This is a genomic window from Agrococcus versicolor (assembly GCF_039531815.1).
Lineage (GTDB): Bacteria > Actinomycetota > Actinomycetes > Actinomycetales > Microbacteriaceae > Agrococcus > Agrococcus versicolor.
This window is the reverse complement of record NZ_BAAAQT010000005.1, coordinates 222301-277575: the sequence shown is the minus strand read 5'-3', so window position 1 is coordinate 277575 and position 55275 is coordinate 222301. Positions and strand designations below refer to the sequence as shown.

Sequence of the window (55275 nt, the reverse complement as noted above, 5' to 3'; positions counted from 1 at the left end):
CGGGGGGAGCTGGGCGAGGATCACGCTCGTGACCGAGCTCCGTCGCGTGCTGCCGATGTCGACATCCGAGAAGTCCAGGACGACGAAGCGATCCCATTCCGCGTCCGACGCCGCGTCGACGTACGACTCCGCGTCATCGACGGTGTCGAAGCGAAGGAACACGCCGACGTCCGACGACCATGCCTCCACGCAGGGCACGGCGATGGTGCACAGCTCGCTCGTGACGGATCGCAGCGTCGCGACTGCGCCGTCCGGCAGCGGCATCTCGGGATTCGTCAGCGGTCCCGCGAGCTCGAAGTCCTGCGAGGTCGGCGGCGGGCTGCATCCCGTGAGGAGCGCGACGGCGAGCAGCATGGCGCCTACGGAGGCCTTTGGAGCGCGCACTGATCAGACTCCGCCGTTCGAACGATTCCAGTTGCAGCGATGCTGCAGCACGTTGTTGGCCCAGTGCACCGACAACGCTGGCCGGTCGCGCTCCAAATTCCACTCCCAGGCTCTGTAGTCAGCGATCCAACCCAGGGCATGACACGAGAACTGCTGCTGCACGGACGTGCGGTTGAACATCCTCTTCGCGTTCGCACCCATCCGACCCAGCATCTCGGACCAACCGTACTGATTGATGATCGCCTGCCCTTGGAAGATGGCGATGGGAGTAGGCAGCAAAGTGGTGGACTTGCCGCCACGGATCCACACGGTCATGCCCCACGTGCTCAGACGCATGGACGCAACCGTCAGCGCTGCATCCGTTCGCACGTACGAGAACAGGTTCGTTCCGAGGTACGGGTCGGCGGTGACCGGGTACTGCACCCCGTCGGTGGCGTGGTCCACGACCTGGATGACGGTCGTGCCCTCGACCTCGAAGTGCGTGGAGAGCTCCATGCCAGCGGCGTCGACGGCCCACGCCGGCGCGATGCCCGCGATCAGCGCGCCCTCGCTGTCAGCGACGATGACGCCCTCGCTCGCTTCGTCCAGTGCGACGGCCGCGCCCTCGGGGACGTTCAGGTCGTACGAGAACGTGCTCGGTGCTGCAGGCCCATCGATGACGGTGAGCAGTTGCACGGCGTCCTCCTGCGGCAAGACGGCCGTCGTCGCCTCGACGCCCGTCTCGGCCACGGCGAAGCCCTGACTGGAAACCTCGGCGGGTCGCTCCGCGTCAGCGATGACGATGCCCAGCGACGCCTCGCCATCACCCAACGTGATGGTCGAAGCCTCGGTGTCCACGACCACCTGGCTTGCCCCGGCATCGAGGGTCACGACATCACCGGAGACCGCGCCGGGGAGAGCCTCCTCAAGCGGAGCGACACCCGACGTCGCCTCGATCGATTCGGACGCTGACTCGATCGCCGCGATCGTCTCGTCTGCGGGGGTGCTTGCAACTGCTGGTTGGGTCACGCTCAGCACCATCGCGCCAGCGGCGGCGAAGGCGGCGAAGATCCGTCCGTGTTGCATCCTCGACATGGGTCATCCTCACTGGTCGACGCGGCACGCCGCCGCTGTAGCAACCACCATGAGGCCGCCCTGAGCCGAATGTCGTAGAAGAGGGCAAAACTTCGACTTTGAGCGACAAGGAGCCTCTCGAGGCGACACCGACGACTCGTCGCGGGGACGAGGTCGTGCGCATTCGAGCCGGCGCGCCTGATCCGAGAGGACGTCGGGCTACGAGCCCACTCGCCGCCGCCACGGGCGGATCGCCACGACCGCCAGCGATCCCACGACGACGCCCAGCACGGTCTCGAGCAGCCGCGAGGTCAGCAGCGCATCGACGGGGATCGGTGCGGCGAGGTGCACGAGCAGCATCGCCAGCGGCGTGATGGCGACGAGGCCGATGCCGTAGTTCCAGCCGATGACGAGCTCGACGACCGCCTGCAGCGCGACGGCGACGAGGATCGTCGGCAACGGAGGGAGATCCGCGGCGAGCAGCAGCCACGCCACCCCGAGGCCGAGCACCGTGCCCACGACGCGCTGCACGCCGCGCGCGAGCTGCCCGTGCGCGTGCGAGACCGCGAACGGCACGACGGCCGCGAGCATCGCCCAGTACGGGTGGTCGCCGCCGATGGCGGTCGCGAGCGAGCCGGCGACCGCGACCGCGACGACGGCCCGCACGACCTGCCAGCGGATGCGGGGATCGCGCGGCGGATGCGGCGGCGCGGGCTTGCGCGTGGGCAGCACCACCTGCTCGAGGGCGCCGAGCAGCACCGCGGTCGCCGCGGTCGCCGCGGCGACGAGCGGCACGAGCGGCACGTCGGCCGGCGCGAACGGCACCGAGGCGCACGCGCCGGCGGCGAAGACGAGGAAGAACGGCCCCGGAGGACGCCAGCCCTGACGATCCGACGCCCAGGTGGCGAGGCCCGCGACGGCGGCGACGAGCGGGATCGCGAGCCACGCGCGCCACGGCGTCGCACCGACCACCGCGCCGACGGCGGCGCACGACGCGAGCAGCGCGCCCATCCACGCCTGCGTCCGCCACCGGCCGGGCGCGGGCCTGCGCCCGCCGTACAGCGACGCGAACGCGCCGAACGCCGCCGCGATGGCGAGGTCGAGCCGGTCGAGCACGAGGAGCGTCGAGAGGGCGACGAGCAGCACGAGGGAGCCGCGGATCGCGACGCGATGCGCCCCGGGCGCCGGGCCGACGCGCACGCTCTCGCCGAGCACCCCGCGCACGTGATGCAGCGGTCCGGGCCCGCCCGCCATCACGCGCCGTCGGTCGCGACGTGCACGAGCGCGTCGCCCGCGTGCACGATGGGCGCGCGCGTGAGGCCGATGACGATGCCGCTGCGGTCGGCGCGCACGATGCGACCGTTGTCGCCGAACGCGTCGGCGATGCGGCCGAGCCGCTGGCCGTCCTCGACCTGCGCGCCGAGGTCGACCTCGAGGTGCAGGATGCCGGAGGCCCGTGCGCGCATCCAGCCGCTCGCGAACGCCGCGACGGGCGGCTCGTCGTCGTTCGCCTCGACGTCGAGCATGTCGAGCGCGGCGAGCACGCGCAGCACGCCGGCGACGCCCACGGCGATCGGCTCCTCCTCGAAGCGCATCGCCTCCCCCGCCTCGTACAGCAGCACGGTGCCGCCGGCCTCGCGCGCCGCCTGGCGCAGGGAGCCGTCGCGCAGCCGCGCGTGCAGCATGACGGGCGCGCCGAACGCCTCCGCGAGCCTGCGGGTCTCGGGGTCGTCGAGGTCGGCGCGGATCTGCGGCAGGTTGCTGCGCCGCGCGGCGGCGGTGTGCAGGTCGATGCCGACGTCGCACTTCGAGACGACCTCCGTCATGAGCAGGTGCGCGATGCGGCTCGCGAGCGATCCGCGCGCTGAGCCGGGGAAGGATCGGTTGAGGTCGCGACCGTCGGGCAGGTAGCGGTCGCCGGTCATGAACCCGAGCACGTTCACCACCGGCACGGCCAGCAGCGTGCCGCGCAGGGTGCGCGCCGACACGGCGGCGAGCACCTGGCGGATGATCTCGACGCCGAGCACCTCGTCGCCGTGGATCGCGGCGTCGACCCACACCGTCGGGCCGGGCTCGCGGCCGTGCACGACGCGGACGGGCAGCGTGGCGTCGCCGCCGGTCACGAGGCGCGTGATCGGCAGCTCGACGTCCTGCTGCTGCCCGGCCCGCACGCGCACGGAGCCGATCGCGAACGACTCACGCATCGCGACCGCGGTTCCGGATGCGCACCTCGCGCGACGGACGTCCGCCGAGGTACGAGGCGGCGGCGTCGACGAGGAACCCCTGCCGCAGCGCCTCGCGGCCCACGAGCATGCGGAAGCCCATCTCGTCGCGCCTGGACAGCGTCATCTCGGTCTCGATCGTGCGACCGAGGAGCGCGACGGTCGTCAGCACGACGATGCGCTCCTGCTCGGTGCCGTTCGACGAGCGCACGACGCGGCGGTCGTGCACCGGGCAGTCGACGACGACGGCGTCGGCCGTCGAGCGCTGCCACGGATGCACGGCGAAGCGCACCCAGTCGACGCCGTCGCGCACGTGCTCCTCGACGTCGAACGCGTGCACGGCGCTCGAGCGCGCACCCGTGTCGAGCTTCGCCTTGACGTGCTCGACGCCGAACCCCGGCAGCGCCACCCACTCGCGCCAGCCGGCGATCGCGGGGCTGGCAGGATGGTCGGCGGTCATGCATCCATCCAACCAGGGAAGCAGGTTCCGACACCCATGAGGCTCGCGATCCTCTCCCGCGCTCCGCGCTCGTACAGCACGCGCCGACTGCGGGCCGCCGCCGCCGACCGCGGCCACGACGTCAAGGTGCTCAACACCCTGCGCTTCTCGATCGACCTGTCGGGCGAGTCGCCCGACCTGCAGTTCCGCGGCCTGCAGCTGCGCGACTACGACGCGATCCTGCCGCGCATCGGCAACTCGATCACGTACTTCGGCACCGCCGTCGTGCGGCAGTTCGAGCAGATGGACGTCTACACGCCCAACACCGCCAACGGCATCACGAACTCGCGCGACAAGCTGCGCGCGACGCAGATCCTCGCCCGCCACGACATCGGGATGCCCGCGACGACGTTCGTGCGCGACCGCAAGGACGTGATCCCCGCGATCGAGCGCGTCGGCGGCGCGCCGGTCGTGCTGAAGCTCCTCGAGGGCACGCAGGGCATCGGCGTCATCCTCGCGCCGACGATCAAGGTCGCCGAGGCGATCATCGAGACGCTGCAGTCGACGCGCCAGCAGGTGCTCATCCAGCGGTTCGTGACGGAGTCGCGCGGCCGCGACATCCGCGCGCTCGTCGTCGGCGACCGCGTGGTCGCCGCGATGCGCCGCGTCGCGCAGGGCGACGAGTTCCGCTCGAACGTGCACCGCGGCGGCAGCGTCGAGGCCGTCTCGCTCGACCCCGAGTACGAGCGCGTCGCCGTGCGGGCCGCGCAGATCATGGGCCTCAAGGTCGCGGGCGTCGACATGCTCGAGGGCAACGACGGCCCGCTCGTCATGGAGGTGAACTCCTCCCCCGGCCTCGAGGGCATCGAGACGGCGACGAACCTCGACGTCGCGGGCGCGATCATCGACTACATCGGCGACCAGGTCGCCTTCCCGCAGATCGACGTGCGCGAGCGCCTCAGCATCTCGACCGGCTACGGCGTCGCCGAGCTCGTCGTGCACGGCGATGCCGAGCTCGTCGGCTCGACCCTCAAGGAGTCGGGCCTGTGGGAGCGCGACATCACGGTGCTCACGGTGCACCGGGGCACGTCCGTCATCCCGAACCCGAAGGGCCGCGAGGTGCTGGAGGCCGAGGATCGGCTGCTGTGCTTCGGCAGGCTCGAGGAGATGCGCTCGATGATCCCCGCGCGTCCGAAGCGCCGCAAGCGCGTGAAGGCGCTGCCGAAGGACGCGATGCAGGAGGACTGAGCGCCGACGCGACGACGCCCCGCGGACCGAGCGGTCCGCGGGGCGTCGTCGTGCGTGCGGCTAGCGCCGCGCAGCCGCCTCGGCGGCCGCGATCGCCTCGCGGTCGACGTCGGAGAGCACCGACGCGTCGACGGAGTCGCCGCGCTTCCAGTCGGCCCAGCGGCCCGACCGCTCGAACTCGACCGAGAGCGGGATGCCCGTGCGGTCCTTCGTGAGCAGCGTGCCCACGATCGAGATGACGACGGTCACGAGCAGGTAGGCGACGATCGCCCACGTCGTGCCGGTCGACTGCAGCAGCGCCTGCGCGATCGTCGGAGCGAACGCGCCACCGATGATGGCGCCGAACGCGTAGGCGATCGAGACGCCCGAGAAGCGCACCGACGCGGGGAACGACTCGGCGTACCACGCGGCCTGCGCGCCGTACGTGAGGCCGAGGCCGATGCCGAGCAGCACCGTCGCGAGCGCGACGCCCGCGACGCCCGTGTAGACGAGCTGGAACAGCGGGATGATGCCGAGCGCGAGCACGACCCAGCCGATGAGGTAGACGCGCTTGCGCCCGATCCGGTCGGAGAGGAAGCCCGCGAGGAACGTGAAGATGAGCCACGTGAACGAGCCGGCGAACGCCGCGAGCTGCACGCCCACGGGGTCGAAGCCGAGCCCCGGCGGCACGCCGTCGACGGGACGCGAGGCGAGGCCCTGCACGTAGCCGCCGGTCGTCATGTAGCCGGCCGCGTTGTTGGCCATGAAGATCATGGCGCACGTGATGACGACGAGTCCGTACTTCTTGAAGACCTGGATGATCGGGGCCGACTGCTCCTGCGCCGTCTCCTTGATCTCCTGGAACACGGGCGACTCGTCGACCGAGCGACGCACGACGAAGCCGATGACGACGAGCACGATCGAGACGAAGAACGGGATGCGCCAGCCGACCTCGAGGAACGCGTCGCCGGGGAAGAGCGCGCGGATGGCGGCGAGGACGCCGGTCGCGAGCATGAGGCCGAGCGGCACGCCGGCCTGCACGAACGAGCCGTAGAGGCCGCGACGGTTGGCGGGCGCGTGCTCGATGGCCATGAGCACGGCGCCACCCCACTCGCCACCGGCCGAGAGGCCCTGGAGGATGCGCAGCAGCATGAGGAGGATCGGTGCGAGGACGCCCGCCTGCTCGTACGTGGGCAGCGCGCCCACGAGCGTCGTCGCGAGGCCCATGAGGAGCAGCGTGATGACGAGCATGGGACGGCGGCCGATGCGGTCGCCGAAGTGCCCGGCGAGGAACGCGCCGAGCGGCCGGAAGAGGAACGAGATGCCGATCGTCACGAGCGAGAGGATCGAGGCGAGCCCCGGGCCGGCGGGCCCGAAGAAGAGCTCGGCGAACACGAGGTTCGCCATGAAGGCGTAGATGAAGAAGTCGTACCACTCGATGGTGGTGCCGACCACGACTGCGCCGAGGACCTTGTTGCGCTCACGCGCTGCGGTGCGCGCGTGGGAAGTGCTGGACACGTGGACTCCTTCGTCCGTGAGGGATCGTCATCGACCGGTCGGGAGCCTATCCCATTTCCCGAACGATCGGTCAGGAATGCCGCGCGTCTCTCGCGAGGCGGCGCTGCCCGACGTGCCGTGAGCATATACGATCGCATGCACGATCGGTCAAGTCCCCCGCACCCGATGGAGGTCGCGACGCACGCGACGCGACCGCCCGGAGACCGGGCGGCCGCGACGAGAGCGATCCGATCAGCGCGTCGCGAACGCCTCCACGCACGACGACGTCGCGTCGACGTACTCGAGTTCCGCGTGCTCGTCGAGCGACGCCTCGTACGCGTCGAGCAGCGAGTCGGGGTCCTCGAGGCCGAAGTCGGCCGCGACGGTCGTCCACGCCTCGCGGGCGGAGTCGCCGACCTGGTCGATCCACTCCTCGGTGGCATCCTCGCTCCACGCCGTGAGGTCGTCGACGGTCGTCGCCTCGAGCATCGCGTCGCACTGCGTCGCCGCCTGGTCGTTGAACGCCTCCACGGCGGCACCCTCGTTGAACTCCTCCTCGACGGCCGTGACCGCCTCCTGCTGCTCGGCGCTCAGCCGCTCCCAGGCGTCGGCCGAGAACCACATGCCGAAGGTCGAGTACTGACCGATGCCCGGGTCGGTCCAGTACGGCAGCAGCTCCATGATGCGGTAGTTGACGGCGAAGTCGATGGCGCCGCCGACGCCGTCGATGACGCCGCGCTCGACGGCCTCGTACGACTCGCTCGCCGTGACGGCCGTGATGCTCATGCCCGCGTCGGACAGCACCTGCTGCACGACGGGGCCCGACGCCCGCGCCGAGATGCCCTGCAGGTCGGCGATGGACTCGACGGGTGCGTCGGTGCCGAGCAGCAGCCTGCCCACGGGCCAGGCGCTCACGTAGTGCAGGCCGTTGCGCTCCATGAGCGCCACCGCCTGCTCGTCCTGGGTGTGGAGGTCGTAGAGGCTCGCCGTGATCGCCGCCGAGTTCTGGCCGACGAACGGGATGCCGACGACGCTCACGGTCGGGAAGTACTGCGGGGTGTAGTCGGGGATCGTCACGCCGACGTCGGCGCGGCCGTCGCGCAGGCACTCGACGATCTCGGCGGCGGTGCAGATCGACTCCGGCGCCGTGCGGTCGAACGTGACGGAGCCGTCGGTGGCCTCCTCGACCGCGTCGAGGAACCAGTCCTGCGCCGCGGCGTTCGGCGTGCCTGCGATCGCCGAGGTCGCGAGCGTGAGCTCGATCGCGTCGTCGCCGGCTGCCGATCCGCCACCGCCGCTCGAGCAGGCACCGAGTGCGAGGGCGCCGACGAGCGCGACGCCGAGGACCGCGCGGCGCGCGCCGCGGGGTGTGGTGGTGGTGAACGTCATCGTTCGTCCTTCCGGTGGAGCGGGTGGGTGAGGGTGGGCGGATGGGTCATTGGCGCACGAGGGATGGCAGCCACAGCACGAGGGCAGGCGCGAGGAACAGCACGGTCGTCACGACGAGGTCGACGCCGAAGAGCGGCGCGACGCCCTTGAAGACCGTCTCCGGCCGCTCGCCGGTCGTGCCCGCGACGACGAAGCAGTTGATGCCGACGGGCGGGGTCACCATGCCGATCTCGATGAGCTTGACGATGAGCACGCCGAGCCAGATCGCGTCGAAGCCGAAGGCCTCGGCGATCGGCAGCAGGATCGGCACGGTGATGACGAGGATCGACAGCGACTCGAGCACCATCCCGAGCGGGATGAGGCACACGAGCAGCAGCGCCATCGTCACCATCGGCGGCAGCGAGAGCGCCGTGACGGCGTCGGTGATGGCGTCGGGCACGCGCGCGACGACGAAGAACGCCGAGAGGATCGCCGAGCCGACGATGATGAGGAACACCATCGCGGTCGTGGAGCCCGCGTCGGTCAGCGCGCCGCGCAGGTGCACGAGGATCGCACGCCCGCCATCCCGTCGGCGCTCGAGCACGAGCATCGCGAGCGCTGCGACCGCCCCGATGGCGGCCGACTCCGTCGAGGTGAAGATGCCGGAGTACATGCCGCCGATGACGATCGCGAAGAGGATGACGACGCGCACGAGGCCCCGCCACGGCAGGCTCGGCCGCGCCGCACCGGTCGCGGCATCCGCGACGGCGTCCTCGAGCGTCTCCGGCGTGCGCACCTGCCGCGAGCCGATCAGCATGATGTACGCCATGTAGGCCGCGGCGGACATCAGCCCGGGGACGATGCCCGCTGCCAGCATCTGCGCCACGGACTGGCTCGCCATGATCGCGTAGAGCACGAGGAACGTCGACGGCGGGATCATGACGCCGAGCGTCCCGGCGACGGCGACGAGCGCCGTCGCGAGCGAGGCCGGGTAGCCGGCCTTGCGCATCTCCCCCACCGAGAGCCTCGCCATGGTCGCGGCGGTGCCGATGCTCGATCCCGAGACCGCCGAGAAGCCCGCGCACGCCATGACGGTCGCGACGCCGAGGCCGCCGGGCAGGCGGCGCACGACGCGGTTCGCGATGGCGAACACGTGCTCGGCGATGCGGGCGCGCACGGCGAACATGCCCATGAGGATGAACATCGGCACGATGGTGAGCGAGAAGCTCGCCGTCGTGGTGAACGGGGCGGCGCCCAGGACGCTCGTCGCATACTCGGCGTCGCGCAGCATCACGAGGCCGACGAGCCCCGCACCGCCGAGCGCGAACGCGACGGGGATGCGGATCGCGAGCGCCGCGATGAGCACGACGACCACGACGGCGGTCGCGACTGCGGCGTCAGGCGTCACGCTGCACCTCCTCGCGGTGCGGCAGGCGTCCGCGCACGGCGTCGACGAGCTGCACGAGCGCGACGACGAGCGTGACGGCGAAGCCGACGACGATCGCCCAGCGCAGCGGCCACAGCGGCCAGCGCACGAGGCCGAATCGCTCCTCGCCGACACGGGTCGCCTCGGCGGCGCGCTCGAACGTCGCGACGGTGGCCCATGCGAGCAGCACGACCACGACGATGCCCGCGACGATCGCGAGCACGTGGCTCGCGCGATGGCCGAGCCGGTCGGTGAGCAGCGTCACCACGACGTGCTCGCCGCGCACGAGCCCCCATGCGATGGCGAGGTACACGGCGACGACGAGCGACGACTCGGCGAGCTCGACCATGCCGGGCAGGCTCGCTCCCGTGGCGGTGCGCACGACGACGTCGGCGCAGATCGCGAGCATGAGCACGACGATCGCGAGTGCTGCGAGCACGGCGAGCACGCCCGCGATCGTGCGCACGCCGCGGTCGACCGGCCGCACGACGCGATCGAGGGTCGAGTCGGTCATCGCCGGTCCCAGAACTCGTACGCGCGGGTGTGGTCGACGGCGCCGAGCGCGTCGAGGGCGTCGCCGAGCGCGCCGGCGACCGCGTCGCACACGGGCGACTCGTGGCCGACGGCACGCTGCACCTGCTGAGCGATGCGCACGTCCTTCGTCATGAGCGGCAGCGCGAAGCCCGACGCGAACCCGCCGTCGAGGATCTGCGGTCCCGTCACGTGCTGCGTGACCCAGCTCATGCCGGTCGAGACGTTGAGGATGTCGAGCATCGTGCGGCGGTCGAGTCCGAAGCGCTCCCCCGCGACGAGCGCCTCCGACGACGCGGCGTAGGCGGCGGCGGCCACGAAGTTGTTGAGCGCCTTCATGGCGTGACCGGTGCCGAGCGGTCCCGTGCGGGTGATCGTCGAGCTCATCGACTCGACGACGGGCACGGCCGCGGCGATCGCGGCGTCGTCGTCGCCGCCCATCATGATCGCGAGGGTGCCGGCGACGGCGCGCTCGCGGGCGCCGGAGACCGGGGCGTCGACGAGGGCGACGCCGAGCGCCGCGAGCGCTCGGCCGGTCTCGACGGTCTCGCTCGGGTCCGAGGACGACATGTCGACGACGACGGCGCCGGGCCGCAGCGGCGTGGTCGAGCCGTCGGCGTCCACCAGCACCGAGCGCACGATGGCGCTCGTCGGCAGCATGCACACGACGACGTCGCACGCCGCGAGACCGTCGCGGTCGACGACCGTCGCGCCGATGCGCTCGGCGAGCGCGCTCGCCACCGCGGGATCGGCGTCGTGCAGCCGCAGGTCGAAGCCGGCCTTCGCGACGTTGCTCGACATCGGGTCGCCCATGACGCCGAGCCCGATGAACCCCACGACGGTCATGCGCGTGCCATCCGCGTGGCGGCCGCGACGCCGCCGTCGACGTCGAGGTCGACGTCGCGCTCGGCGAGCACCTCCTTGAGCGCGCGCATGCCCTCGACCGCCGAGGGGATGCCCGCGTACAGGAAGGCGTGGAGCACGATCTCGCGCAGCTCGACCGGTGAGACGCCGTTCGCGAGGGCACCGCGCAGGTGGACGCGGATCTCGTGGGCTCGCCCGAGCGCCACGAGCATCGCGACCGTGATCTTCGATCGGTCGACGATCGGCAGCCCCTCGCGCTGCCAGATGTCGCCGAAGCACACGCGCGTGACGACCTCCTGCAGCTTGTCGTCGAGGTCGGTCGTCGCATCGGTCTGCCCCTCGGCACCCTCGGGGCCGAACATGTGGCGGCGCTGCGCGATGCCGACGTCGTACAGGTCGTCGTAGAGCACGGGTCCTCCTCCTGATGCGGCACCACGTCGGGCCGCTCGTCCATCCTCGCCACGGATGCCTCGGTCCGTCTTGACCGTCGGCGCATGCGAGCGAGCGCTCGGCGCAGCCTCCTGCGCAGCACCTCCCGGCGTGCGCGAGGGCGCTGCTACGCTCGCCGCACCGCCGGCTCGACGACGACCGACGGCAGCGACGGGAGGTCGGCGACGATGCCCACCACGAGCCTGCGCCGCGAGCCCTCCGGCTCCGGCACCCTCGAGCTCGGCGAGGCCAGCACGTTCGAGCAGTGGCGGCAGCTCGTGAGCAACCGCTTCGTGCCGCTAGACATCTCCTCGCCCGCCGGCGCCTTCCACGGCACGCTGCGCGCGCTCCACGTCGGCGACTCGTGCGTCACCGAGATCGTCGCCGATCCCCACCGGGTCGAGCGCGAGGCGGCGCGCATCAGCCCCGACGATCCGCACCACCTCAAGCTCACGCTGCAGCTCGAGGGCACGGGCATCGTCGCGCAGGACGGCAGGCAGGCGGTGCTGCTGCCCGGCGACGTCGCCATCTACGACACGTCGCGGCCCTACACGCTCGAGTTCGTCGAGGGCACGCGGTCGCTCGTGATGATGTTCCCGCACCGCATGCTCGGCCTCTCGGCGCAGCACATCCATCGCATGACGGCCGTGCGACTCCCGGGCGACGAGGGCATCGGCACCGTCATCTGCCCGTTCATGCGGCACATGGCGGCGAACCTCGACGAGCTGCGCGGTGCGACGGGCGTGCGCATCCTGCGCAGCGCCCTCGACCTCGTCACGGCGCTCATCAGCGCCGAGCTCGATCGGCAGGTCGCGGGCACGCGCCGCGACTTCGAGCGCTGCGTCGCGTTCATCGAGGAGCACCTGGGCGATGCGGGCCTCACGACGACGCAGGTCGCGAGCGCCTGCTTCCTGTCGTCGCGCACGGTGCAGTACCTCTTCAGCGAGGAGGGCACGACCGTGACGGCGTGGGTGCGCGAGCGCAGGCTCGAGCGGTGCCGCACGGACCTGCTCGATGCCTCGCAGCAGGCGACGTCGGTGCTCGAGATCGCGCACCGCTGGGGCTTCACCGACGCCGCGCACTTCAGCCGCGTGTGCAAGACGGCCTTCGGCGTCTCGCCGCGCGAGCTGCGCCGGCTCGCGTCGTCCTGACGACCGGATCGCCGCGGGAGGTCGACGAGGTTGCAATCGCATCGAGATCGTATACGATGACGGACATGACGCACTCGACGACGAGCGCCGGGGCCGCCCGCGCCGCATGGGACCTGCTGGGCGGTCGACCCGGCAAGGTCGTGGCGATGCACATCGGCTACGCCGCACGCGCCGCGCAGAAGGATCGCACGCCCGAGGCGCCCGGCTACTTCCTCAAGCCCGCGACCTCGCTGTCGCTCGGCGGCGACGTCGAGCTGCCCGCCGGCTGCGAGATCCTGGGCTTCGAGGGCGAGATCGCGCTCGTCGTCGGCCGCGAGGTGCGCCGCGTCTCCCCCGAGGAGGCATGGGCCGCCGTCGCGTGGGTCACGGCCGCGAACGACCTCGGCGTCTTCGACCTGCGCTGGGCCGACAAGGGCGCCAACGTGCGCTCGAAGGGCGGCGACGGCTTCACGCCCGTCGGCCCCGCCCTCCTGCCCGCCGCCGAGCTCGACCCGACGGCCATCGAGATCCGCGTCTGGCGCGACGGCGAGCTCGTGCAGGCCGACGACACCTCGACGCTGCTCTTCCCGCTCGCGCAGATCGTCTCCGACCTGTCGCAGCTCATGACGCTCGAGCCCGGCGACGTCATCCTCACGGGCACCCCCGCCGGCGCCTCGACGTTCGCGCCCGGCCAGACGATCGAGGTCGAGGTGTCGTCGAACGGCCGCTCGACCGGTCGCCTCGTCACGGGCGCCGTGCAGGGCACCGAGGCGCTGCCGGCCTTCAGCGCCCAGCCGAGGCCGACGCCCGAGCAGTGGGCCGACGCCTCCGGCAGGCCCGTCGCCGACTTCCAGGACCCCGCGGCCCCCGTGCTCGACGACGCGCTCGTCGCACGCATCGAGCGCGTCGCGACCGCCACCCTCTCGTCGCTGCTGCGCAAGCGCGGCATCGCGAACGCGACGATCGACGGCCTGCACCCCTCGCAGCCCGGCACGCGCATGACCGGGCTCGCGCGCACGCTGCGCTACGTGCCCAACCGCGAGGATCTCTTCCGCACGCACGGCGGCGGCTACAACGCGCAGAAGCGCGCGGTCGACGGCCTCCACGCGGGCGAGGTGCTCGTGATGGATGCGCGCGGCGAGACCCGCTCGGGCACCCTCGGCGACATCATCGCCCTGCGCGCCCGCACGCTCGGCGCCGCCGGCATCGTCACCGACGGCGGCGTGCGCGACCTCGCCGCCGTCACCGAGATCGGCATCCCCACCTACCACTCCGGCGCGCACCCGAGCGTGCTGGGCCGCTGGCACGTGCCGTGGGGCGTCGACGAGACCATCGCGTGCGGCGGCACGACCGTGCAGCCCGGCGACGTCATCGTCGGCGACGACGACGGCATCGTCGTCATCCCGCCCGGCATCGTGCGCGAGCTCGTCGACGAGGCCGAGGTGCAGGAGGCCGAGGAGGCGTTCATCGCGCGCATGGTCGAGGAGGGGCATCCGGTCGACGGGCTCTTCCCCATGGATGCGACGTGGCGGGCGCGCTTCGACGCCGAGCGGCAGGAGCGGGCGTGACGGCGACGACGAGCAAGTCGCAGCGCGCCTACGACCACCTCCACGAGCGCATCGAGCGCGGCGTCTACGGCCCCGGCTACCGCCTCGTGCTCGACGCGATCGCCCGCGACCTCGACATGTCGGTCGTGCCCGTGCGGGAGGCGCTGCGGCGCCTCGAGGCCGAGGGCGTCGTGACGTTCGAGCGCAACGTCGGCGCGCGCGTCACCGAGATCGACCCCGACGACCTGCACGAGACGACCGAGACCCTCGCGATGGTCGAGGGTGCCGCGATCGGCCTCGCCGTGCCCTCGCTCACGGAGGCCGACGTCGCCGAGGCGCGACGCCTCAACGAGCAGATGCGCGAGAGCCTCGCCGCCTTCGACCCCGTGCGCCTCACCCGACTCAACGAGGCGTTCCACCGCACGCTCACCGACCCGTGCCCCAACGAGCAGCTCAAGGGGCTCGTCGACGACGGCTGGCGACGGCTCGCGAGGCTCCGGCAGTCGACGTTCGGCTTCGTGCCCGGCCGCGCCCACGACTCCGTCGAGGAGCACGAGCGCATCCTCCGCCTGCTCGAGGCCGGCGCTCCCGCGCACGACGTCGAGCTCGCCGTGCGCGACCACCGGCTCGCGAGCCTCCACGCCTACCTCGATCGCGCGGGCGACGACGCCCACGCGACCGAGTCCCACTGACCCGCCTTCGGAAGAGGAGCCATGACCACGCGCCCCGCGAACCTGCCCACCCACCTCCGGCACCACATCGGCGGCAAGGACGTCGACTCGATCGGCGGCGAGACCTTCGAGGTCATCGACCCCGTGTCGAACCAGCCGTACGCGACGGCCGCCGCCGGCCAGCAGGCCGACGTGGACGCCGCGGTCGCCGCCGCGACGCTCGCGTTCGAGGAGGGCCCGTGGCCCCGGATGAAGGCCCGCGAGCGCGCCCGCATCCTCATGCGCGTCGCCGACGTCGTCGCCTCGCGCGACGACGAGCTGAGCGCCCTCGAGTCCTTCGACTCCGGCCTCCCCATCACGCAGGCGAAGGGCCAGGCGCAGCGCGCCGCCGAGAACTTCCGCTTCTTCGCCGACCTGATCGTCGCCCAGCGCGACGACGCCTACAAGGTGCCCGGCACGCAGATCAACTACGTCAACCGCAAGCCCAAGGGCGTCGCCGGCCTCATCACGCCGTGGAACACGCCCTTCATGCTCGAGTCGTGGAAGCTGGGCCCCGCGCTCGCCTCCGGCTGCACCGTCGTGCTGAAGCCCGCCGAGTTCACGCCGCTGTCCGCGTCGCTGTGGGCGGGCATCTTCGCCGAGGCGGGGCTGCCCGAGGGCGTCTTCAACCTCGTCAACGGCATCGGCGAGGAGGCGGGCGACGCGCTCGTCAAGCACCCGGACGTGCCGCTCATCTCGTTCACGGGCGAGTCGTCCACCGGCAAGCTCATCTTCCGCAACTGCGCCGAGCACCTCAAGGCGATGTCGATGGAGCTCGGCGGCAAGAGCCCTGCGGTCGTCTTCGCCGACGCCGACCTCGACGCGGCGATCGACTCGACGCTCTTCGGCGTCTTCTCGCTGAACGGCGAGCGCTGCACCGCCGGCTCGCGCATCCTCGTCGAGCGCGGCATCTACGACGAGTTCGTCGAGCGCTACGCCGAGCGGGCGAGCCGCATCGTCGTGGGCGACCCCTCCGACCCGGCGACCGAGGTCGGCGCGCTCGTGCACCCCGAGCACTACGACAAGGTCATGTCGTACGTCGAGATCGGCAAGGGCGAAGGCAGGCTCGTCGCCGGCGGCGGCCGCCCCGAGGGGCTCGACACGGGCAACTACGTCGCGCCGACGGTGTTCGTCGACGTGCCGCCGACCGCGCGCATCTTCCAGGAGGAGATCTTCGGACCGGTCGTCGCGATCACGCCGTTCGACTCCGACGAGGAGGCGCTCGCGCTCGCGAACGACACCCGCTACGGCCTCGCCGCCTACGTGTGGACGAACGACCTCACGCGGGCGCACACGTTCTCCCAGTCGATCGAGGCGGGGATGGTGTGGCTCAACAGCCACAACGTGCGCGACCTGCGCAGCCCGTTCGGCGGCGTGAAGGCCTCGGGCCTCGGCCACGAGGGCGGGTACCGCAGCCTCGACTTCTACTCCGACCAGCAGGCCGTGCACATCACGCTCGGCGACGTCCACACCGCCCGCTTCGGCGCCCACTGAGCTCGACGAGGAGCACACCCATGACCGACATCCGCACCATCACGCCCATCCCCCGCCCGTCCGTGCCCGCGCCCGACATCGTGCGCTGCGCGTACCTCGAGCTCGTCGTCACCGACCTCGCCGCGAGCCGCGCGTTCTACGTCGACCTGCTCGGCCTGCACGTGACGAAGGAGGACGACGAGGCGATCTACCTGCGGTCGTTCGAGGAGTTCATCCACCACAACCTCGTGCTGCGCAAGGGACCGGTCGCCGCGGCCGCCGCCTTCGCGTACCGGGTGCGCACGCCGGAGGACGTCGACCGGGCAGAGGCCTGGTACCGCGAGCTCGGCTGCCGCGTCGAGCGCCGCAGCGGCGGCTTCGTCGACGGCATCGGCGACGCGGTGCGCGTCGAGGACCCGCTGGGCTTCCCGTACGAGTTCTTCCACGAGGTCGAGCACGTCGAGCGCCTCACGCAGCGCTACGACCTGTACTCGGCGGGCGAGCTCGTGCGCCTCGACCACTTCAACCAGGTCACGCCCGACGTGCCCCGCGGCCGCACGTACCTCGAGCACCTGGGCTTCCGCGTCTCGGAGGACATCCAGGACTCCGACGGCGTCACGTACGCCGCATGGATGCACCGCAAGCAGACCGTGCACGACACGGCGCTCACCGGCGGCGACGGCCCGCGCCTGCACCACATCGCGTTCTCGACGCACGAGAAGCACAACATCATCCAGATCTGCGACAAGATGGGCGCCCTGCGCATCTCGGACCGCATCGAGCGCGGCCCCGGCCGGCACGGCGTCTCCAACGCGTTCTACCTCTACATCCTCGATCCCGACGGGCACCGCGTCGAGATCTACACGCAGGACTACTACACGGGCGACCCCGACAACCCGACGGTCACGTGGGACGTCCACGACAACCAGCGCCGCGACTGGTGGGGCAACGCCGTCGTGCCGAGCTGGTACACCGAGGCGAGCCTCGTGCTCGACCTCGACGGCGAGCCGCAGCCCGTCGTCGCCCGCACGGACTCGAGCGAGATGGCCGTGACGGTCGGCGCCGACGGGTTCTCGTACACCCGCTCCCCCGGCGACGGCGAGGAGGAGCAGGGCTCGGAGGTCGGGTTCAAGCTCGGCAGCCAGCTCTGATGGCGTCCGCATCGCAGCGCGGGCTCGACGACGCGACCGTCGAGGCGCTCGCCGACGAGCTCGCCGAGGCCACGCGCACGCGCGGCATCGTCGAGCGGCCGAGCGCGCGGCATCCGGCGATGACCGTCGACGACTCGTACGCCGTGCAGCGCATCTGGCGGTCGCGGCGCGAGGCGGACGGGCATCGCATCGTCGGCAGGAAGATCGGTCTGACGAGCAGGGTCATGCAGGTCGCGACCGGCATCACCGAGCCCGACTACGGCGTCATCTTCGACGACCAGGTCTTCGCGTCGGGCTCGACGCTCGAGCATGGCCGCTACGCGAACGTGCGTGTCGAGGTCGAGCTCGCGTTCGTGCTCGGCGCCCCGCTGGGCGCGGGTGCGACGGAGGACGACGTGCTCGCGGCGACCGAGTGGGTCGTGCCGGCGCTCGAGGTGCTCGACTCGCACATCCGCCTCGAGGGCCGCACGATCGTCGACACGATCAGCGACAACGCGGCGCTCGGCGCCATGGTGCTCGGCGAGACGCGCGTGCGCCCGGCCGACGTCGACCTGCGGTGGATCGGCGCGATGCTGTCGCGCAACGGCGAGATCGAGGACTCCGGCGTCTCGGGGGCCGTGCTCGGGCATCCGGCGCGCGGCGTCGCCTGGCTCGCCGGCAAGCTCGGCGCGCACGGCGATCGGCTCGAGGCCGGCGAGATCGTGCTGGCAGGATCGTTCACGAAGCCCATGTGGGTCGAGCGCGGCGACGAGATCTCGTGCGACTACCGGGAGCTGGGAGCCGTGACGTGCCGATTCGACTGAAGCCGACGTTCGCCGATCGCCTCGCGAGCGCCGACCGCCCGCTCGTGGGCGTGTGGGCGGCCTCGGCGAGCCCGCTGGTGGCGGAGATCATGGCCGGCTCGGGCGCCGATCTCGTGCTCGTCGACGGCGAGCACACGCCCGTCGGCGTCGACGGGCTCGTGCCGATGCTGCAGGCGATCGAGGCGTACGACGCGACGGCCATCGTGCGCGTGCCCTGGAACGACGCGGTCGTCATCAAGCAGATGCTCGACGCGGGCGCGCAGAGCCTCGTCGTGCCGATGGTGTCGACGCAGGAGGAGGCGGTCGCGGCCGTGCAGGCCATGCGGTACCCGCCGCGCGGCATCCGGGGCATCGGATCCGCCCTCGCCCGCGCCTCGCGATGGACGGCCGTGCCCGACTACGTCGCGCGCGCCCACGAGCTCGTGGCGCTGACCGTGCAGGTCGAGACCGCCGAGGGCGTCGCGAACGCCGCGGCGATCGCCGCCGTCGAGGGCGTCGACGCGATCTTCGTCGGTCTCGCCGACCTCGCCGGGTCGCTTGGCTTCCCGAGCGCCGACGAGGTGCGCGCGGCGGTCGTCTCGGTCATCGAGGCGGGCCTCGCGGCGGGCACGCCCGTGGGCGTCAACGCGTTCGCGCCGGCGGATGCCGACCACTACCTCGCGGCGGGCGCGTCGTTCGTCGTCGTGGCCGCCGACGTCACGCTGCTCGCCTCGAGCGCGCGTGCCGCGGTCGGACGACTCCTGCCGACCGACGACGCCTCCGGCGCGTACTGACGGATCAGCGCTCGACGCGGTTGCGCACCGGCTCGCCGGCGGCGAGCGCGTCGAGGTTCTGCTGCACGAGCGCAGCCGCACCGCGCGGCCGGCCACCGGCGACGTGGGGCGTGATGATGAGGTGCGGTGCCGACCACAGCCGGTCGCCGGCCGGCAGGGGCTCGACGCGGGTGACGTCGATCGCCGCGGCGCGCAGCGTGCCCCGCTCGAGCGCCTCGCGCAGCGCATCCTCGTCGACCACGGTGCCGCGGCCGACGTTCACGAAGAGGGCGTGGTCCGGCAGCGCCGCGAGCACCCCCGCGTCGACGACGCGATCGGTCGCATCGGTGGCGGGCAGGATCGAGATGAGCACGTCGACGCGCGGCAGCAGCTCGGGCAGGAGGTCGGCGGCGACCACCTGGTGGCCGTGGCGCTCGCCGGTCGATCGCGCGATGCCGGTGACGCGGGCGCCGAGCGCCTCGAGCAGCGGGGCGAGGCGCTGCGCGATGGAGCCGAAGCCCCAGATCGCGACGTGCGCGCCCTCGAGCGTGTAGAGGCCCTCCGTCTCGGGCGCGTGCTGGTCGCGGCGGTAGGCGTCGTCCCACGTGCCGGCGGCCTGCGCCTCGGCGAGGCGCGGGAGGTCGCGCACGAGCGCGAGCAGCATCGCGAGGGTGTGCTCGGCGACGGTCGCATCGTGCAGCGAGCGGCCGGAGGCGAGCGCCACGCCCTCGCCGAATCCCGCGCGCGCGATCGCGTCGGGTCCGGCGGAGAGCGTCTGCACGAGCCGCAGGCCCGTGAGGTCGCGCGCCGCCTCGGCGAGCCGGTCAGCGGGCATGACCCACTCGACGAGCACCTCGGCGTCGCGATGCTCGGCCGGGATGGGCTCGGCCGCGTCGAAGACCACGACGTCGTGACCGGGCAGGTCGAGGCGGACGGACGACGGCACCAGCACCTTCATGCGTCGATCCTCGCAGACCCGGGACGCGTGCGCCCAGGGTCCGAGGACCTGGCTGCAGCGGCGTCGGTCAGCGCTGCATCAGCACGTCGACGGCGACGGCGAGCGATGCTGCGACGCGCCAGTCGAGGCGCGCGCCGTTCGGCGCGGCCGGCATCGTGACGTCGTAGTTGTCGCGCACGGCCCACGCGCGCTCGATGGAGAGGATCGGCGTGCCGTCCTTCGCCGTGAAGTCGAAGTGGATGGGCCAGCCGATGTCGGAGAAGCGGCGCAGGATCGCGAGCACCTGGTTGCGCTCGTGCCCGGATCCCTCGAGGCCCTGCGACGGCACGCCAACGTTGAACGTCGAGCGCAGGAGGCTCTTGCCGAAGTCCTTCTGGAACCAGCCGAGCTGCTGTCCCTGCGGGTCGAGGATGTCGTACGTCGCGCCGAGGTCGATGGCTTGGCGTGCCTTGAAGGAGAAGACCGGCTGCGTGCGCGCCTCGTCGGCGAAGAACGTCACCTGCTCCTTGAGCGCGAGGCGCTTCTGCTGGGCGACGCCGAGGATGGGGCCGTCCTTGCCGCCGGCGCGGATCTCGAAGCGGTTCACCGTGAGGCTCAGCTTCTGGCGGACGGTGATGCGGTCGTAGCTCTGCGTGTCGGTCACGGACGTGAGCGTATGCCCCGCCCGGGATCGGATGCTGTGCGTCGACTGTCAGCCTGTGGACAGCCGTCCGAGCCGGTCAGGGCGCGGCGATCGCCGCCTCGGCGTCGCCGAGGGTGCGCAGCAGCGGCTGCACGTACGGCCGGTACGCGTCGATCGCGTCGATGGGCGCGTCGCATGCCAGGCGCCACCATGCCTCCCAGCGCTGCACGCCCGAGAGCGCGATCGCCGCGTCGGCCGCGTCCTCGAGGGCCGGCCGGTCGGCGTGCGACGACCACGCATCGAGCAGGCCGGCACGGATCCGCGCACGATCGGCGACGTCCACGCCATGCGCGCGTGCGGTGCCGAGCAGCACGCGGAGGGTGCCGAGGGGATGCGCGACGACCGCGTCGCCGAGGTCGCCGATGCGGATGCGGCCGTCGACGAGGAAGGCGTTGCCGAGATGCAGGTCGCCGTGCTCGAGCGTGGACGGCAGCGCGGTCTCGTCGAGCACGTCGAGGAGTCGACGCAGGCGAGGCAGGAGGGCGAGCACGTCGGCACGGGCGTCGTCGTGCAGGTGCATCGGGTGCGCGGCCGGCAGCGCACCGGCCTGGGCGACCCGCTGGCGCACGTGGTCGACGAGGCGATGCGGGCGCAGGTCGGGCACGCCCGCGGCGACGAGCTCCTCGGCGTGCGGCGCGAGCGCGAGCTGCAGCGCCCCGGCCGCCTCGGCGAGGGCGACGCGCGTGTCGAGGGGCGCCTTGCCGTCCTCGTGCAGCACCTGCGCGTCCGCCGTCAGCAGCCGAGCGCTCGCGACGTCGATCGCGAGCGGTGCGAGCACCAGGTCGGGGGCGACGCGGTGGGCGATGCGCGTGGCGGCCATCTCGCTCGCGGCGGCGGGATGATCCTCCTTCGCCCAGCGGACGCCCGCATCCGTCTCGATGCGCAGCACCGCCGACCAGATCCGCACGCGATGCTCGGCGATGCTCGTCACGCGCTCGCCGCGGGCGGCGAGCGCCTCGCGGATCCACGCGTGCATGTCGACGCGCCAGGCGTCGCTCGACCAGCGGATCCGGTGATCGATCGGCACGGTCGCTCGCGGACCGCGTCAGCCGGCGAGCGTCGCGATCGCGAGCGCCACGAGCCCGAGCACGGGGAAGATGCCCTGCACCGTCGCGGCGCGCGCCTTCGAGCGATCCGTGGCGATGAGGTACGCGGCCGCGACCGTCATCGAGCCGAGGCCCGCGACGAGCAGCGCGTCGCCCGCCGCACGCTCCCCCGACGTCGGGTCGGCGACGAGCACGAGCACGACGCCCACCGCCGTGACGATCGCGAGCAGCAGGTTGTAGACGCCCTGGTTCGCCGCGAGCGACCGGGTGATCGCTGCGGTCTCCGCCGTCGTGCCGAACACGCGGCGCGTCGCAGGCGCCTCCCACCGCAGCGTCTCCAGCACGAAGATGTAGACGTGCACGAGCGCCGCGAGCGCGGCGAGGATGGCGGCGACGACGATCATGGGATGAGCGTAGCCCCGCCCCGGACACGAGAAAGGCGCCACCCTCACGGGCGACGCCTTGCTTGCTGGGGTACCTGGACTCGAACCAAGAACAACGGAACCAGAAACCGCCGTGTTGCCAATTACACCATACCCCAATGGCCCTCGGGCCAGTGATCGAGCATAGCCGACGCCGAGGCGCCGCGCGAATCGGCACGCGGGCTCGCGGGTCGCGATCAGCCGACGTCGAGCACCGTCGTGAGGGTGCACGCACCCGTCGACGAGCACGCGATGCTGCCGTGCGTCGACACGCCGAGGCCGTCGCCGCCCGCGATCGCGACCTCGATGGGCACGCCGTCGCGCACGCCTGCGGCGACGGCGTCGGTCGCCTGGTCGGCGAGCCGATCGGACCACTGCCAGTCGAGCAGCTCGGCGAGCACGTCGACGCGCTGCATGAGCCGCGTGAAGTCGCCGAAGCCCAGGGCGTCCTCGGTGATCTCGAGGCGCACCCAGTCGCCGCGCTCGGTCGTCGCCTCGATGCGCGACGCCCACGACTCCAGGCCGCCGGACGGCGCGACGATCGTCGTCTGGATGCCACCGGCGGTGGGCTCGATCGTCGCGGTCGCGTCCTCGTCCATGCCGAGCGCCTCGGCCGGCTGCGGCAGGTGCAGGAGGTTGAACGCCGCCTCCTGGTGCAGCGAGGCGTAGGCGATGCCCGCGTCGCTCATCTGCGTCTGGCCGAGCCTGGACACCTCCTCGAGCGACGGCAGCGCCGTCGCCTCCTGCAGCGCATGGCTCGCGAGGATGCTCGTCACGATCGGCGTCGCGGCGATGATGGAGAGTCCGACGGCGATCGACGTCCACCGCACGATCCTCCGCCGACGCGCGAGCCGCTCCGGCGCGGTGAGGATCGCGGGCGCAGGCGCCTGGCGGTCCTCGACGGCGATCATGACGCCGGCGCCGCCTCGACCGGCTGGAAGCCGTAGGTGAGGCTGCAGATCCCCTCGCCGTCGCACGCCACCTCGGCGCCGACGGGGATGCCCATCGCCGTGCCGGGCGCGATCGTCATGCTGCTCGACTCGCCCTCGCGCACGGCCGCGCCGACCTCGTCCTCGAGCTGCGCGCGCATCTCGTCCGAGAAGGTCCACCCGAACTGGGTGGTGCCCGCCTCGAGCGCGCGCACGATCGTCGGGAACTCGGCCCAGCCGAAGGTGTCGAGCTCGGCGTCGATGCGCGTGACGACGCCGCCCTCGGTCGTGACGGCGATCTGCCGCATGAGCGTGCGCAGGTAGCCCTCGCCGTCGATGCCACCGCCCGCGCCGACGTAGAGCGTGGTCGTGATGAGGCCGATCGAGCTCGTCGCCACGCGCGTCTCGTCGTCGGCCATGCCGACGTCGGCGGCCGTGAGCGGCAGGGTCGACAGGTTGAAGGAGGCCGACTGGCGCTGCGCGACGTAGGCGAGGCCCGCGTCGGTCATCTGCGTCGTGTTGCTCGACGACACCTCGTCGGGCGTCGGGCCGCGGTCGTCGGTGATGCCGCTGCCCATGAGGAGCACCGTCGTGACGACGACGCCCGCGATGACGGCGAGCGCGAGCAGCGGGAAGATCCATCGCTGGATGCGCGCACGGCGAGCCTTGCGCTCCTGCGGCGACATGCCGCCGCGCGGGGCCTCGTGCGCCTCGCGCTCGTCCAGCAGGGTCATCGCCGCTCCTCCACCTGTGCCCCAGATCGTACCAGCGGGCCCTCACGGTGAGCGGTGCTCGGTGCCGTAGCATTCGGTGGGCGAACGCGCCCCCTTCCGGATCCCTGGGAACGACGCGATGCCAGCAGTGCGACCGCCCACCCGCCGTCGTGCGGACGTGCAGGGGCTCCGTGCGATCGCGTGCCTCCTCGTCGCGGCGTACCACGTGTGGCCCGGCCGCATCTCGGGCGGCGTCGACGTGTTCTTCGTCATCACGGGCTTCCTGGTCATCCCCGGGATCGTGCAGGCGATCGACGACCGCGGCGTGCCCGCCGCGTGGAGGGCGATCGGCAGGGCCATCGCACGCCAGCTGCCCATGGCGGGCCTCGTGCTCGCCGTCGTCGGCCTCGGCGTCCTCACGCTGTGGCCGACCTTCTCGCGCGGCACCATCGCGCTCGAGGTGCTGGCGTCGGCGACGTGGTGGCAGAACTGGCTGCTCGTCGACCGTGCGACCGACTACCTCGCGACGGGGACGACCCCCTCGCCGCTCCAGCACTTCTGGGCGACCTCCGTGCACGTCCAGGTCGTCGTCGCGCTCGTCGCGCTCGTGCTCGCCACGACCCTCGTCGCGCGGCGCATGGGACGGCCGACGGGCGCCGCCGTCGTCGCCGTGCTGTCCGTGGCGTCGCTCCTGTCGTTCTGGTGGGCGCAGCTGCACGTGCTCGCCGAGCCCAGCGCCGCCTACTTCGACAGCGTCGCGAGGCTCTGGGAGTTCGGCGTCGGTGCCCTCGTCGGCCTCGGCGCCTCCCGTGCACGCCTCACGTCGCGCGCGCGCACGGCGCTCGGGCTCCTCGGCCTCCTGCTCGTCCTCCTCGCCGGGCGCCTCTCGCACCTCGGCGACCAGCCCGGCGCCATCACGCTCGTGCCCGTCGCAGGTGCCCTCGCCATCCTGCTCGCGGGCACGGCACCGGGCGGGCTGGCCGGTCGCCTGCTGTCGTGGCGACCGCTCGTCGCGCTCGGCGGCCTCTCGTGGGGCCTGTACCTGTGGTGCTGGCCCATCCTCGTCGGCTACCGCCTCCTCGCGCCCGAGCGCGCCTCGACGCAGCCGCTCCTCGACGGCATCCTGCTCATCGTCGCCGCGGGCGTCGCGTCGTGGGCGTCGACGCGGCTCATCGCGCGCATCGACCGCCTCGGCCGGTGGCGGCCGTCGCGCGTCTCGACGCCGCTCGTCGCGATGGCCGCCGTCGTGCTCGTCGCCACCGGCGGCAGCCTCGCGTCGCCCGCACCGGCCGTCGCGGGCGTCGCGAGCGTGCAGGATGCGCAGGCGCGCATCGAGGCGACGATCGCGGAGGGCGAGTACCCGGGCACCGAGTGGCTCGGCGCCGACGCGCAGGCGCCCGAGTGGGTCGTCGACGACTGCCTCGACGTCGATCGGGAGCGCGCCGACCGCTGCACGTACGGCCCGGAGGACGCGAGCCTGCACGTCGCCGTCGTCGGCGACTCCCATGCGATCTCCTACCTGCCGGGGCTGCGCGCGGCGCTGCCCGACGCGCGCGTCGAGGTGCTCACGCGCGGCATGTGCGCCTTCTCGACCGTGTCGTCCCGCGGCGGCGAGGACCACTGGGCCACGTGCCAGGCGCATGCCGACTGGGCGACCCAGCGCGTCCTCGACGGCCCGATCGACCTCGTCGTGCTGGCGAACGGGCTGCAGAACCTCGACGACGCCACCGACGACGGCGTCGAGGCGATCGAGCCGTCGGAGGCGCTCGCACGCATGGCTGAGGGCACCGTGGAGCGTCTCGCGCCCCTCGTCGACGCCGGGCTGCCCGTGCTGTGGCTCGACGGCGCTCCCCCGAACTCCGCGTACGCGTCGTGCGCGCTGCCCGCGTCGACCGAGTCGGTCGCGCAGCGGTGCACCGTCGCGCGCCTCGACCACATGGCGGCGAGGGCGCACGCCTTCTCGGCCGCCGCGGCGTTCGAGCCGTCGATCACCGTCGTCGACCAGAGCGGATGGTGGTGCTCGATCGAGCGCGGCCTGTGCCCCGTGACGATCGACGGCATGCCCGTCACCGCCGACGGCAACCATCTGACGTGGATGCTGTCGACCGCCTACGCGCCGCTGCTCGCCCGCGAGGTCGAGGTCGCGCTGCGGCCGTGAGCCGCCGCGACCGTGCGGGCGCTAGCGGCCGACGGCGATGAGGTCGCGGTTGATGACCGACGACGCGATGGTGCCCTCGCCCGCCGCGACGGCGAGCTGCCGGAAGCCGGGCGTGAGGTCGCCGGCGGCGTAGACGCCCGGCACGCTCGTGCGCTGGGCGCCGTCGACGACGACGAGCCCCTCGTCGTCGCGCTCGAGCCCGAGCAGGTCGGCGAAGCCGAGGCTCGCATGCCACACGGGCCGCACGAAGCCGCCGGTGCGCTGCGACCGGCGACCGTCGGCGAGCACGACCTCGCGCATGCCCTCGCGGTCGCCCTCGAGCGCCACGATGGGCGTGCGGTCGACGACGACGCCGAGGTCGCGCAGGCGCGACTCGTCGTCGTCCGTGATCGTGCCGACGCCGTTCGTGAACACGACGAGGTCGTCGGTGTGCCTGCGGATGACGAGGGCGCGCTCGGCGAGGTCGTCGGTCTCGCCGATGAGGGCGAGCGGCTCGCCGCGCTTGTCGTAGCCGTCGCAGTCCATGCAGGAGTGCAGGCTCGTGCCGTACCAGGTGCGCACCATCGACGGCAGCGGCAGCGCCTCGGTCAGGCCGGTCGCGAGGAGCACGGCGGGGCTGTGCACCTCCGTCTGCGCCTCGGTGCCCGGGCGCTTCGCGACGGTGACGAAGCCGCCGTCGACGGGCGAGATGGAGTGGACGATCGTGCGCTCGTACGTGACGGTCGGGTACGAGAGCACCTCCTCGCGTCCCATGGTGCGCAGCTCGAGCGGCGAGATGCCGTCGCGGCTGAGGAAGCCGTGGCTGCGCAGCGTCGCGGCATGCCGCGGGCGGTTCGAGTCGAGGAGCGCCACCGTCCGCTGCGCGCGGGCGAGGTTGAGCGAGGCGGCGAGCCCCGCAGGCCCCGCGCCGACGACGACGACGTCGACCTCCACGCTCAGATGCGTCCCATGAGGCGCCCGAGGCGGGCGACCGTCTCGTCGCGGCCCAGGAGGACCATCGACTCGAACAGCGGCGGCGACACGCGACGGCCGCTGATCGCGACGCGCAGCGGCGTGAACGCGAGACGGGGCTTGAGCCCCAGCCGCTCGATGAGCACCTCGCGCAGCACGCGCTCGACGTCGTCGATCGTGAACGGCACCGTCTCGTCGGCGAGGGCTGCGGAGGCGGCGGCCAGCGTGGCGTGCGCGTCGTCGCGGAGCGCGCCGAGCGCATCCTCCTCGTAGTGCACCTCGTCGGCCGTGAGGAAGAGGAAGCGCAGCATGCCGTGCGCCTCGCCGAGCAGCTGCATGCGCTCCTGCACGAGCGGGGCGGCCTTCGACAGCAGCGCCAGCTCCTCGACCGTGGGCGGCGACGACAGCGCGTCGCCCAGGTACGGCACGAGGCGCGTCGCGAAGTCGACGGGCTGCAGCGCGCGCACGTGGTCGCCGTTCAGCGACTCGGCCTTCTTCGCGTCGAAGCGCGACGGGTTCGGGTTGACGTCCTCGACGTCGAACGCCGCCGCGAGCTCGTCGCGCGTGAAGACGTCGCGGTCGGGCGCGATCGACCAGCCGAGCAGCGCCAGGTAGTTGAGCAGGCCCTCGGGGATGAAGCCGGCCTCGCGCAGCAGGAACAGGTTCGACTGCGGGTCGCGCTTCGAGAGCTTCTTGCTGCCCTCGCCCATGACGTACGGCAGGTGGCCGAAGCGCGGGATGGCCTCGACGACGCCGACGTCGGCGAGCGCGCGGTAGAGCGCGATCTGGCGCGGGGTCGACGACAGGAGGTCCTCGCCGCGCAGCACGTGCGTGATGCCCATGAGCGCGTCGTCGACGGGGTTCACGAACGTGTACAGCGGCTGCCCGTTGGGGCGCACGACGACGAAGTCGGGCGACGAGCCCGCGGGGAACGTGATGGGGCCGCGCACGAGGTCGTCGAACGAGAGGTCCTCGTCGGGCACGCGCAGGCGCAGGCTCGGCTGGCGACCCTCGGCGCGGAACGCGGCGCGCTGCTCGTCCGTGAGGTCGCGCTCGTGGTTGTCGTAGCCCTGTCGCGGGTCGCGGCCGGCGGCGCGATTGCGCTCCTCCATCTCCTCGGCGGTCGCGAACGACTCGTAGAGGTGGCCGGACTCGCGCAGCCGCTCGATGACGTCGCGGTAGATGGCACCGCGCTGCGACTGCCGGTACGGCGCGTGCGGGCCACCGGTCTCGACGCCCTCGTCCCAGTCGATGCCGAGCCAGCCGAGCGCATCGAGCAGCTGGTGGTACGACTCCTCGGAGTCGCGGGCTGCGTCGGTGTCCTCGATGCGGAAGACGAGGCGACCGCCGGTGTGGCGCGCGTAGGCCCAGTTGAACAGGGCCGTGCGGATGAGACCGACATGCGGGGTGCCGGTGGGAGACGGGCAGAAGCGGACGCGCACGTCGGCGCCCGTCGCGGAGGAGAAGGGGACGCTCATGGCGCCTCCCATCCTAGGCGTCGGGCGCGGGTCGAGCGTCTGCCATCATCACGACATGACGCATGCTCGGTTCGGGTCGCGACGCGACGTGCTGCGCAAGGACGGGGCCGGCGACGCCGACCGCGTGACCTTCATCGAGCTGTTCTTCGACCTGGTCTTCGTGTTCGCGCTGACGCAGCTCTCCGCATACCTGTACGAGCATCAGGACCTGCTCGGCGCGTTCGAGGGCGCGATCCTGGTCTGCGCGCTGTGGTGGCTGTGGATCTCCACCACCTGGGTGACGAACTGGCTCGATCCCGAGCATCTGCCGGTGCGGGGCGCCGTCGTCGCGCTGGCGTTCGTCGCGTTCGTCGTCAGCGTGTCGATCGCGGAGTCGTTCGGCGACCGGGCGTGGGCGTTCGCGATCGCCTACGTGGTGCTGCAGGTGGGGCGCTCGGCATTCATGGCGTGGGCGGCATGGCGCCACGACCGCGAGCTCGCCGAGCTCGTGCTGCGGCTGCTCTTCTGGAACGGGATCGGCGCGGCGCTCTGGATCGGTGGCGCACTGCTGCCGCTGCCCGCCCAGCTGCCGCTGTGGTGCGCGGCGCTCGTCGTCGACTACGTCTCGGCGAGCACGGGGTTCCGCACCCCCGGGCTCGGCACGGCGCCGGTCGAGCGCTGGGACCTCAGCGGTCCGCACATCGCCGAGCGCGCGGCCCTGTTCGTGCTGATCGCGCTCGGCGAGTCGTTCCTCGTGACCGGCTTCGCCTTCGTGGCGAAGGAGACGAGCGCCGCATCCGTCGTCACGATGATCAGCGCCTTCGTCGCGGCCGCCGCGATGTGGTGGATCTACTTCGACCACGGCGAGCGCATGGGGTCGGAGGCGATCGCGCGATCGCGGACCCCGGGGCGGCTCGCGCGCACCGCATACACCTACGTGCACCTCGCCGTGATCGGCGGCATCGTCGTGATGAGCGTCGCCGACAAGGAGATGCTGTCGCATCCCGACGAGGCGGGCCTCGCGGGCACGCTCGCCATCCTGGGCGGCCCGGCGCTCTTCCTCGTCGGCACCCTGCTGTTCCGCCTCGTGCTCGACCACCGCTGGATGCCGACGCAGCTCGCGGGGATCGGCGCGCTGGCGGCGGCCGGCGCGCTCGCCCCGATCGTGCCCCCGGTCGGGCTCGGCGTGGTCGCGACCCTCATCCTCGTCGCGGTCGGCGCCGCCGAGTCGATCGTGCGCATCCGAGAGGGCAGGCGAGGAGGCGGATGAGCCCCGGCGGCGCCGGACGCTAGCGGCGTCCGCCGCCGAGGAGGCCGCCCAGGAGGTCGCCGACGATGCCGCCGCCGGATCCCCCGCCCGCGCCGCCGCCGAGGATGCCGCCGAGCAGGTCGCCCAGCCCGCCGCCGGACGGCTCGCGCGGCTGCTCCCGGGAACCACCGGATCGCGGCGCGCTCGGCCGTGATCCTCCGGGCGCTCGCAGCGCGCCGTCGCCCGCGCCGCCGCCGCTGCGCGCGAAGGGGTTCTCCCCTCCGGTGCGCTCAGGCGCCGCACGGCCGCCCGCGGCGGGGCGCGATGCGCCTGCACCGCCGCCACCGCCGCCCCCGAGGACGCGCTCGGCGAGCCACGCGAGCACCATGGGCGCGACGATCGGCAGCACCTTGCGGACGACGTCGCCGAGCGCACCGCCGCCCGCGCCGCCGAGCGCGGTCGCGACGTCGTCGGCGCGGCCGCCGAACACGTTGCGCACGATGCGCCGGCCGTCGTCGGGGTCGACGTCCCCGCCGAGCCGCGCGTCGAGCGCGCCGCGGTGCTGCGCGAGCGCACGCTCGAGGGATGCCGCCCCGGCCCCGTCCTGCGCGTTCGCCTGCATCCCGCCGACGAGCGCGGGCAGCACCGCCTCGATGGCGCGCCGGGCGTCGGCCTCGTCGACGCCCGCCTGCGTCGCGATGCGCGCGACGGGCATGCGGTCGAGGAGCTGCTGGATCTCGGACATCGTCGTCCCTCCGTGCAGGCGCGGCCGCCCGCTCGCGGCCAGGATAGCGGCGCGCGGGCGGCCGCGGTCGACCGGTGGCGCGGCGTGCGTGGTGCAGGCTGGGTCGGTGCGCTCCCCCCTCCCCGACTACCTGTCCGAGGTCCTCCAGGCCTGCTCCGACGAGGACGGGGGCGAGCTGGCCGCCTACATCCCCGAGCTCGCCGACGCGGATCCGGATCGCCTCGCCCTCGCCCTCAGCACCCCGAGCGGCACGCGGTACGCCGTGGGCGACGCCGACGTGCGCTTCACGATCCAGTCGATCTCGAAGCCGTTCGCCTACGCCCTCGCGCTCGTCGACCACGGCCTCGACGCCGTGCTCGAGCGCGTCGGCGTCGAGCCCTCCGGCGACGCGTTCAACGAGATCTCGCTCGATCCCGCGACGGGCCGCCCGCTCAACCCGATGATCAACGCGGGCGCCATCACGGTGCACTCGATGCTCGACGCCGACCGCGTGCAGGCGGGCTTCGCCGCCTTCGCCGGTCGCGACCTCGAGGTCGACGAGGAGGTCCACGCCTCCGAGCTCGAGTCGGCCGACCGCAACCACGCCATCGCGTACATGCTCCGCAACCACGGCATCATCGAGGCGAAGCCCACCGAGGTCGTCGACGGCTACACGCGGCAGTGCTCGCTGCTCGTCGACGTCGGCGACCTCGCCGTCATGGCGGCGACGCTCGCGAACGCCGGCGTGCATCCCGAGACGGGCGAGCGCGTCGTGCCCCGCTGGGTCGCGCGGCAGGTGCTGTCGGTCATGACGACGTGCGGCATGTACGACGCCGCGGGCGACTGGTTCACGCTCGTCGGGATCCCCGCGAAGTCGGGCGTCTCGGGTGGCGTCATCGGCGCGCTGCCCGGCAAGGGCGGCTTCGCGGCCTTCTCGCCGCGGCTCGACGAGCACGGCAACTCCACGCGCGGCGTGCGCATCTTCGAGCGCCTCTCGCGCGACATGGGGATGCACCTGATGGAGGTGCCGCCCGCGGCGCGGCCCCTCACCCACGGCCACGCCGCCGAGGACGGCGACGGGGACGGCGACCTCGACTCGACGTACGAGCTGCAGGGCGCCGTCGACTTCGTCGGCATGGAGCGGCTGCTCGTCGAGCTCGAGCGCGAGGAGGAGGGCGCCCGCGAGATCGTGCTCGACCTCACGCGCGTGCACGAGGTGCGCGACGTCGGTCGGCGCATGCTGCTCGAGGCCGCGCGACGCCTCGCGCTCGACGGGCACGGCGTGACGTTCGTCGACCCCGAGGACATGCTCGAGGTCGGCGACGCCGGATCGATCGACGTCGGCGACGGCCCCGCGGCGACGGTGGTGCGCGAGCGCTGAGCGCGCGGCGGGTCAGCGCAGCAGCAGGAGCGCGAGCGCGAGCGCCGCGATGCACGTCGAGGCGCCGACGGCGACGAGCACGCCGCGCCAGTCCTGACGCACGAGGTCCAGCAGGCGCACGCGCGACAGCAGCCCCACGAGCGCCGAGGCCAGCAGCAGCTGCTGCGCGAACGCCGCGACGTCGAGCACGGGCTGCGGCAGCGGCACGAGCGCGCGCACCGCGACGGCGACGAGGAAGCCGACGACGAAGAGCGGCACGAGCGGAGGCCGCGCGCCGGCACCCTCGGACGTCCGCCGACGGCGGGCGGCGACGAGCGCCGTCATGGGCGCGAGGCACACGACGCGCACGAGCTTGACGACGACCGCGAGCGCGAGCGCGCCGGGGCCGGCGATCGCGGCGGTCGCGACGACCTGGCCGACGTCGTGCACGCTCGCCCCCGTCCACACGCCGAACGCGGCCTCGTCGAGGCCGAGCGGCACGCGCAGCAGGGGCAGGACGCCGATCGCAGCGGTGCCGCACAGCGTCACGAGCGCGACGGGCGTCGCCTGGTCGCGCTCGGAGGCGCCGCGCGCCTGTGCGACGGCGCCGACGGCGCTCGCCCCGCAGATCGAGAAGCCGGCCGCCATGAGCACGCGCTGGTCGGCGGACATCCCCGCCAGCCACGCCAGCGTCCACGTGATCGCGAACGCGAGCCCGACGAGGGCGACGACGGCGGCGATGAGCACGGGCCCGAGCGCGACGACGTCGGCGAGCACGATCTGCAGGCCGAGCAGCACGATCCCGGCGCGCATGAGCGTGCGCCCGGCGACCTTCGTGCCGGGGACGAGGCGCGGATGCGCCGCGAGCGGCGTCTGCCCGAGCACGAGCCCCACGAGCACCGCCAGCGTGAGCCACGGCACGTCGACGCCCATGGTGACGAGCACCTGGTGGATGCCGAGGGCGACGACCGCGCCCCCGATGCAGGCGGCGACGCCGGGCATCGCGGCGCGCCCGGCGGCCATGCGGGTCATCCCTGGACGACCGGGTTGCGCAGCGTGCCGAGCCCCGGGATCGAGACCTCGACGACCTGCCCGGCCGTCATCGGCCCGACGCCCGCGGGCGTGCCCGTGAGGATGACGTCGCCCGGCAGCAGGGTCATGGCGGCCGAGACGTGCTCGACGATCGTCGGGATGTCGAAGATGAGGTCGCGCGTCGAGCCCGACTGCATGGTCTCGCCGTCGAGCCGCGTCTCGACGAGCAGGTCGGCGACGTCGAGGTCGGTCTCGATGCCCGGCCCGAGGGGGCAGAACGTGTCGAACCCCTTCGCGCGCCACCACTGACCGTCGGACTGCTGCAGGTCGCGCGCCGTGACGTCGTTCGCGATCGTCCAGCCGAAGACGTGGTCGAGGGCGTCGGCCTTCGACACACGCCGCGTCACGCGACCCACGACGAGCGCGAGCTCGCCCTCGAAGTGCACGTTCGACGACTCGGGCGGGAGCACGATCGGGTCGCCCGGGCCGATGACCGACGTGTTGGGCTTCAGGAAGATGAGCGGCGCCGTCGGCACGTCGTTGCCGAGCTCGGCGGCGTGCGCGGCGTAGTTGCGCCCGACGCCGATGACCTTCGAGCGCGGGATGACGGGCGCGAGCAGCTGCGCCTTCGACAGCGGGATGCGCTCCCCCGTCGTGTCGAAGCCGGCGAAGAGCGGGTCGCCGGCGAGCACGACGACGTCGGTCTCGTCGACGACGCCGAAGACGATGCGGCCCTCGTGCGAGGCGCGGACGATGCGCATCAGCGTGCCTCGACGAGCTGCGTCATCCAGCCGTGCGCATCGTCGGCGCGGCCGTGCTGGATGTCGGTGAGCGCCGTGCGCAGCGCCATCGTGACCTCGCCCGCGGGCGCGTCGGGATCGCCGAACGCATCCGCCTCGTCCTTCGCCTTGATGGCGACGATCGGCGTGATGACGGCGGCGGTGCCGCACGCGAACGACTCGACGATCTCGCCGGAGGCGACGCCGTCGCGCCACTCGTCGAGCGTGACGGGACGGTGCTCGACCGCGTGGCCCATGTCCTGCGCGAGCTCGAGCAGCGAGTTGCGCGTGATGCCGTCGAGGATCGACTCCGATCGCGGCGTCACGAGCGTGCCGTCGGCCTTCACGAGCACGACGTTCATGCCGCCGAGCTCCTCGAGGTTCGCGTCGCCCGACTCGTCGAGGAAGAGCACCTGCGCGCAGCCGTTCGCGAACGCCTCCTGCGTCGGCAGCAGGCTCGCGGCGTAGTTGCCGCCGCACTTGGCCGCGCCCGTGCCGCCCTTGCCCGCACGGGCGTACTCGCGCGAGAGCCAGATGGAGACGGGCTTCACGCCTGCGGGGAAGTACGGGCCCGCCGGGCTCGCGATGACCGAGAACAGCACGGTCTGCGCCGCGCGCACGCCGAGGAAGACCTCGTTCGCGATCATGAACGGCCGCAGGTAGAGCGAGTCCTCGCCACCGGCGGGCACCCACTGCTCGTCGACCTCGACGAGCCTGCGCAGCGACTCCACGAAGTCCTCCGTCGGCAGCTGCGGCAGCGCGAGGCGCTGCGCCGAGCGCTGCATGCGGGCGGCGTTCTGGTCCGGGCGGAACGTCCAGACGGAGCCGTCCTCGCGCCGGTAGGCCTTGAGCCCCTCGAAGATCTCCTGGCCGTAGTGCAGCACGGCGGAGGCCGGGTCGACCGTGAAGGGGCCGTACGGCTCGACGCGCGCGTCGTGCCAGCCGTCCTCGACCGTCCAGTCGATGAGGACCATGTGGTCGGTGAAGTGCCTGCCGAAGCCGGGGTCGGCGAGCACGGCCTCGCGCTCGGCCTGCGCCTTGCGGGCGGTGGAGGGCGTGGAGGTGAACTGGAGGGCCATCGGGGCTCCTTACGCTGCTGCGACGAGCGCGACGATGCGGTCGCCGGTCTCGGAGGTGGTCGTGGGTGCCGGGCGCTGGGCGACGTCCTGGTCGACGGCGTCGCGGATGCGGCGCGCGGCGTCGGCGTGGCCGAGGTGCTCCGCGAGCAGGGCTGCCGAGAGGATCGCCGCGGTGGGATCGGCCGTGCCGGTGCCCGCGATGTCGGGCGCGGATCCGTGCACGGGCTCGAACATGCTCGGGAAGGTGCCGTCGGGGTTGATGTTCCCCGACGCCGCGAGCCCGATGCCGCCGGCGATCGCGCCGGCGAGATCGGTGAGGATGTCGCCGAAGAGGTTGTCGGTGACGATGACGTCGAAGCGGCTCGGGCGGTCGACGAGGAAGATCGTCGCGGCGTCGACGTGCAGGTAGTCGACCGTCACGTCGGGGTGCTCGGCGGCGACCGCGTCGGTGATGCGACGCCAGAGGCCGCCCGCGTGGACGAGGACGTTCGTCTTGTGCACGAGCGTCAGGCGCTTCGAGCGCGTCTCGGCCAGGTCGAAGGCGTAGCGCACGACGCGCTCGACGCCGAAGGCGGTGTTGACGCTCGTCTCGTTCGCGATCTCGTGCGGCGTGCCGGTGCGGAGGCTGCCGCCGTTGCCGACGTACGGGCCCTCGGTGCCCTCGCGCACGACGACGAAGTCGACCTCGCCGGGGTCGCGCAGCGGCGACGTCACGGCCGGGTGCAGCGCGGTGGGCCGCAGGTTGACGTAGTGGTCGAACGCGAAGCGCAGGCGCAGCAGCAGGCCGCGCTCGATGATGCCGCCCGCGAGGCGAGGGTCCCGCGGGTCGCCGCCGACGGCGCCGAGCAGGATCGCGTCGTGCTCGGCGATCGCGTCGATGGTCTCGTCGGTGAGGATGTCGCCGGTCTCGAGGTAGTGGGTCGCACCGAGCGCGAACTCCGTCTCGACGAGGTCGACCGTGCCGTCGAGGGCGGCGCGCAGCACCTTCCTCGCCTCGCTCGTGACCTCGGGTCCGATCCCATCGCCGCCGATGATGGCGAGTCGCAGCTGCTCCACGCGTACCTCCTGCGGGCGAGCCTACCGGCGGCGCCCGCGCGGGCGAGCACGCCGCCCGGGGCCGAGTGGCGGTGAGGGATGCACAGCGATGACGCGCTGTCCAGCGCTGCCCCCATCGCTCCGGGCCCGACTAGGGTCGGCCGGGATCCGGCGCGATCGTCGCGCCCGCGATCGAAAGGAGAGCGCCATGCTCGGATTCGGGATCTTCCTCCTCGCCCTCGGCGCCATCGTCACGTTCGCGGTGCCCGGACTGTGGTCCGTGCCCGGCGTCGACTGGATGCTCATCGGCTACATCGTCATGGGCGCCGGCCTCCTCGTCACGATCGCCGGCGCGGTGCAGCTCGCCCGCGGCGGTCGCTCGCGCACCGTCCGCTCGACGAACGTCGACCCGGCGACGGGCCAGCGCGTCGAGCGCGTGGAGCACCGCGACGACCTCGTCTGATGCCGACGATCTCCGGCGTGCACCACGTCGCGATCACGGTGCGCGACCTCGACGCGAGCGTCGCGTTCTACGAGCGGCTGCTCGGTGCGCCGCCCGTGGCGGAGCTCGCGGGCGACGGCCTGCAGCGCCGCCTCTTCGCGCTGCCCGGCGGCACGAACCTCGGGCTGACGCAGCATGAGCGCACGAGCGCGGACGGGTTCAGCCCGTTCCGGCCGGGGCTCGACCACCTCGGCCTGGGCGTCGCCTCGCGCGACGAGCTCGTGGCATGGGCCGAGCACCTCGATGCCGTCGGCATCGACCACGACGGCGTGGTCGACGTCGACTACGGCAGCGCGCTGAGCCTCAAGGATCCCGACGGGATCGCGCTCGAGCTGTACGTCGGACGCTGACCGGTCGCCGTCGACGACGGCGACCGGCAGGCGTCAGCGCTCGCTGGCGGCGATGGCGAGCGCCGCCGTCGTCGGGCCGCCGCGGCGGCCGCGCACGAGTCGCCACCAGGTGACGAGCGCGGCCGTCGCGATGAGCGCGGCGCCGACGCCCGACGTCCAGACGACGCCCGCGTCGAACGCGTGGCGCGCAGCCTCGGCGAGCGCCGCGCCCGCCTCCCCGCCGGTGGTCTCGGACACGTGGATCGCGCCGCTCAGCGTCTCGCCGGCGCGCATCGCGTCGGCCGCGCCGATGCCGTCGGGCACGACGAGGCGCGCCTGGTAGACGGCGGTGAGGATGCCGCCGAGCACGGCGGTGCCGAGCACGGCTCCGAGCTCGTACGCGGTCTCCGAGACGCCCGCGGCGGCGCCGGCCTTGTCGACGGGTGCGCTCGCGAGCACGAGGTCGTTCGACAGCGTCTCGGCGGCGCCGATGCCCGCGCCGAGCAGCGCGAAGGCCGTCGCGATGGCGGCGACCGAGATGTCGGCCCCGAGCACGGCGACGAGCAGGTACGCGACGGTCGACAGGGCGAGCGCGCCCACCATGACGACCTCCTGCCGCACGCGCCGCACGAGCCGCACGGATCCGAGGCCCGCGAGGATCATGGCCGCGGTGCCTGGCAGCAGCACGAGGGCGGCCTCGAGCGTCGACATGCCGACGACGAGCTGCAGGTGCTGCGTGAGGAAGAACAGGAAGCCCACGAGCGCGACGACCGACAGCAGGTTGACGAGCACGCCGGTCGAGAAGGCGCGATCGCGCAGCAGCGCGAGGTCGAGCATCGGGTGCTCCGCGCGCTCCATGCGGCGCACGAAGAGCACGCCGGATGCGATGGCGAGCGCTGCCAGCCCGATGGCGACGAGGTCGACGCCGTCGGTCGCGACGTGCTTCACGGCCGCGGCGAACGGGGCGAGCGCGAGCATCGCGAGCACGATGCCGATCATGTCGACGCGCGGCGCGGTCGCGTCGCGGCTCTCGCGCACGAGCAGCGGCACGAGCACGAGCAGCGGCACGAGCAGCGGCACGGCGAGCAGGAAGATGCTGCCCCACCAGAAGTGCGCGAGCAGCAGCCCGCCCACGGAGGGGCCGACGGCGGATCCGACCGAGAAGCCCGTGGCCCAGATCGCGATGGCGAGGCGGCGCTGGACGCGGTCGCGGAACAGGCTGCGCAGCAGCGACATCGTCGACGGCATGAGCGTCGCCCCGAAGAGCCCCTGCAGCGCGCGGCCGGCGATGAGCCACTCGGCGCTGGGCGCGAAGGCGCAGAGCACCGAGACGACGCCGAAGCCGATCGCGCCGATCATGAGCAGCCGGCGACGCCCGAACCGGTCGCCGAGCACGCCCATCGGCACGAGGAGACCCGCGAGCACGAGCGGGTAGACGTCCACGATCCACAGCTGCTGGGAGCCCGTGGGCTCGAGCGCGCCGGCGATCTGCGGCAGCGCGAAGGCGAGCACCGTGTTGTCGATGGCGACGAGCAGCACGGGCAGCATGAGGACGGCGAGGGCGATCCACTCGCGAGCGCCTGCTCGCGAGGTCGGGGTCAGGGTCGTGGACATGCTGCTCACTGTACCGTCTGGACGGTGCAGTTGTCACGCTAGGATGGAGGCATGTCCGAGCGACCCACCGCCCGCGAGACCATCCTCGACGCGTTCGAGGAGGTGGTCGTCGAGCAGGGCGAGCGCGCCGCGACGCTGCAGGCGGTCGCCGAGCACGCCGGCGTCTCGAAGGGCGGCCTGCTCTACCACTTCGGGTCGCGCGAGGCGCTCGTGCTGGGCCTCGCCGAACGGCTCGACGCGCTCGGCGCGCAGGACGCCGCCGACCTGCGGCTCGACCCCGAGCCCGTCGCACGCTTCATCCGCGGATCCATCGTGCGCGAGACGGCGATCGACCGCACGTTCGTCGCCGCGTTCCGCCTCATGCAGTCGGGGCAGCATCCCGCGCTGCGCGAGGCGCTGCAGCGCGTCGACGACGGCTATCGCGCCGTCGTGACCGACGCGATCGGCGCCGAGCTCGCCCCCGTCGTCACCCTCATGAGCGACGGCATCTACCTGCGCTCGGGCCTCGACCCCGCGTGGGCGCCGAGCGCCGACGACATCGAGCGCATCGTCGAGGCCGTCGACGCGATCGTGCGCCGCGCCCGCGCCTGAGCCCTACGCCGCGCGCTCGGCGACGAGCGCCGCGAGCTCGGCCGGCCTCGACCACATGGGCCAGTGGCCGGTGGGCAGCTCGACGATCGTGAGCGCCCGCTGCTCGGCGAGCCCGGCGAGGAACGACGCGCCCTGCCCGGCGTAGGCACGGTACTCGTCGGCCGAGAAGGCGGTGGCGACGAGCGTCTGCGGCACGTCGAGCCTGCGGTCGTCGCGCAGGACGGCCGGCTCGCGCAGGATCGCCGCGGGCTCGAGCACGGCGCGCTCGCGGAACGTCGCGAGCTGCGCGTCGGTGAGGCCGCGCATCGAGCCGCCCTCGAGCTCGTCGTCCCATGCCGACTCGAGCGCGAGGCCGTCGCCCTCGAGCCCGGCATCCATCGCGGCGCCGTCGACCACGGGGCACGTGTCGACCCAGATCGCGTGCACGACCGCGTCGGGGGCGCGATCGATCGCGATCGTCGCGGCGCCCGCCGAGCCAGAATGGGCCACGAGCACGGCGGGGCCCTCGCCGATGGCGTCGCGGATGGCGGCGACGTGCTGCTCGAGCGTGACCGCGGCGGGATCGGCGCCGGGCTCGAGGCCGGGCAGCGTGAGCGCGACGACGTCGTGGCCGCCCTCGCGCAGCCGCGCCGCCACCTCGTCCCACGCCCATGCCCCGAGCCAGAAGCCGGGGACGAGCACGATGCGTGCCTGTCGGGGATGCGTCGTCGCGTCGCTCATGGCGGCGACGCTAGTGCCGACGTGCGACAGCGCGCCAGGTGCTACGCCTCGACGATGTCGATCTCGCGGATCGAGTCAGCCTGGATGGCGTCGCCGATCTCGGCGAGCAGCGCCTCGGGGGCGGCCTGGTCGACCGTGAGGATCGACAGCGCCTTGCCGCCGGCGGTCGTGCGCGCGATCTGCATGCCCGCGATGTTGATGTCCGCCTCGCCGAACGCGCGACCGTAGATCGCGACGATGCCCGGGCGGTCCTCGTACGTCATCACGACGTGGTGCGCCGCGAACGGCACCTCGACGTCGTGGCCGTTGATCGAGACGATCTTCGCCGTCTGCTTCGGACCGGTGAGCGTGCCCGTGACCGAGACGCGCTGGCCGTCGCTCGTGGCCGCGATCACCGAGACCGTGTTGCGGTACTCGTCGCTGCGCTCGTCGACCGTGAGCTCGCTCGTGACGCCGCGCTCCTGCGCGATGACGGGCGCGTTGACGAACGTGACGCCCTGCTCGCTCACGATGCGCGAGAAGAAGCCCTTGAGCGCGCCGAGGCGCAGCACCTTCACGTCGTACTGCGCGAGGTCGCCGTGCACCTCGACGTCGACCGACTCGACCGGACCCGCGGCGAGGCCGGCGGCGAACTGGCCGAGGCGCTCGGCGAGGCCGATGCCGGGGCGCACGTACGGGTCGATGACGCCGCCTGCGACGTTGACGGCGTCGGGCACGAGGTCGCCGGCGAGCGCGAGGCGGACCGAGCGCGCGACCGCGACGCCCGCCTTCTCCTGCGCCTCGTCGGTCGAGGCGCCGAGGTGCGGCGTGACCTGGATGGTCGGCAGCGACGTGAGCGCGTCGTCCTTCGGCGGCTCCGAGACGAAGACGTCGAGGCCGGCGCCGGCGATGCGCCCCTCGCGCAGCGCGTCGGCGAGGGCGGCCTCGTCGACGATGCCGCCGCGGCTCGCGTTGACGATGCGCAGGCTCGGCTTCGCGAGCGCGAGCTGCGGCGCGGCGATGAGGCCCGTCGTCTCGGGGGTGCGCGGGATGTGGATCGTGATGAAGTCCGACTCGGCCATGAGCTCGTCGAGCGAGCGGAGCTCGACGCCGAGCTGGGCGGCGCGCGCCGGGCTCACGTACGGGTCGAAGGCGATGAGGCGCACGCCGAAGCCCGCGAGGCGCTCGGCGACGAGCACGCCGATGCGGCCGAGGCCGACGATGCCGATCGTCTTCTCGTAGAGCTCGACGCCCGTGAACTGGCTGCGCTTCCACTCCCCCGCCTTCAGGGACGCGTGCGCCTCCGGCAGGTGGCGGGCGAGGCCGAGGATGTGGGCGATCGCGAGCTCGGCCGCCGAGATGATGTTCGACGTCGGCGCGTTGACGACCATGACGCCGGCCTTGGTCGCGGCGGGCACGTCGACGTTGTCGAGGCCGACGCCCGCGCGGGCGACGACCTGCAGGCTCGGCGCGGCGGCGAGCGCCTCGGCGTCGACCTGCGTCGCGCTGCGCACGAGCAGCGCCTGCGCGTCGGCGAGCGCGGCGAGCAGCGCGGGGCGGTCGGTGCCGTCGACGTGCCGGACCTCGAAGTCGGGTCCGAGGGCGTCGATGGTGGCGCTCGAGAGGGTCTCGGCGATGAGGACGACGGGCTTGGACACGCGGGGACCTCGCTGGGGGTGCGGACGGACTGCAGGGCAGGCACGCCGGCGTGCCTGGACCATGCTAGCCATCGGCATGCGCATCGGGCGGGTGCGGATGACGTCCGACGACGCACGCGCGCCCGATCCGGCCCCGGACGACGGCCGGACGCACGCGCGAACATCACGAACGTGCATCGATCCGAGACCCTTCGGCGGCCGGATCGACGCCGCGACGGCGTGCAACGCGCGTGCTGATACACGTCCTTCCACCGTGTCGCAACCGCGGATCGCGGTTGCAGGGCCGCACGCCTCGTGGAACCGTGGACGAGCCCCGCCGATGGGGCGCAACCCGACCAGTCCGCGGTCGCCGGCGACGCCCCAGCGCCTCGCACCGGCGAGCGTACGGTCGGCGGCCCGGAGCCGATCCGACATCGCCTCCCGCTGCGTCGTCACCGACGCGCCACCCGTGGCCGCCCACCCGGGCGCGACCGATGCAGCCGCATGCGCTGCCGGAGACATCGTGACCATCTCACCTGCCATCGAGGCCAAGGGCCTCTACAAGGTGTTCGGCAAGCACCCCAGGAGCGTCGTCGAGCGCCTCCGCGCCGGAGCGACCCGCGAGGACGTCGCCGACGCCGGCACCGCCGCGGTCGTGGACGCGACCTTCTCCGTCCAGCCGGGCGAGATCTTCGTCGTCATGGGCCTGTCCGGCTCCGGCAAGTCGACCCTCATCCGCATGCTGAACGGCCTCCACGACGCGACGGGCGGCGAGGTGCTCGTGCAGGGCGACACCATCACGGGCATCCCCGACGCCCGGCTGCGCCGCATCCGCCGCGACGGCATCGCCATGGTCTTCCAGCACTTCGCGCTCCTGCCGCACCGCACGGTCGCCGCCAACGTCGCCTACCCGCTCGAGCTGCGGGGCGTGCCGAAGGCCGAGCGCCTCGCGAAGGCCGAGGAGGTGCTCGCGCTCGTCGGCCTCGACGGATGGGGCGCGAGGCTGCCGTCCGAGCTCTCCGGCGGCATGCAGCAGCGCGTCGGCATCGCGAGGGCGCTCGCGGCCGACACCGAGATCCTGCTCATGGACGAGGCGTTCAGCGCCCTCGATCCGCTGATCCGCCGCGAGATGCAGGAGCAGCTGCTCGAATTGCAGGCGCGCCTGCGCAAGACGATCGTCTTCATCACCCACGACCTCAACGAGGCCATGTTCCTCGGCGACCGCATCGCCGTGATGCGCGACGGCCGCATCGTGCAGGTCGGCAGCCCCGAGGACATCCTCACCGACCCCGCGAACGACTACGTCGAGCAGTTCGTGCAGGACGTCGACCGGGCGCGCGTGCTCACGGCCGCCAACGTCATGGAGCGCCCGCGCTCCGTCGTGGCGGAGTCGGCGGGCCCGCGCACGGCGCTGCGCCAGATGCGCGACGCCGGCGCCTCCGCCGCCTACGTCGTCGACCGCGAGCGCACGCTCGTCGGCATCGTCACCGACCGCGACGCCGTCGCCCACGTCCGCCAGGGCGCGACGACGCTCGCGGGCATCGTGCGACCGGCGCCGGCGAGCGTCGCCCACGACGAGGTGCTCGTGAACCTCTTCGTGCCCTCCGCGGAGTCGCCGCTGCCCCTCGCCGTCACCGATGGCGACGGCAGGCTCGCCGGCATCATCCCCCGCGTCACCCTGCTCGCCGCGCTCGGCCCGGCGGCCAACGCCACCGGTCCGCTCATGGTGCTGCCGCAGCCCGTGTCGCACGACCTCATCGACGAGGTGCTCGCCGATGCCGACGATGCGCACGGCCCGCTGGTCGCCGACGCCGAGGAGGTGCGCTGATGGATGGCTTCCGACTCCCCGTCGGCCTGTGGGCCGAGACGGGCGTCCGCTGGATGCGCGACAACCTCGACGGGCTCCTCGGTGCGGTCTCGACCGCGATGGGCTGGCTCGTGCGCTCGCTCACCGACGTGCTCGTGGGCTCCCCCATCGTCGTCGTCGTGCTCGTCGCCGTGCTGCTCGCGTGGCTGCTGCGCTCCTGGCGGTTCGCGATCGCCACGGGCATCGGCTTCGCGCTCGTGCTCGCGATGGGCGTGTGGGTCTCGGCGCTGCAGACGCTCGCGCTCGTGATCGTCGCGACGGTCATCGCCGTCGCGATCGCCGTGCCGCTCGGCATCCTCGCGGCGCGCAGCGACCGCGCGAGCGCGATCGTGCGGCCGATCCTCGACCTCATGCAGGCCATGCCGGCGTTCGTCTACCTGATCCCGGCGATCGTGTTCTTCAGCATCGGCGTCGTGCCCGGGCTCGTCGCGACGATCATCTTCTCGCTGCCGCCCGGCGTGCGCCTCACCGAGCTCGGCATCCGCGGCGTCGACGCCGAGACGGTCGAGGCCGGCTACGCCTTCGGCGCTCGCCCCGGCCAGATCCTGCGCGGCGTGCAGCTGCCGCTGGCGATGCCGACGATCATGGCCGGCGTCAACCAGGTCATCATGCTCGCGCTCTCGATGGCCGTCATCGCGGGCATCGCCGGCGCACCTGGCCTCGGCCAGGACATCGTGCAGGCGATGTCGACCGTCGACATCGCCACGGGCGTCGAGGCGGGCATCGGCGTCGTCGTCATCGCGGTCTTCCTCGATCGGCTCACCGGCGCCCTCGGCGCCGCTCGCCAGCACCGCTCCTCGCTGCTCGGCCTGCTCGCCCGTCGCCGCGAGACGGCGGCGAGCGCTCGCGGCCTCGCGCAGGCCGCCTGACCCTCCCGGCATCTCCCGCACCACCCCCGAACCCCATACGACACCGAAGTGAACGAAAGGTCCCTGATGCACACGCGACACCTCACCGGCATGCTGGCCATCGGCGCAGCATCCGCACTCGTCCTCGGCGGCTGCGCGAGCGGCGCCCAGACCGAGGGCGGCTCGGGCGACGGCGCCGAGGACAGCCTCGGCACCATCACGCTCGGCTTCCTCCCTTCGTGGACGGACGGCCTGAGCACCGCCTACCTCCTCGAGAACCAGCTCGAGCAGCTCGGCTACACCGTCGAGATGCAGGAGCTCACCGAGGCGGGCCCGCTCTACACGGGCCTCGCGCAGGGCGACGTCGACATGTACCCGTCGGCATGGCCCGAGCTCACCCACGCCTCCTACATGGAGGAGTACGGCGACCGCATCGAGGACCTCGGCACCTACTACGAGGGCGCCGCCCTGACGATCGCGGTGCCCGACTACGTCGACATCACCTCGATCGACGAGCTCGCCGAGAACGCCGACCGCTTCGGCGGCCGGATCTTCGGGATCGAGCCCGGCGCAGGCCTCACGGCCCAGACGCAGGACTCGATGCTGCCCGCGTACGAGCTCGACGGCACGTACGAGCTCGTCACCTCCTCGACCGCGGCGATGCTCGCAGAGCTCGACACGGCCACGAGCCAGGAGCGTGACATCGTCGTGACCTCCTGGACGCCGTTCTGGGCCAACGAGGCCTACGACCTGCGCGCGCTCGAGGACCCCGAGGGCGCCATGGGCGAGTCCGAGGGCCTGCACTTCCTCGGCACCGACGGCTTCGCCGAGGAGTTCCCCGAGGCGGCCGAGTACGTCGCGGGCATCCAGCTGACCGACGAGCAGTACGCGTCGCTCGAGGACATGGTCGTGAACGAGTACGGCGACGGCCGCGAGGCCGAGGCCGTCCAGGCATGGATCGACGCCAACCCCGAGGCGTTCGACACGCTCGTCTCCGAGTAGCGAGCCCGGCAGCCCGGGTCGACGGCATCGTCGACCCGGGCTTCGTCATGGCAGCCCCCACCCAGGTCAGCGGGCACCCAGTGGCGAGGTGGAGACTCGGCCCATGATCATCGTCACGACGAACGACCTGCCCGGCTTCCGCATCCTCGCGGTGCACGGCGAGGTCATGGGCCTCACGGTGCGCAGCCGCGACGCCGCGACGAGCTGGGTCGCCGGCTGGCGCGCGATCGGCGGCGGCGAGATCCCCGAGTTCACGCAGATGCTCATCGAGTCGCGCATGCAGGTCATGGGGCGCATGGTCGAGGAGGCGCAGCGCCGCGGCGCCAACGCCATCGTCGCGATGCGCTTCGACGCGAACGAGATCGCGCAGGCGTGGACGGAGATCTGCGCGTACGGCACGGCCGTGACGGTCGAGCCGATCGCCGACGGCCCGGGAGCCACGGCGCAGTCCAGGCAGCTCGCGTCGCAGCCCGTGCCGACCCTGCAGCCGCAGGCCCCGGCGCAGGGCTACGCGCCGCCGCAGATGGTGCCGCCCATGCGCGGCGAGGTGCCCTGGCCCCCGCCGCCCGGGCCGGGCGGTCCGCCGCAGCGCTGACCCCTCTCGAGGGCGGCGTGCGCGACCGCGCCGCGCACGTGCGGGAGGATGGAGGCGATGGATGCCTTCCTCGTCGCCCAGTGGGTGCTCCGCGTCGTGCTCGCGATCGTCTTCGTCGCGATGGGCGTGCTGCACTTCGTGCCCCGCGTGCAGCGCGGCATGCAGGCCATGGTGCCGCCCGCGATGCGCGGCACGGGCCTGCGCTCGCCGCGCACGATCGTCGTCGTGTCGGGCGTCGCCGAGATCCTCGGCGGGCTCGGCCTGCTCGCGCCGTGGCCGACCGTGCGCTTCGCCGCCGGCATCGGCCTCATCGCGCTGCTCGTCGCCGTCTTCCCGGCGAACGCCTACGCCTCCCGTCACCCCGAGCGCTTCGGCGCGACGGCCGTGCCGCTCGTGCCGCGTCTCGTGGCGCAGATCGTGCTCGGCGCGCTCGTGCTCGTCGCCGCGATCTGACGCGCGGCGCCCCGGCCCGCGGCGTCAGCCCCCGAAGGCCGTGACGGCCGCCTGGCGCGCGAGCTCCTCGAGCAGCAGCGACAGCTGGGCGCTCACGGCGAGGCCGAGCACGAGGATCGCGCCGCGGGCGGCGAGCCGGCGTCCGCGAGCGACGGCGGATGCGGCGGCGAACAGCACCGGCGGCACCGCGACGCCGGCGTAGAGGACGGGCCACGGCACGGCGTCGGCGAGGCCGATCTCGGCGTAGATCTGCGGCAGGGCGACGAGGTTCGCGACCGCCGAGTAGAGCTGGTAGGCGAAGAGCACCACGAACACGAGGGTCACGATGACGACGTCGCTGCGACGCTCGGCGCGCTCCTCGCCCTCGTCGAGCTCGTCGTCCTCGGGCTCGCGCTCCTCGGGCTCGAACTCGTCCGCCGCCTCGTCGACGGGCACGTCGTCCGGCTCGAGCGCATCCTGGCGGTCGGTCATGCGAGCACCCCCACGAGCAGCGGCCACGGCGCGGTGACGACGACGCCGGCGATCCACCACGGCACGGGCTGCGGCGCGAGCCTGCGAGCGGCGAGCCACCAGCCGACGGGCGCGAGCACGGCGAGCAGCTCGCCGAGCTGGTACATCGCGAGCGCGAGGATCGTCTGCTGCTGCGCGGGGTTCGCGAGCATGACGGCGATCCAGCCGACGCTCGAGGCGACGGCGAGGAGCAGGAAGAGCACGGCGACGATGCGGGTGCCGGGCACGCGCTCGCTCGGAGCGTCGGCGGCCGTCGCCTGCGTCGCAGCACCGGCGACGGGCGCCTGGGCGTCCTGCGTGACGAGGGTCTCGTCGGCGTCGTCGCCCTCCCACGTCAGGGCATCGCGATCGTCGTCTGGCACCCGGGCACCCTACCGTCCGGCCCTATGCGGCGCCGTCGCCCGCCGTCGCGTTCAGCATGCGCACCCAGGCGCCGTGCGCGTCGGCGAGCGCGACCGGCCGCTCGTCGACCGCGATGCAGAAGTCGGCCTCCCCCGGGCTCGCGTCGAGGGCGTCGAGCCTCGCGCGCACCTCGGGCAGCACGCCGAGGCCCTCGTTCGAGATCCACGTCGCGCCCCTCGCGCGCATCGTCTCGGCGAACGCCTCCCGCCCGCCTGCGGGCACGTAGGCGAGGACGGCGGTATGGAAGACGACGGCCGTCGCAGCCCTCCCCCGCGCGACCTCCGCGAGCGCCTCGTCGACGAGCGCCGCCGCGTCGGTCACGAGGTCCCCCGCGCGCACGACGGGCCCGTGCGCGCGGGCGATCGCGACGGCGGCGTGCAGACGGTCGAGCCGCGCCGCATCCACCTCGCCCTCGCCGACGGGCCACAGCAGCGTCTCGAGCCAGCGCACGTCGTCGTCGCTCGCGGCCGAGAGCGGATGCAGGTCGAGGCCGGCGCTCCACGCGACCTCGGGCATGCGCGGCATCGCACCGTCGAGGCGCGCGGCGAGCCGCGGCGCGCTCGGATCGCCGAGCACATGCGGGGCGGCATCCCCGCCACCCCCGTCGTAGGCGTACGACCACCGCGTCGGCTGCAGGCACAGACCCATGGACGCCCCGACCTCGACGATCGCGAGCGGCTGCGGCAGCGCGGCGAAGGCGGGCAGGAGCGTCGCGAGCCTGCGCGCCTCGTTCGTCTGCGTGCGACGCGTGCGCACGCACCGCTCGATCGCATCCCAGCGCTCGTGCACGAGCGGCGCGACGCCGCGCCACGGTCGCAGCGGTACGCCCGCGAATCGGATGGCGGCGAGCACGAGGTTCGGCTGCTGCTCGATGCGCGTCAGCGGCGCGAGGCGGGCGAGCAGCGCGTCGTCGGCGGCGAGGCCGCGCGCCCAGTCGGCGTATCGCGGGCTGCGCACGTCGGCCTCGACGGCCGCGAACCGCAGCCACCGCGTCGCGACGGCGCCCTCGGCGGTCTCGTCCTCCATGCGCAGACCTCCCCTGGACCCGCGGCTACTGGTTCGAGAAGGCCGCGTCGAACGATGCGGTCGGCAGGCGCCACAGCAGCTCGCGGATGCGGGTCACGGCCTCGGCCGCGCCGTGCAGGCGATCCATGCCCGCATCCTCCCACTCGATCGAGATCGGGCCGTCGTAGCCGATGGCCGCGAGCGCGCGGAAGGCGTCCTCCCACGCCATGTCGCCGTGGCCGGTCGACACGAAGTCCCAGCCGCGTCGCGGGTCGCCCCACGGCAGGTGCGAGCCGAGCACCCCGGCGCGGCCGTTCGCGGGCCGCAGCCGCGTGTCCTTGCAGTCGACGTGGTAGATCCGGTCCTGGAAGTCCCAGATGAACGCGACGGGATCCACCTGCTGCCACAGCATGTGCGACGGATCCCAGTTGAAGCCGAACGCGGTGCGGTGGTCGATGGCCTCGAGCGTGCGCACGCTCGTCCAGTAGTCGTAGGCGATCTCGCTCGGGTGCACCTCGTGGGCGAAGCGCACGCCCTCGCCGTCGAACACGTCGAGGATGGGGTTCCAGCGGCGGGCGAAGTCCTCGTAGCCGGCGTCGATGCGCTCCGCGGGCACGGGCGGGAACATCGCGACGTACTGCCAGATCGACGAGCCCGTGAAGCCGACGACGGTGTCGACGCCCAGCTTGCGGGCGACCCGCGCGGCGCGCTGCATGTCCTCCGCCGCGCGCTGCCGCACGCCCTCCGCCTCGCCGTCGCCCCACACGGACGGGCGCAGGATGGCCTCGTGGCGGAAGTCGATCGGGTCGTCGCACACGGCCTGGCCGGCGAGGTGGTTCGAGATCGCGAAGACCTGCAGGCCGTGGCGGTCGAGGATGTCGAGCCGCGACCGCACGTACGCGTCGTCCTCGTCGGCGCGCGCGAGGTCGAGGTGGTCGCCGGAGGCGGCGATCTCGAGCCCGTCGTAGCCCCACTCGGCCGCGAGCCGTGCGACCTCCTCGAGCGGGAGGTCTGCCCACTGGCCGGTGAACAGGGTCACGGGGTGCCGCGCCTGCTGCCTCGTCGGATCGGTCATGCCGCCACGCTCCGGGCTCGTGCGGTCGTCTCGATCCACTCGCCGGAGGCCGCCGACCGCAGCACCGCATCCGTGAGCACGGCGGCGCGCAGGCCGTCGTGGAAGGTGGGGAGCCCGTCGGGCGCCTCGCCTGCGATCGCAGCGTACGCGTCCGCGACGAACGCGTCGAAGGCGTCCTGGTAGCCCATGGGGTGGCCGCCGGGCACGCGCGACAGGCGTGCGGCGTCGGGCGAGAGGATCTCGGGATCGCGCTGCAGCAGGCGCGATCCGGCGCGCTCGCCGATCCACAGCTCGTCGGGACGCTCCTGCTCGAAGCGGTAGCTCGCGTCGGCGGCGTGCCACTCGATCGCGAGCGCGTTCTTGCGACCGGGCGCCATCTGCGTCACGAGCGCCGTGCCCACCGCGCCGCCGCCGAGGCGGAAGAGCACGCCGGCGATGTCCTCGTTCGCCACCGCGGCGTCGCCCCGGTGCGCGTGCACCGTGCGCGTCGTGGCGGCGAGCGCGACGATGCGCTCCCCGGCGACGAACTCGACGAGGTCGAGCAGGTGCGAGCCGATGTCGGCGAAGGCGCGCGACGGGCCGCCGAGCGCGGCGCCCGCACGCCAGTTGTCGTCGCCCGGCAGCAGCATCCAGTCCTGCAGGTACGCGGCGTCGACCGACAGCAGCGCCTGCCCGCTCGCCGCGAGCCGGGCGCGCGCCTCGCGCACCATGGGGTGGTAGCGGTACACGAACGGCACGGCGCCGACGAGCCCCGAGGCGTCGAGCGCGTCGACGAGCGCCTGCGCGTCCTCGACCGTCGTCGCGAGCGGCTTCTCGCACACGACGTGCCTGCCCGCCGCGATCGCCTCGGCGGCGAGGCCCGCGTGCGTCGTGTTGGGCGTGCAGACGTGCACGACGTCGACGTCGGCGGCGATGAGCGCGGCCGCGTCGGGCAGCGCGGTGCCGACGCCGAGCGCCGCCGCGGCCTCGGCGGCGCGGGGAAGGCTCGAGGATGCGATCGCGACGAGCTCGGCGCGCGCCGAGCGGGCGGCGTGCGCGTGGACGCGGGCCATGAACCCGCCGCCGAGGATGCCGACGCGCGGCGCCGCGGCGGTCATGCGCGCACCGCGTGGGCGAGCGTGGGGTCGAAGTCGGCCTCGACGGGCACCATGGCGGCGACGGACGAGTCGAGCGTCTGCGGCTCGCCCGTGCGGATGGACGTCTCGATCGCGAGCATCGCCTCGAGCACGTGCAGCGCGAGCTCGCCCGACGCGCGGTGCGGGCGCCCCTCGCGGATGGCCCGGACCATGTCGACGATGCCGATCCCGCGACCGCCGACGGCGCCCTCGGCCGGCACGGCCTCCCACACGCTCTCGGCGTCGACGTCGAGGCCGACGCGCGTCACCTCGAGCGGCCCCTCGAACATGTTCGGGTCCGGGATGCGCAGGGTGCCGGCCGTGCCCGAGATCTCGACGACGCCCGTGCGGCGCAGCGCGGAGTCCCACGAGAACGTCGACTGCGCGACGCCGCGCTCGAGCTCGACGATCGCGTGCACGTGCGTCGGCACGCCGACGGGGAAGGACTCCCCCACCCGCTCGCCCACCTGGATCGTGCGGGTCGGCTGCGGCGTGCGGCCGACGGCGGTGACGCGACGGATGGCGCCGAGCGCGCTCACGAGGGTCGTGAGGTAGTACGGCCCCATGTCGAGCACGGGCCCGCCGCCGGGTGCGAAGAGGAACTCGGGGTTCGGATGGAAGCGGTCGGGGCCCGCGTACTGCATGACGGTCGTCGCGCCGATCGGCTCGCCGACGACGCCGGCGGCGATGGCCCGCAGGCCGCTCTGCACGCCCTGGCCGAGCACGGTGTCGGGCGCGATGCCCACGCGCAGGCCGAGCTCGTCGGCGCGTGCGAGCAGCGCGCGCCCGGAGGCGAGGTCGACGCTGATGGGCTTCTCGCTCCACACGTGCATGCCGGCCTCGAGCGCCCGCATCGACACCTCGGCGTGCACGGCGGGGATCGTGAGGTTGACGACGAGCCGCGCGTCCGGGTGGGCGAGCACGTCGTCGGGCGTGCCCGAGTCGGGCACGCCGTGGCGCTCGGCCTGCGCACGCGCCCGCGCGACGTCGAGGTCGCCGACGACGACGACGCGCACGTCGGGGTACTGCGCGAGGTTCGCGAGGTACTGCTCGCTGATCATGCCGGCGCCGATGACGCCGATGCCGACGGGGGTCTGCAGCGTCACGCCGCCTCCTCGTTCCATGGACGGGCTCACGCGACGAGCGCGTCGATGGCGGCGAGGCTCGCGGCCGCCCCCTCGAGCACGTCGCCGCGGTACTGGTCGAACTCGACGACGAGCAGCTCGGCCGTCGGCGCCGCCGCGAGGATCGCGCGCCAGTCGAGGGCGCCCTGCCCGACGGGCAGCTGGTCGTGCGGGTCGTGCGAGAGGGAGCCGTCGACGAGCGGCGCGTCCTTGAGGTGCAGCGCGCGCACGCGGTCGCCCAGGCGCGCGAGCAGCGCGGGCACGTCGGCCCCGCCGACCGCGGCCCAGTAGGCGTCGACCTCGAGCACGACGGCCGGGTCGAGCGCGTCCGCGAGCACGTCGAGGCCCGTGGCGTCGCCGTCGACGACCTGCGCCTCCCACGCGTGGTTGTGGTAGCCGAGCACGAGCCCGTGGGCGGCGGCGCGCACCGCCGCGGCGTTCAGGTCGTCGGCGACGCGCAGCACGTCGTCGCGCGTGCGCCAGCGCTCGGCCTCCGTCATGGGGTCGACGATCGTCGCGACCCCGAGGCTCGCGGCCGCGGCCAGCACGGCCTCCTGGTCGTCGCCGAGCAGGCGCGCGTGGGCCGTCGGCGCCGTGAGGCCCGCGGCGGGCATCGCGGTGCGCAGCTCGTCGGCGAGCCGCAGGAGGTCGTACGGCTCGATGCGCGAGAAGCCGGCGGCGGCGATGCGCTCGAGCGCGGGCGCGAGCCCCTCGTCGAGCCGCTCGCGGACCGAGTAGAGCTGCAGCGCGGTGGCGCGGTGGGTCATGCGTCCTCGGTCCCTCGTCGTCGAGTCGTGGCACCCCGACGCTAGCACCGCTTTCGTGCAGACTGCGAGAAACGTGAGGGCGGGTCATGCATCACGAAGCGCGGCGCAGATGCTGCGCCCATCGCCGAACGTCGGCAGGAGCGAGACTGCGTGCGCGACGAAGGGCACGACCCAGATCGCCGGGGCGGAGCCGATCGCGAGAGCGCAACCCACGGTGATGCAGAGCCCCGGTCCCGCGAGCGCGCCTAGGATGACACGTCCTCGGGACAACGGATGCAACGGGCGCACCGAGCACCGCAGCAGACGGATCTCGACGTCGAACCTCGGGCTGGTCACGCCCCACGCTGCGACGACGACGTGCGCGAGCTCGTGCATGAGACACGCGCCGACGAAGGCCACCGCGACGTACGCGAGCGCGAGCTGCGAGATCGCCCATGGACCCTCGGCCCCCGTCAGCACCTCCACCACCAGCCCGGCGATCGCCGCGCACGTCATCGGCACCCACGCGAGCGCGGTCTGCATGAGCACGCCTACGGAGATGCCGAGTGCGGCCCCGGCCGCACCGACCCCCCTATGCGTCGTCGGCATGTCCAGCGTCCGCGCGCAACGCCAGCTGCCGAGCTCGGAGCAGATGGAAGAAGCCGATGCTGAGCATGATGACGCCGAAGGCGACGACGACGAACACGACGAGCGGCATCGGGTCGTCGAGACCGACCGTCACGGTCGTCGCTCCGGACGCGTCGGTCACAGCCTCGAAGAACAGCGCTCCGAAGAGCGCCTCGCGTCTACCATCGCCCCGACCTGCGGAGAACATCGTGGCGAGGAGCGCGCACACTGCCACGACCGCGGTGACCACGCCGGCTCCGATGACGCCGAGCAGGATGTCTCTCATGGTGCGCATGTCGGCGCCTCTACCTTCTCGATGACGTGGATGCCGAGGACCGTCAGCCCGACCAGGACGACGGTGAGCGCGACGACGCAGCTCATGAGCACCAGGGGCGTGGCGTTCAGGACGCCGAGCAGCAGCGCCATGCCGGCGAGAGCGAACGAGCAGACCGTGCCGCCGATGAGCACCGAGAACGGGTTCGCATCGTCGGCAGGAAATGCGACGCCGATCGCTGTGACGAGCACGATGCCCACGACGCTGGCGCCGACGTGGCCGCCGACCTCGCCGACGGACGCGGGTCGGGTAGCCAGAAGCACGAGCACCGCGATGATCGTCCCGAGGGCGAGCAGTGCCATCTGAGGGAGCGCGAGCGCGAGGTATTGCCACCACGCCGGCCGGCGATGACCTTGCAGCCGATGCAGGCGACGTGACGCGGCGTACTGATAGAGCCCGGGCAGCGAGAGGAGCGTCAGCGCGAGGCCCGGGTGCACGATCGGTCGAACGGTCAGCGCCGCGAATGCTGCGACGGAGATGACGATCGCGAGCATCGTCTGCTGCGAGCGCGCATGCTGCAACATGTAGGCGCCCAGCAAGCCGCGCCCGAGGCGCCCGATCCGGACGCGCGAGTAGGCAGCCGCGGGTACATGCTCTCTCGGCGCGGCGACCAGAGCGACCGCGACGGCGATGGCGACGACGACGAGCGCGCCGGTTCCGAGCGCAAGCGGCCATGGTCGTGCCGTCTCCCGCAGCCACTCGACGAGGCCCGCGTACGGACTCACCGGCCCGCCCTCGGATGCGCCGACGAGGAACCTGCTGGACACCTCGACGCTCCCGGCGAGCAGGGCGACGAGCAGGGCGACGAGGACGATGCGGCGCAGGCGTCCGACCGGCAGCGCCGCGCACGCGAGCGCGACCACGGTTGCACCAGCCTGCAGCACCGAGTAGGTCACGAGCACGGGGATGAGCAGGTAGGTCGCGATGAGCACGAGACCTGGCGGCCCAAGCACCACGATCGCCGAGATGCCGAACACCGCGAGCCCGGCGGCGCATCCGACGAGCACCATCAGCGCCTCGAGCAGGACGAAGCCCGCTTGGCGCTCGCGTGCGCCCAGCGGGAGGTGGAAGGCGAGGAGATGCAGGTCGTCAGCGGCAAGGAACAGGATGCGTATCAGGAGGAAGCCAGCCTGCGTCCAGACGATGGCGGAGCTGGACGCGAGCCCGAAGAGGTACTCCCAGTCGCTTCTACCGAGCGGAGCCTCGACGAAGAGGGACAGCCCTAGGCCCACGGATGCCAGCATCACGACGGCGACCACGACCGCAGCGGCGACCCGCGCGAGCCGAGAGCGGAGGACGCCTCGTCGAAGGACTCGTCGCCGGACGTATCGAAGCAGCAGTCCGAGGAACGCCGCGATCCGACGACGGGAGGCGCCGAGCTCAGCGATCGAGCGCATGCTCGTCGAGCACCCCCGCGAGCCCGCCGTCGCCGTCCAGCACGTGCGACATCGGCAGATCTGCGACGATGCGGCCACCATCGAGCACGACGACGCGCGTCGCGACGCGTTCGAGCATGGGGAGCTCATGAGAGCAGAGGATGACGGCACCGCCGTCCGTCAGCCCGGCGAGATCCTCTTCGGCGAGCACGAGTGCCTCGCGATCGATGCCGTTGAGCGTCTCGTCGACGACCGTCAGCGGGCGTCGGAGCAGGAGTGCGGCGACGAGCTGCGTCTTCTTGCGCATCCCGTGGGAGTAGTCCTCGATGAGGTCGTCCTGCCGACCCGCCATGCCATAGAGCGCGAACAGCTCGTCGATGCGGGGCTCGTCGACCTGGACGGCGTACATCGTGGCGAGCAGCTGGATCAGCTCGCGTCCGGAGAGGAACGTCGGCAGCTGCTCGTTGCCAGCGAGGAGCAATGCGTGCGGTCGCGCCTCCGCCCTCCGGCTCTGCACCCCGCGCAGCGCGATCGAGCCCGATCGCAACGGCACGAGGTCGAACGCGGCCCGCATCAGCGTGGACTTGCCCGAGCCGTTGTGTCCGAGGAGGGCGACGAGCTCGCCGGCGTCGACGCTCAGATCGATTCCGTCGACCACCATCTGGTCGTGACGGTAGGAGATCCTCGCGCCCCGGACCTCGAGCAGGACAGCGCTGGGCACGCTCATGATCGCGCCACGATCGAGCCTGGATGGGGTCGCCCACCCTCGACGAGCGACCCCTGCGTTGCCGTCATCGTCGCTCGACGCTCAGCGGCATTCGACGCTGATCGAGACACCGCCGCGCGCGAAGGCGAACCGTCCGGTGAAGGTGCCCCTACCCGTGACGAGGCACCACACCGCGAGACCGATGAGCACGGTCGCGCCGAGAGCGAGGATCACCGCGACGAGGACGAGCCACCAGGCGTCGTAGCGAACGAGTGCACGATCCATCGACGTGCCGAGCAGGTGCTGCTTCCGGCTCCACCACTGCTGCACTGCGACGGATCGCACGAGCGCTGCATTCATGGCGACATCCCTTCGTCCCTTCGCGGTTGCCCGCGATTCCTCTCCGCCGTCCTGACATCGCGATGGTTCGCGACAGAGGCGGGATGCATCGAAGAATACGAAGACTCTTCGACACTGTGGGAACGAAGCGCAGAAGCCGGGTACCGCAGGTGACAGAGCAACCGCGAACGTCGACGGC

58 protein-coding genes and 1 tRNA gene (1 of these 59 only partly in view) are annotated in these 55275 nt (G+C 72.9%); 19 read left to right on the top strand and 40 right to left on the bottom strand.

Annotation, left to right across the window (positions count from 1 at the left end; genetic code table 11):
* From ABD249_RS04090 to ABD249_RS04070, 5 genes are all read right to left on the bottom strand, one after another.
* A protein-coding gene (locus tag ABD249_RS04090; RefSeq protein ID WP_344340609.1) for a hypothetical protein crosses the window boundary here: on the bottom strand, positions 1-354 show its 5' portion. Its footprint begins 24 nt before the window's first position; only the first 354 of its 378 coding nucleotides appear in the window; it begins with the start codon at positions 352-354; the stop codon falls past the left edge of the window.
* A 33-nt stretch (positions 355-387) separates the two neighbouring features.
* The gene (locus tag ABD249_RS04085) at positions 388-1458 is read right to left on the bottom strand and encodes a DUF2599 domain-containing protein (protein WP_344340607.1); all 1071 of its coding nucleotides are present in this window, start codon (positions 1456-1458) and stop codon (positions 388-390) included.
* A gap of 198 nt (positions 1459-1656) precedes the next feature.
* Positions 1657-2691 (bottom strand): FUSC family protein, encoded by a 1035-nt coding sequence (locus ABD249_RS04080; protein WP_344342517.1) that lies wholly within the window; start codon positions 2689-2691, stop codon positions 1657-1659.
* A complete protein-coding gene (locus tag ABD249_RS04075; protein ID WP_344340604.1) occupies positions 2691-3641 on the bottom strand; it encodes a succinylglutamate desuccinylase/aspartoacylase family protein in 951 nt (316 codons plus the stop codon). The genes ABD249_RS04080 and ABD249_RS04075 overlap by 1 nt, the downstream gene beginning before the upstream one ends.
* On the bottom strand, positions 3634-4119 hold the full coding sequence (locus tag ABD249_RS04070) for an ATP-dependent zinc protease family protein (RefSeq protein ID WP_344340603.1): 486 nt from the start codon (positions 4117-4119) through the stop codon (positions 3634-3636). The genes ABD249_RS04075 and ABD249_RS04070 overlap by 8 nt, the downstream gene beginning before the upstream one ends.
* A gap of 36 nt (positions 4120-4155) precedes the next feature.
* On the opposite strand from ABD249_RS04070, the gene ABD249_RS04065 reads away from it, so the two are divergent.
* Positions 4156-5346 (top strand): RimK family alpha-L-glutamate ligase, encoded by a 1191-nt coding sequence (locus ABD249_RS04065; protein WP_344340600.1) that lies wholly within the window; start codon positions 4156-4158, stop codon positions 5344-5346.
* A 60-nt stretch (positions 5347-5406) separates the two neighbouring features.
* Here ABD249_RS04065 and ABD249_RS04060 read toward each other — a convergent pair whose 3' ends face one another.
* From ABD249_RS04060 to ABD249_RS04035, 6 genes are all read right to left on the bottom strand, one after another.
* Positions 5407-6843 (bottom strand): MFS transporter, encoded by a 1437-nt coding sequence (locus tag ABD249_RS04060; RefSeq protein WP_344340598.1) that lies wholly within the window; start codon positions 6841-6843, stop codon positions 5407-5409.
* A gap of 231 nt (positions 6844-7074) precedes the next feature.
* Complete coding sequence (locus tag ABD249_RS04055; RefSeq protein ID WP_344340597.1) at positions 7075-8211, bottom strand: TRAP transporter substrate-binding protein; 1137 nt, start codon at positions 8209-8211, stop codon at positions 7075-7077.
* Positions 8212-8257: 46 nt separating this feature from the next.
* Positions 8258-9598: a TRAP transporter large permease gene (locus ABD249_RS04050; protein ID WP_344340594.1), complete on the bottom strand. Its 1341-nt coding sequence runs from the start codon at positions 9596-9598 to the stop codon at positions 8258-8260.
* Positions 9588-10130, bottom strand: coding sequence for a TRAP transporter small permease (locus ABD249_RS04045; protein ID WP_344340593.1), 543 nt, complete (start codon positions 10128-10130; stop codon positions 9588-9590). The genes ABD249_RS04050 and ABD249_RS04045 overlap by 11 nt, the downstream gene beginning before the upstream one ends.
* Positions 10127-10993 carry an NAD(P)-dependent oxidoreductase gene (locus ABD249_RS04040; protein WP_344340590.1) on the bottom strand — a complete coding sequence of 289 codons (867 nt, stop codon included), beginning with the start codon at positions 10991-10993 and terminating at the stop codon, positions 10127-10129. The genes ABD249_RS04045 and ABD249_RS04040 overlap by 4 nt, the downstream gene beginning before the upstream one ends.
* Entirely contained in the window at positions 10990-11421 is a 432-nt protein-coding gene (locus ABD249_RS04035; protein WP_344340588.1) for a carboxymuconolactone decarboxylase family protein, read from the bottom strand. Before ABD249_RS04035 ends, ABD249_RS04040 begins: the two co-directional genes overlap by 4 nt.
* Before the next feature lie 207 nt (positions 11422-11628).
* Here ABD249_RS04035 and ABD249_RS04030 point away from each other — a divergent pair, with 207 nt between their 5' ends.
* The 7 genes from ABD249_RS04030 to ABD249_RS04000 all read left to right on the top strand — a co-directional run bounded on the left by ABD249_RS04030 (position 11629) and on the right by ABD249_RS04000 (position 19027).
* Entirely contained in the window at positions 11629-12591 is a 963-nt protein-coding gene (locus ABD249_RS04030; protein ID WP_344340586.1) for an AraC-like ligand-binding domain-containing protein, read from the top strand.
* 65 nt (positions 12592-12656) lie between these two features.
* Complete coding sequence (locus tag ABD249_RS04025) at positions 12657-14138, top strand: fumarylacetoacetate hydrolase family protein (RefSeq protein WP_344340583.1); 1482 nt, start codon at positions 12657-12659, stop codon at positions 14136-14138.
* A complete protein-coding gene (locus ABD249_RS04020; protein ID WP_344340581.1) occupies positions 14135-14809 on the top strand; it encodes a GntR family transcriptional regulator in 675 nt (224 codons plus the stop codon). Before ABD249_RS04025 ends, ABD249_RS04020 begins: the two co-directional genes overlap by 4 nt.
* A 21-nt stretch (positions 14810-14830) precedes the next feature.
* Complete coding sequence (gene hpaE / locus ABD249_RS04015) at positions 14831-16321, top strand: 5-carboxymethyl-2-hydroxymuconate semialdehyde dehydrogenase (protein WP_344340579.1); 1491 nt, start codon at positions 14831-14833, stop codon at positions 16319-16321.
* Between the two features lie 20 nt (positions 16322-16341).
* Positions 16342-17451, top strand: a complete 1110-nt coding sequence (gene hpaD / locus ABD249_RS04010) for a 3,4-dihydroxyphenylacetate 2,3-dioxygenase (protein WP_344340576.1) — start codon at positions 16342-16344, stop codon at positions 17449-17451.
* Positions 17451-18254, top strand: a complete 804-nt coding sequence (locus tag ABD249_RS04005; RefSeq protein ID WP_344340574.1) for a 2-keto-4-pentenoate hydratase — start codon at positions 17451-17453, stop codon at positions 18252-18254. The genes hpaD and ABD249_RS04005 overlap by 1 nt, the downstream gene beginning before the upstream one ends.
* Positions 18239-19027, top strand: a complete 789-nt coding sequence (locus ABD249_RS04000; RefSeq protein ID WP_344340571.1) for an HpcH/HpaI aldolase family protein — start codon at positions 18239-18241, stop codon at positions 19025-19027. Before ABD249_RS04005 ends, ABD249_RS04000 begins: the two co-directional genes overlap by 16 nt.
* A gap of 4 nt (positions 19028-19031) precedes the next feature.
* On the opposite strand, the gene ABD249_RS03995 is transcribed toward ABD249_RS04000, so the two are convergent.
* The 7 genes from ABD249_RS03995 to ABD249_RS03965 all read right to left on the bottom strand — a co-directional run bounded on the left by ABD249_RS03995 (position 19032) and on the right by ABD249_RS03965 (position 23777).
* On the bottom strand, positions 19032-19964 hold the full coding sequence (locus ABD249_RS03995; RefSeq protein WP_344340570.1) for an NAD(P)-dependent oxidoreductase: 933 nt from the start codon (positions 19962-19964) through the stop codon (positions 19032-19034).
* A 67-nt stretch (positions 19965-20031) separates the two neighbouring features.
* On the bottom strand, positions 20032-20607 hold the full coding sequence (locus ABD249_RS03990) for an LURP-one-related family protein (RefSeq protein ID WP_344340568.1): 576 nt from the start codon (positions 20605-20607) through the stop codon (positions 20032-20034).
* Positions 20608-20683: 76 nt separating this feature from the next.
* Complete coding sequence (locus ABD249_RS03985) at positions 20684-21673, bottom strand: hypothetical protein (protein ID WP_344340567.1); 990 nt, start codon at positions 21671-21673, stop codon at positions 20684-20686.
* 18 nt (positions 21674-21691) lie between these two features.
* Complete coding sequence (locus ABD249_RS03980; RefSeq protein WP_344340564.1) at positions 21692-22096, bottom strand: DUF1304 domain-containing protein; 405 nt, start codon at positions 22094-22096, stop codon at positions 21692-21694.
* Positions 22097-22161: 65 nt separating this feature from the next.
* Positions 22162-22233, bottom strand: a tRNA-Gln gene (locus tag ABD249_RS03975).
* Between the two features lie 78 nt (positions 22234-22311).
* Positions 22312-23025 carry a hypothetical protein gene (locus tag ABD249_RS03970; protein ID WP_344340562.1) on the bottom strand — a complete coding sequence of 238 codons (714 nt, stop codon included), beginning with the start codon at positions 23023-23025 and terminating at the stop codon, positions 22312-22314.
* Positions 23022-23777 carry a hypothetical protein gene (locus tag ABD249_RS03965; protein WP_344340561.1) on the bottom strand — a complete coding sequence of 252 codons (756 nt, stop codon included), beginning with the start codon at positions 23775-23777 and terminating at the stop codon, positions 23022-23024. The genes ABD249_RS03970 and ABD249_RS03965 overlap by 4 nt, the downstream gene beginning before the upstream one ends.
* 118 nt (positions 23778-23895) lie before the next feature.
* Between ABD249_RS03965 and ABD249_RS03960 the strand changes: the two genes are divergently transcribed.
* On the top strand, positions 23896-25914 hold the full coding sequence (locus ABD249_RS03960) for an acyltransferase family protein (RefSeq protein ID WP_344340558.1): 2019 nt from the start codon (positions 23896-23898) through the stop codon (positions 25912-25914).
* A gap of 21 nt (positions 25915-25935) precedes the next feature.
* Here ABD249_RS03960 and ABD249_RS03955 read toward each other — a convergent pair whose 3' ends face one another.
* Positions 25936-26847: an NAD(P)/FAD-dependent oxidoreductase gene (locus ABD249_RS03955; protein ID WP_344340556.1), complete on the bottom strand. Its 912-nt coding sequence runs from the start codon at positions 26845-26847 to the stop codon at positions 25936-25938.
* Between the two features lie 2 nt (positions 26848-26849).
* Positions 26850-28343 carry a glutamate--tRNA ligase gene (gene gltX, locus ABD249_RS03950; protein ID WP_344340553.1) on the bottom strand — a complete coding sequence of 498 codons (1494 nt, stop codon included), beginning with the start codon at positions 28341-28343 and terminating at the stop codon, positions 26850-26852.
* 55 nt (positions 28344-28398) lie between these two features.
* Between gltX and ABD249_RS03945 the strand changes: the two genes are divergently transcribed.
* Positions 28399-29592 carry a low temperature requirement protein A gene (locus ABD249_RS03945; RefSeq protein WP_344340550.1) on the top strand — a complete coding sequence of 398 codons (1194 nt, stop codon included), beginning with the start codon at positions 28399-28401 and terminating at the stop codon, positions 29590-29592.
* 19 nt (positions 29593-29611) lie between these two features.
* Here the strand turns inward: ABD249_RS03945 and ABD249_RS03940 are convergent, their stop codons facing one another.
* On the bottom strand, positions 29612-30316 hold the full coding sequence (locus tag ABD249_RS03940) for a DUF937 domain-containing protein (RefSeq protein ID WP_344340547.1): 705 nt from the start codon (positions 30314-30316) through the stop codon (positions 29612-29614).
* Between the two features lie 106 nt (positions 30317-30422).
* Between ABD249_RS03940 and ABD249_RS03935 the strand changes: the two genes are divergently transcribed.
* Positions 30423-31676, top strand: a complete 1254-nt coding sequence (locus ABD249_RS03935) for a glutaminase (protein ID WP_344340544.1) — start codon at positions 30423-30425, stop codon at positions 31674-31676.
* A gap of 12 nt (positions 31677-31688) precedes the next feature.
* Here ABD249_RS03935 and ABD249_RS03930 read toward each other — a convergent pair whose 3' ends face one another.
* Genes ABD249_RS03930 through ABD249_RS03915 form a run of 4 tightly spaced genes read right to left on the bottom strand, consistent with a single transcriptional unit; the run spans position 31689 to position 35601 of the window.
* Complete coding sequence (locus ABD249_RS03930; RefSeq protein ID WP_344340541.1) at positions 31689-32678, bottom strand: YeiH family protein; 990 nt, start codon at positions 32676-32678, stop codon at positions 31689-31691.
* A gap of 5 nt (positions 32679-32683) precedes the next feature.
* Positions 32684-33448: a fumarylacetoacetate hydrolase family protein gene (locus tag ABD249_RS03925; protein ID WP_344340538.1), complete on the bottom strand. Its 765-nt coding sequence runs from the start codon at positions 33446-33448 to the stop codon at positions 32684-32686.
* Positions 33448-34545, bottom strand: a complete 1098-nt coding sequence (locus ABD249_RS03920) for a branched-chain amino acid aminotransferase (protein ID WP_344340536.1) — start codon at positions 34543-34545, stop codon at positions 33448-33450. Before ABD249_RS03920 ends, ABD249_RS03925 begins: the two co-directional genes overlap by 1 nt.
* Before the next feature lie 9 nt (positions 34546-34554).
* Positions 34555-35601: a 3-isopropylmalate dehydrogenase gene (locus ABD249_RS03915; protein WP_344340533.1), complete on the bottom strand. Its 1047-nt coding sequence runs from the start codon at positions 35599-35601 to the stop codon at positions 34555-34557.
* A gap of 187 nt (positions 35602-35788) precedes the next feature.
* On the opposite strand from ABD249_RS03915, the gene ABD249_RS03910 reads away from it, so the two are divergent.
* Both ABD249_RS03910 and ABD249_RS03905 read left to right on the top strand, forming a co-directional pair.
* A complete protein-coding gene (locus ABD249_RS03910) occupies positions 35789-36043 on the top strand; it encodes a DUF6458 family protein (protein WP_344340530.1) in 255 nt (84 codons plus the stop codon).
* On the top strand, positions 36043-36432 hold the full coding sequence (locus ABD249_RS03905; protein ID WP_344340527.1) for a VOC family protein: 390 nt from the start codon (positions 36043-36045) through the stop codon (positions 36430-36432). Before ABD249_RS03910 ends, ABD249_RS03905 begins: the two co-directional genes overlap by 1 nt.
* A gap of 33 nt (positions 36433-36465) precedes the next feature.
* On the opposite strand, the gene ABD249_RS03900 is transcribed toward ABD249_RS03905, so the two are convergent.
* A complete protein-coding gene (locus ABD249_RS03900; protein ID WP_344340524.1) occupies positions 36466-38025 on the bottom strand; it encodes an MFS transporter in 1560 nt (519 codons plus the stop codon).
* A gap of 51 nt (positions 38026-38076) precedes the next feature.
* Here ABD249_RS03900 and ABD249_RS03895 point away from each other — a divergent pair, with 51 nt between their 5' ends.
* Positions 38077-38616, top strand: coding sequence for a TetR/AcrR family transcriptional regulator (locus tag ABD249_RS03895; protein ID WP_344340523.1), 540 nt, complete (start codon positions 38077-38079; stop codon positions 38614-38616).
* A 3-nt stretch (positions 38617-38619) separates the two neighbouring features.
* On the opposite strand, the gene ABD249_RS03890 is transcribed toward ABD249_RS03895, so the two are convergent.
* On the bottom strand, positions 38620-39336 hold the full coding sequence (locus tag ABD249_RS03890; RefSeq protein WP_344340521.1) for an alpha/beta fold hydrolase: 717 nt from the start codon (positions 39334-39336) through the stop codon (positions 38620-38622).
* A gap of 41 nt (positions 39337-39377) precedes the next feature.
* Positions 39378-40973, bottom strand: a complete 1596-nt coding sequence (gene serA / locus ABD249_RS03885) for a phosphoglycerate dehydrogenase (RefSeq protein ID WP_344340519.1) — start codon at positions 40971-40973, stop codon at positions 39378-39380.
* A gap of 502 nt (positions 40974-41475) precedes the next feature.
* Between serA and ABD249_RS03880 the strand changes: the two genes are divergently transcribed.
* The 5 genes from ABD249_RS03880 to ABD249_RS03860 all read left to right on the top strand — a co-directional run bounded on the left by ABD249_RS03880 (position 41476) and on the right by ABD249_RS03860 (position 45717).
* Positions 41476-42780: a quaternary amine ABC transporter ATP-binding protein gene (locus tag ABD249_RS03880; RefSeq protein ID WP_344340517.1), complete on the top strand. Its 1305-nt coding sequence runs from the start codon at positions 41476-41478 to the stop codon at positions 42778-42780.
* Positions 42780-43688: an ABC transporter permease gene (locus tag ABD249_RS03875; protein WP_344340514.1), complete on the top strand. Its 909-nt coding sequence runs from the start codon at positions 42780-42782 to the stop codon at positions 43686-43688. The genes ABD249_RS03880 and ABD249_RS03875 overlap by 1 nt, the downstream gene beginning before the upstream one ends.
* 66 nt (positions 43689-43754) lie before the next feature.
* Entirely contained in the window at positions 43755-44669 is a 915-nt protein-coding gene (locus ABD249_RS03870; protein WP_344340512.1) for a glycine betaine ABC transporter substrate-binding protein, read from the top strand.
* Between the two features lie 103 nt (positions 44670-44772).
* A complete protein-coding gene (locus ABD249_RS03865; protein WP_344340511.1) occupies positions 44773-45264 on the top strand; it encodes a YbjQ family protein in 492 nt (163 codons plus the stop codon).
* Positions 45265-45321: 57 nt separating this feature from the next.
* Positions 45322-45717, top strand: a complete 396-nt coding sequence (locus ABD249_RS03860; protein WP_344340509.1) for a DoxX family protein — start codon at positions 45322-45324, stop codon at positions 45715-45717.
* Between the two features lie 24 nt (positions 45718-45741).
* Here the strand turns inward: ABD249_RS03860 and ABD249_RS03855 are convergent, their stop codons facing one another.
* The 12 genes from ABD249_RS03855 to ABD249_RS03800 all read right to left on the bottom strand — a co-directional run.
* On the bottom strand, positions 45742-46188 hold the full coding sequence (locus tag ABD249_RS03855; RefSeq protein ID WP_344340508.1) for a hypothetical protein: 447 nt from the start codon (positions 46186-46188) through the stop codon (positions 45742-45744).
* Positions 46185-46589 (bottom strand): hypothetical protein, encoded by a 405-nt coding sequence (locus ABD249_RS03850; RefSeq protein ID WP_344340506.1) that lies wholly within the window; start codon positions 46587-46589, stop codon positions 46185-46187. The genes ABD249_RS03855 and ABD249_RS03850 overlap by 4 nt, the downstream gene beginning before the upstream one ends.
* Before the next feature lie 22 nt (positions 46590-46611).
* Positions 46612-47655 carry a DUF2332 family protein gene (locus tag ABD249_RS03845; RefSeq protein WP_344340504.1) on the bottom strand — a complete coding sequence of 348 codons (1044 nt, stop codon included), beginning with the start codon at positions 47653-47655 and terminating at the stop codon, positions 46612-46614.
* 25 nt (positions 47656-47680) lie between these two features.
* A complete protein-coding gene (locus ABD249_RS03840; RefSeq protein ID WP_344340503.1) occupies positions 47681-48709 on the bottom strand; it encodes a sugar phosphate isomerase/epimerase family protein in 1029 nt (342 codons plus the stop codon).
* Positions 48706-49806, bottom strand: a complete 1101-nt coding sequence (locus tag ABD249_RS03835) for a Gfo/Idh/MocA family protein (RefSeq protein WP_344340500.1) — start codon at positions 49804-49806, stop codon at positions 48706-48708. The genes ABD249_RS03840 and ABD249_RS03835 overlap by 4 nt, the downstream gene beginning before the upstream one ends.
* The gene (locus tag ABD249_RS03830) at positions 49803-50930 is read right to left on the bottom strand and encodes a Gfo/Idh/MocA family protein (RefSeq protein WP_425546281.1); all 1128 of its coding nucleotides are present in this window, start codon (positions 50928-50930) and stop codon (positions 49803-49805) included. The genes ABD249_RS03835 and ABD249_RS03830 overlap by 4 nt, the downstream gene beginning before the upstream one ends.
* 26 nt (positions 50931-50956) lie before the next feature.
* Positions 50957-51715: a sugar phosphate isomerase/epimerase family protein gene (locus ABD249_RS03825; protein ID WP_344340498.1), complete on the bottom strand. Its 759-nt coding sequence runs from the start codon at positions 51713-51715 to the stop codon at positions 50957-50959.
* 84 nt (positions 51716-51799) lie between these two features.
* Positions 51800-52237 carry a hypothetical protein gene (locus ABD249_RS03820; RefSeq protein ID WP_344340495.1) on the bottom strand — a complete coding sequence of 146 codons (438 nt, stop codon included), beginning with the start codon at positions 52235-52237 and terminating at the stop codon, positions 51800-51802.
* Positions 52238-52286: 49 nt separating this feature from the next.
* On the bottom strand, positions 52287-52616 hold the full coding sequence (locus tag ABD249_RS03815; RefSeq protein WP_344340493.1) for a hypothetical protein: 330 nt from the start codon (positions 52614-52616) through the stop codon (positions 52287-52289).
* Positions 52604-53887, bottom strand: coding sequence for a hypothetical protein (locus tag ABD249_RS03810; protein ID WP_344340490.1), 1284 nt, complete (start codon positions 53885-53887; stop codon positions 52604-52606). The genes ABD249_RS03815 and ABD249_RS03810 overlap by 13 nt, the downstream gene beginning before the upstream one ends.
* A 148-nt stretch (positions 53888-54035) precedes the next feature.
* On the bottom strand, positions 54036-54692 hold the full coding sequence (locus tag ABD249_RS03805) for an ATP-binding cassette domain-containing protein (protein ID WP_344340488.1): 657 nt from the start codon (positions 54690-54692) through the stop codon (positions 54036-54038).
* Between the two features lie 147 nt (positions 54693-54839).
* Positions 54840-55275: hypothetical protein (locus ABD249_RS03800; protein ID WP_344340487.1), on the bottom strand; the 436-nt coding region annotated here is incomplete at its 5' end.

Bases quoted from the DNA above. Each gene is read 5' to 3' on its own strand.
- ABD249_RS04055 (WP_344340597.1), bottom strand. From the start codon at position 8,211: ATGACGTTCACCACCACCACACCCCGCGGCGCGCGCCGCGCGGTCCTC.
- ABD249_RS03865 (WP_344340511.1), top strand. From the start codon at position 44,773: ATGATCATCGTCACGACGAACGACCTGCCCGGCTTCCGCATCCTCGCG.
- ABD249_RS04085 (WP_344340607.1), bottom strand. From the start codon at position 1,458: ATGTCGAGGATGCAACACGGACGGATCTTCGCCGCCTTCGCCGCCGCT.
- ABD249_RS03875 (WP_344340514.1), top strand. From the start codon at position 42,780: ATGGATGGCTTCCGACTCCCCGTCGGCCTGTGGGCCGAGACGGGCGTC.
- ABD249_RS03870 (WP_344340512.1), top strand. From the start codon at position 43,755: ATGCACACGCGACACCTCACCGGCATGCTGGCCATCGGCGCAGCATCC.
- hpaD (WP_344340576.1), top strand. From the start codon at position 16,342: ATGACCGACATCCGCACCATCACGCCCATCCCCCGCCCGTCCGTGCCC.
- ABD249_RS03845 (WP_344340504.1), bottom strand. From the start codon at position 47,655: ATGGAGGACGAGACCGCCGAGGGCGCCGTCGCGACGCGGTGGCTGCGG.
- ABD249_RS03890 (WP_344340521.1), bottom strand. From the start codon at position 39,336: ATGAGCGACGCGACGACGCATCCCCGACAGGCACGCATCGTGCTCGTC.
- ABD249_RS03805 (WP_344340488.1), bottom strand. From the start codon at position 54,692: ATGGTGGTCGACGGAATCGATCTGAGCGTCGACGCCGGCGAGCTCGTC.
- ABD249_RS03910 (WP_344340530.1), top strand. From the start codon at position 35,789: ATGCTCGGATTCGGGATCTTCCTCCTCGCCCTCGGCGCCATCGTCACG.
- ABD249_RS03930 (WP_344340541.1), bottom strand. From the start codon at position 32,678: ATGGCCGCCGGGCGCGCCGCGATGCCCGGCGTCGCCGCCTGCATCGGG.
- ABD249_RS03945 (WP_344340550.1), top strand. From the start codon at position 28,399: ATGACGCATGCTCGGTTCGGGTCGCGACGCGACGTGCTGCGCAAGGAC.
- ABD249_RS03895 (WP_344340523.1), top strand. From the start codon at position 38,077: ATGTCCGAGCGACCCACCGCCCGCGAGACCATCCTCGACGCGTTCGAG.
- ABD249_RS03835 (WP_344340500.1), bottom strand. From the start codon at position 49,806: ATGACCGCCGCGGCGCCGCGCGTCGGCATCCTCGGCGGCGGGTTCATG.
- ABD249_RS03900 (WP_344340524.1), bottom strand. From the start codon at position 38,025: ATGTCCACGACCCTGACCCCGACCTCGCGAGCAGGCGCTCGCGAGTGG.
- ABD249_RS04080 (WP_344342517.1), bottom strand. From the start codon at position 2,691: ATGGCGGGCGGGCCCGGACCGCTGCATCACGTGCGCGGGGTGCTCGGC.
- ABD249_RS03925 (WP_344340538.1), bottom strand. From the start codon at position 33,448: ATGCGCATCGTCCGCGCCTCGCACGAGGGCCGCATCGTCTTCGGCGTC.
- ABD249_RS03920 (WP_344340536.1), bottom strand. From the start codon at position 34,545: ATGGCCCTCCAGTTCACCTCCACGCCCTCCACCGCCCGCAAGGCGCAG.
- ABD249_RS03905 (WP_344340527.1), top strand. From the start codon at position 36,043: ATGCCGACGATCTCCGGCGTGCACCACGTCGCGATCACGGTGCGCGAC.
- ABD249_RS04065 (WP_344340600.1), top strand. From the start codon at position 4,156: ATGAGGCTCGCGATCCTCTCCCGCGCTCCGCGCTCGTACAGCACGCGC.
- ABD249_RS03840 (WP_344340503.1), bottom strand. From the start codon at position 48,709: ATGACCGATCCGACGAGGCAGCAGGCGCGGCACCCCGTGACCCTGTTC.
- ABD249_RS03855 (WP_344340508.1), bottom strand. From the start codon at position 46,188: ATGACCGACCGCCAGGATGCGCTCGAGCCGGACGACGTGCCCGTCGAC.
- ABD249_RS04005 (WP_344340574.1), top strand. From the start codon at position 17,451: ATGGCGTCCGCATCGCAGCGCGGGCTCGACGACGCGACCGTCGAGGCG.
- ABD249_RS04045 (WP_344340593.1), bottom strand. From the start codon at position 10,130: ATGACCGACTCGACCCTCGATCGCGTCGTGCGGCCGGTCGACCGCGGC.
- ABD249_RS04040 (WP_344340590.1), bottom strand. From the start codon at position 10,993: ATGACCGTCGTGGGGTTCATCGGGCTCGGCGTCATGGGCGACCCGATG.
- ABD249_RS04070 (WP_344340603.1), bottom strand. From the start codon at position 4,119: ATGACCGCCGACCATCCTGCCAGCCCCGCGATCGCCGGCTGGCGCGAG.
- ABD249_RS03980 (WP_344340564.1), bottom strand. From the start codon at position 22,096: ATGATCGTCGTCGCCGCCATCCTCGCCGCGCTCGCGGCGCTCGTGCAC.
- ABD249_RS03815 (WP_344340493.1), bottom strand. From the start codon at position 52,616: ATGCGCACCATGAGAGACATCCTGCTCGGCGTCATCGGAGCCGGCGTG.
- ABD249_RS04025 (WP_344340583.1), top strand. From the start codon at position 12,657: ATGACGCACTCGACGACGAGCGCCGGGGCCGCCCGCGCCGCATGGGAC.
- ABD249_RS03820 (WP_344340495.1), bottom strand. From the start codon at position 52,237: ATGCAGACCGCGCTCGCGTGGGTGCCGATGACGTGCGCGGCGATCGCC.
- ABD249_RS03825 (WP_344340498.1), bottom strand. From the start codon at position 51,715: ATGACCCACCGCGCCACCGCGCTGCAGCTCTACTCGGTCCGCGAGCGG.
- ABD249_RS03995 (WP_344340570.1), bottom strand. From the start codon at position 19,964: ATGAAGGTGCTGGTGCCGTCGTCCGTCCGCCTCGACCTGCCCGGTCAC.
- ABD249_RS04075 (WP_344340604.1), bottom strand. From the start codon at position 3,641: ATGCGTGAGTCGTTCGCGATCGGCTCCGTGCGCGTGCGGGCCGGGCAG.
- ABD249_RS04030 (WP_344340586.1), top strand. From the start codon at position 11,629: ATGCCCACCACGAGCCTGCGCCGCGAGCCCTCCGGCTCCGGCACCCTC.
- ABD249_RS03860 (WP_344340509.1), top strand. From the start codon at position 45,322: ATGGATGCCTTCCTCGTCGCCCAGTGGGTGCTCCGCGTCGTGCTCGCG.
- hpaE (WP_344340579.1), top strand. From the start codon at position 14,831: ATGACCACGCGCCCCGCGAACCTGCCCACCCACCTCCGGCACCACATC.
- ABD249_RS03960 (WP_344340558.1), top strand. From the start codon at position 23,896: ATGCCAGCAGTGCGACCGCCCACCCGCCGTCGTGCGGACGTGCAGGGG.
- ABD249_RS03970 (WP_344340562.1), bottom strand. From the start codon at position 23,025: ATGATCGCCGTCGAGGACCGCCAGGCGCCTGCGCCCGCGATCCTCACC.
- ABD249_RS03965 (WP_344340561.1), bottom strand. From the start codon at position 23,777: ATGACCCTGCTGGACGAGCGCGAGGCGCACGAGGCCCCGCGCGGCGGC.
- ABD249_RS03940 (WP_344340547.1), bottom strand. From the start codon at position 30,316: ATGTCCGAGATCCAGCAGCTCCTCGACCGCATGCCCGTCGCGCGCATC.
- gltX (WP_344340553.1), bottom strand. From the start codon at position 28,343: ATGAGCGTCCCCTTCTCCTCCGCGACGGGCGCCGACGTGCGCGTCCGC.